This window comes from Streptomyces viridiviolaceus, assembly GCF_014650995.1.
GTDB classification, from domain to species: Bacteria; Actinomycetota; Actinomycetes; order Streptomycetales; family Streptomycetaceae; genus Streptomyces; species Streptomyces viridiviolaceus.
Genome location: NZ_BMWA01000021.1, coordinates 112,090 through 159,671, shown reverse-complemented (window position 1 = coordinate 159,671; position 47,582 = coordinate 112,090). Strand labels below are relative to the sequence as shown.

At 73.5% G+C, this 47,582-nt stretch carries 47 protein-coding genes (1 of these 47 running past the window's edge); 22 read left to right on the top strand and 25 right to left on the bottom strand.

All coding sequences use genetic code 11. The features are described 5' to 3' along the window. On the bottom strand, positions 1-638 hold a 638-nt coding region (locus tag IE260_RS28520), incomplete at its 3' end, for a maltotransferase domain-containing protein (RefSeq protein ID WP_189876943.1). Positions 639-691: 53 nt separating this feature from the next. Next, entirely contained in the window at positions 692-1,012 is a 321-nt protein-coding gene (locus IE260_RS28515) for a DUF5133 domain-containing protein (RefSeq protein WP_189876940.1), read from the bottom strand. A 256-nt stretch (positions 1,013-1,268) separates the two neighbouring features. Here IE260_RS28515 and IE260_RS28510 point away from each other — a divergent pair, with 256 nt between their 5' ends. Together IE260_RS28510 and glgX are read left to right on the top strand one after the other, a co-directional pair. Next, entirely contained in the window at positions 1,269-1,787 is a 519-nt protein-coding gene (locus IE260_RS28510; RefSeq protein WP_189876937.1) for a pep a2, read from the top strand. Then, a complete protein-coding gene (glgX, locus tag IE260_RS28505; RefSeq protein ID WP_189876934.1) occupies positions 1,784-3,931 on the top strand; it encodes a glycogen debranching protein GlgX in 2,148 nt (715 codons plus the stop codon). Before IE260_RS28510 ends, glgX begins: the two co-directional genes overlap by 4 nt. Positions 3,932-3,941: 10 nt before the next feature. Here glgX and IE260_RS28500 read toward each other — a convergent pair whose 3' ends face one another. Then, positions 3,942-4,748, bottom strand: coding sequence for a VOC family protein (locus IE260_RS28500; RefSeq protein WP_189876931.1), 807 nt, complete (start codon positions 4,746-4,748; stop codon positions 3,942-3,944). 227 nt (positions 4,749-4,975) lie between these two features. Between IE260_RS28500 and IE260_RS28495 the strand changes: the two genes are divergently transcribed. Next, the gene (locus IE260_RS28495) at positions 4,976-5,296 is read left to right on the top strand and encodes an ANTAR domain-containing protein (RefSeq protein ID WP_189876928.1); all 321 of its coding nucleotides are present in this window, start codon (positions 4,976-4,978) and stop codon (positions 5,294-5,296) included. A 65-nt stretch (positions 5,297-5,361) separates the two neighbouring features. Here the strand turns inward: IE260_RS28495 and IE260_RS28490 are convergent, their stop codons facing one another. Next, positions 5,362-6,153 (bottom strand): RNA polymerase sigma factor SigF, encoded by a 792-nt coding sequence (locus IE260_RS28490; RefSeq protein ID WP_189876925.1) that lies wholly within the window; start codon positions 6,151-6,153, stop codon positions 5,362-5,364. A 387-nt stretch (positions 6,154-6,540) separates the two neighbouring features. Here IE260_RS28490 and IE260_RS28485 point away from each other — a divergent pair, with 387 nt between their 5' ends. Next, positions 6,541-7,065, top strand: a complete 525-nt coding sequence (locus tag IE260_RS28485; protein WP_189876922.1) for a hypothetical protein — start codon at positions 6,541-6,543, stop codon at positions 7,063-7,065. A gap of 33 nt (positions 7,066-7,098) precedes the next feature. Here IE260_RS28485 and hemC read toward each other — a convergent pair whose 3' ends face one another. The 4 genes from hemC to IE260_RS28465 form a co-directional block, all read right to left on the bottom strand. Further along, a complete protein-coding gene (hemC, locus tag IE260_RS28480; protein WP_189876920.1) occupies positions 7,099-8,034 on the bottom strand; it encodes a hydroxymethylbilane synthase in 936 nt (311 codons plus the stop codon). 56 nt (positions 8,035-8,090) lie between these two features. Next, positions 8,091-8,867 (bottom strand): NPP1 family protein, encoded by a 777-nt coding sequence (locus IE260_RS28475; RefSeq protein ID WP_189876917.1) that lies wholly within the window; start codon positions 8,865-8,867, stop codon positions 8,091-8,093. A 134-nt stretch (positions 8,868-9,001) separates the two neighbouring features. After that, a complete protein-coding gene (locus tag IE260_RS28470) occupies positions 9,002-9,982 on the bottom strand; it encodes an ATP-dependent DNA ligase (protein ID WP_189876914.1) in 981 nt (326 codons plus the stop codon). 97 nt (positions 9,983-10,079) lie between these two features. Beyond that, complete coding sequence (locus IE260_RS28465) at positions 10,080-11,561, bottom strand: MFS transporter (RefSeq protein WP_189876911.1); 1,482 nt, start codon at positions 11,559-11,561, stop codon at positions 10,080-10,082. A gap of 230 nt (positions 11,562-11,791) precedes the next feature. Here IE260_RS28465 and IE260_RS28460 point away from each other — a divergent pair, with 230 nt between their 5' ends. Together IE260_RS28460 and IE260_RS28455 are read left to right on the top strand one after the other, a co-directional pair. Then, positions 11,792-12,448: a TetR/AcrR family transcriptional regulator gene (locus IE260_RS28460; RefSeq protein ID WP_189876965.1), complete on the top strand. Its 657-nt coding sequence runs from the start codon at positions 11,792-11,794 to the stop codon at positions 12,446-12,448. A 106-nt stretch (positions 12,449-12,554) separates the two neighbouring features. Then, on the top strand, positions 12,555-13,076 hold the full coding sequence (locus tag IE260_RS28455) for a MarR family winged helix-turn-helix transcriptional regulator (RefSeq protein WP_189876910.1): 522 nt from the start codon (positions 12,555-12,557) through the stop codon (positions 13,074-13,076). A 1-nt stretch (position 13,077) separates the two neighbouring features. On the opposite strand, the gene IE260_RS28450 is transcribed toward IE260_RS28455, so the two are convergent. Continuing rightward, positions 13,078-14,295, bottom strand: coding sequence for an MFS transporter (locus IE260_RS28450; RefSeq protein ID WP_189876907.1), 1,218 nt, complete (start codon positions 14,293-14,295; stop codon positions 13,078-13,080). 27 nt (positions 14,296-14,322) lie between these two features. Here IE260_RS28450 and IE260_RS28445 point away from each other — a divergent pair, with 27 nt between their 5' ends. The 4 genes from IE260_RS28445 to IE260_RS28430 all read left to right on the top strand — a co-directional run bounded on the left by IE260_RS28445 (position 14,323) and on the right by IE260_RS28430 (position 18,374). Further along, the gene (locus IE260_RS28445; protein WP_189876904.1) at positions 14,323-15,102 is read left to right on the top strand and encodes an AraC family transcriptional regulator; all 780 of its coding nucleotides are present in this window, start codon (positions 14,323-14,325) and stop codon (positions 15,100-15,102) included. 32 nt (positions 15,103-15,134) lie between these two features. Next, complete coding sequence (locus IE260_RS28440) at positions 15,135-15,515, top strand: DoxX-related protein (RefSeq protein WP_189876903.1); 381 nt, start codon at positions 15,135-15,137, stop codon at positions 15,513-15,515. Beyond that, positions 15,512-15,979: a peroxiredoxin gene (locus tag IE260_RS28435; protein WP_189876901.1), complete on the top strand. Its 468-nt coding sequence runs from the start codon at positions 15,512-15,514 to the stop codon at positions 15,977-15,979. The genes IE260_RS28440 and IE260_RS28435 overlap by 4 nt, the downstream gene beginning before the upstream one ends. A 61-nt stretch (positions 15,980-16,040) precedes the next feature. After that, on the top strand, positions 16,041-18,374 hold the full coding sequence (locus IE260_RS28430) for a SpoIIE family protein phosphatase (RefSeq protein ID WP_189876963.1): 2,334 nt from the start codon (positions 16,041-16,043) through the stop codon (positions 18,372-18,374). An 80-nt stretch (positions 18,375-18,454) separates the two neighbouring features. On the opposite strand, the gene IE260_RS28425 is transcribed toward IE260_RS28430, so the two are convergent. Beyond that, a complete protein-coding gene (locus IE260_RS28425; RefSeq protein WP_189876898.1) occupies positions 18,455-19,090 on the bottom strand; it encodes a DNA polymerase ligase N-terminal domain-containing protein in 636 nt (211 codons plus the stop codon). A gap of 51 nt (positions 19,091-19,141) precedes the next feature. Beyond that, entirely contained in the window at positions 19,142-19,972 is an 831-nt protein-coding gene (locus IE260_RS28420; protein ID WP_189876896.1) for an aldo/keto reductase, read from the bottom strand. A 108-nt stretch (positions 19,973-20,080) separates the two neighbouring features. Between IE260_RS28420 and IE260_RS28415 the strand changes: the two genes are divergently transcribed. Then, positions 20,081-21,145, top strand: coding sequence for a LacI family DNA-binding transcriptional regulator (locus IE260_RS28415; RefSeq protein ID WP_189876893.1), 1,065 nt, complete (start codon positions 20,081-20,083; stop codon positions 21,143-21,145). A gap of 309 nt (positions 21,146-21,454) precedes the next feature. Here IE260_RS28415 and IE260_RS28410 read toward each other — a convergent pair whose 3' ends face one another. From IE260_RS28410 to IE260_RS28395, 4 genes are read right to left on the bottom strand one after another with little or no spacing between them, the layout of a single operon-like run. Next, entirely contained in the window at positions 21,455-22,861 is a 1,407-nt protein-coding gene (locus IE260_RS28410; RefSeq protein ID WP_189876891.1) for a glycoside hydrolase family 32 protein, read from the bottom strand. After that, positions 22,858-23,712: a carbohydrate ABC transporter permease gene (locus IE260_RS28405; RefSeq protein WP_189876888.1), complete on the bottom strand. Its 855-nt coding sequence runs from the start codon at positions 23,710-23,712 to the stop codon at positions 22,858-22,860. The genes IE260_RS28410 and IE260_RS28405 overlap by 4 nt, the downstream gene beginning before the upstream one ends. 17 nt (positions 23,713-23,729) lie before the next feature. Continuing rightward, complete coding sequence (locus IE260_RS28400) at positions 23,730-24,695, bottom strand: carbohydrate ABC transporter permease (protein ID WP_189876886.1); 966 nt, start codon at positions 24,693-24,695, stop codon at positions 23,730-23,732. Further along, positions 24,692-26,101, bottom strand: a complete 1,410-nt coding sequence (locus IE260_RS28395; RefSeq protein ID WP_189876883.1) for an extracellular solute-binding protein — start codon at positions 26,099-26,101, stop codon at positions 24,692-24,694. Before IE260_RS28395 ends, IE260_RS28400 begins: the two co-directional genes overlap by 4 nt. A 181-nt stretch (positions 26,102-26,282) precedes the next feature. On the opposite strand from IE260_RS28395, the gene IE260_RS28390 reads away from it, so the two are divergent. Together IE260_RS28390 and IE260_RS28385 are read left to right on the top strand one after the other, a co-directional pair. Beyond that, complete coding sequence (locus IE260_RS28390) at positions 26,283-27,848, top strand: glycoside hydrolase family 32 protein (protein WP_189876881.1); 1,566 nt, start codon at positions 26,283-26,285, stop codon at positions 27,846-27,848. Between the two features lie 102 nt (positions 27,849-27,950). Continuing rightward, the gene (locus tag IE260_RS28385) at positions 27,951-28,928 is read left to right on the top strand and encodes a TauD/TfdA dioxygenase family protein (protein ID WP_189876878.1); all 978 of its coding nucleotides are present in this window, start codon (positions 27,951-27,953) and stop codon (positions 28,926-28,928) included. Between the two features lie 301 nt (positions 28,929-29,229). Here the strand turns inward: IE260_RS28385 and IE260_RS28380 are convergent, their stop codons facing one another. Next, positions 29,230-29,985, bottom strand: coding sequence for a dienelactone hydrolase family protein (locus IE260_RS28380; RefSeq protein WP_189876875.1), 756 nt, complete (start codon positions 29,983-29,985; stop codon positions 29,230-29,232). A 142-nt stretch (positions 29,986-30,127) separates the two neighbouring features. Then, positions 30,128-30,748 carry an L-threonylcarbamoyladenylate synthase gene (locus IE260_RS28375; RefSeq protein WP_189876873.1) on the bottom strand — a complete coding sequence of 207 codons (621 nt, stop codon included), beginning with the start codon at positions 30,746-30,748 and terminating at the stop codon, positions 30,128-30,130. Between the two features lie 159 nt (positions 30,749-30,907). Here IE260_RS28375 and IE260_RS28370 point away from each other — a divergent pair, with 159 nt between their 5' ends. After that, complete coding sequence (locus tag IE260_RS28370) at positions 30,908-32,443, top strand: helix-turn-helix domain-containing protein (RefSeq protein ID WP_189876871.1); 1,536 nt, start codon at positions 30,908-30,910, stop codon at positions 32,441-32,443. 126 nt (positions 32,444-32,569) lie between these two features. Here IE260_RS28370 and IE260_RS28365 read toward each other — a convergent pair whose 3' ends face one another. The 4 genes from IE260_RS28365 to IE260_RS28350 all read right to left on the bottom strand — a co-directional run bounded on the left by IE260_RS28365 (position 32,570) and on the right by IE260_RS28350 (position 36,502). Then, the gene (locus tag IE260_RS28365; RefSeq protein WP_189876868.1) at positions 32,570-33,796 is read right to left on the bottom strand and encodes a cytochrome P450 family protein; all 1,227 of its coding nucleotides are present in this window, start codon (positions 33,794-33,796) and stop codon (positions 32,570-32,572) included. Between the two features lie 161 nt (positions 33,797-33,957). After that, positions 33,958-34,998, bottom strand: a complete 1,041-nt coding sequence (locus tag IE260_RS28360; protein WP_189876865.1) for an NAD(P)-dependent alcohol dehydrogenase — start codon at positions 34,996-34,998, stop codon at positions 33,958-33,960. Positions 34,999-35,040: 42 nt separating this feature from the next. Continuing rightward, the gene (locus tag IE260_RS28355) at positions 35,041-35,829 is read right to left on the bottom strand and encodes an SDR family NAD(P)-dependent oxidoreductase (RefSeq protein ID WP_189876862.1); all 789 of its coding nucleotides are present in this window, start codon (positions 35,827-35,829) and stop codon (positions 35,041-35,043) included. A 7-nt stretch (positions 35,830-35,836) separates the two neighbouring features. Next, positions 35,837-36,502 carry a TetR family transcriptional regulator gene (locus IE260_RS28350; protein WP_189876859.1) on the bottom strand — a complete coding sequence of 222 codons (666 nt, stop codon included), beginning with the start codon at positions 36,500-36,502 and terminating at the stop codon, positions 35,837-35,839. Positions 36,503-36,656: 154 nt separating this feature from the next. Here IE260_RS28350 and IE260_RS28345 point away from each other — a divergent pair, with 154 nt between their 5' ends. Beyond that, on the top strand, positions 36,657-36,893 hold the full coding sequence (locus IE260_RS28345; protein ID WP_189876856.1) for a hypothetical protein: 237 nt from the start codon (positions 36,657-36,659) through the stop codon (positions 36,891-36,893). Between the two features lie 213 nt (positions 36,894-37,106). Beyond that, positions 37,107-38,765 (top strand): catalase, encoded by a 1,659-nt coding sequence (locus IE260_RS28340; protein ID WP_189876853.1) that lies wholly within the window; start codon positions 37,107-37,109, stop codon positions 38,763-38,765. 13 nt (positions 38,766-38,778) lie between these two features. On the opposite strand, the gene IE260_RS28335 is transcribed toward IE260_RS28340, so the two are convergent. Beyond that, a complete protein-coding gene (locus IE260_RS28335; protein WP_229881387.1) occupies positions 38,779-39,669 on the bottom strand; it encodes a fructosamine kinase family protein in 891 nt (296 codons plus the stop codon). Positions 39,670-39,786: 117 nt separating this feature from the next. Between IE260_RS28335 and IE260_RS28330 the strand changes: the two genes are divergently transcribed. The 3 genes from IE260_RS28330 to IE260_RS42020 all read left to right on the top strand — a co-directional run bounded on the left by IE260_RS28330 (position 39,787) and on the right by IE260_RS42020 (position 40,950). Next, positions 39,787-40,110, top strand: a complete 324-nt coding sequence (locus IE260_RS28330; RefSeq protein ID WP_189876851.1) for a hypothetical protein — start codon at positions 39,787-39,789, stop codon at positions 40,108-40,110. 75 nt (positions 40,111-40,185) lie between these two features. After that, entirely contained in the window at positions 40,186-40,743 is a 558-nt protein-coding gene (locus tag IE260_RS28325; protein ID WP_229881385.1) for a maleylpyruvate isomerase N-terminal domain-containing protein, read from the top strand. 21 nt (positions 40,744-40,764) lie between these two features. Beyond that, complete coding sequence (locus IE260_RS42020) at positions 40,765-40,950, top strand: hypothetical protein (protein ID WP_373303420.1); 186 nt, start codon at positions 40,765-40,767, stop codon at positions 40,948-40,950. Positions 40,951-41,116: 166 nt separating this feature from the next. Here the strand turns inward: IE260_RS42020 and IE260_RS28320 are convergent, their stop codons facing one another. Continuing rightward, positions 41,117-42,442, bottom strand: a complete 1,326-nt coding sequence (locus IE260_RS28320; RefSeq protein ID WP_189876959.1) for an SLC13 family permease — start codon at positions 42,440-42,442, stop codon at positions 41,117-41,119. A 312-nt stretch (positions 42,443-42,754) separates the two neighbouring features. Between IE260_RS28320 and IE260_RS28315 the strand changes: the two genes are divergently transcribed. Then, entirely contained in the window at positions 42,755-43,282 is a 528-nt protein-coding gene (locus tag IE260_RS28315; protein WP_189876848.1) for a hypothetical protein, read from the top strand. A 178-nt stretch (positions 43,283-43,460) separates the two neighbouring features. Here IE260_RS28315 and IE260_RS28310 read toward each other — a convergent pair whose 3' ends face one another. Beyond that, positions 43,461-44,753, bottom strand: coding sequence for an MFS transporter (locus IE260_RS28310; protein ID WP_268254946.1), 1,293 nt, complete (start codon positions 44,751-44,753; stop codon positions 43,461-43,463). A 478-nt stretch (positions 44,754-45,231) separates the two neighbouring features. On the opposite strand from IE260_RS28310, the gene IE260_RS28305 reads away from it, so the two are divergent. Continuing rightward, a complete protein-coding gene (locus IE260_RS28305; RefSeq protein ID WP_189876841.1) occupies positions 45,232-46,263 on the top strand; it encodes an NAD-dependent epimerase/dehydratase family protein in 1,032 nt (343 codons plus the stop codon). Continuing rightward, complete coding sequence (locus tag IE260_RS28300; RefSeq protein ID WP_189876839.1) at positions 46,260-47,159, top strand: glycosyltransferase family 9 protein; 900 nt, start codon at positions 46,260-46,262, stop codon at positions 47,157-47,159. The genes IE260_RS28305 and IE260_RS28300 overlap by 4 nt, the downstream gene beginning before the upstream one ends. 90 nt (positions 47,160-47,249) lie before the next feature. Here IE260_RS28300 and IE260_RS28295 read toward each other — a convergent pair whose 3' ends face one another. Beyond that, positions 47,250-47,582, bottom strand: the 3' portion of a protein-coding gene (locus IE260_RS28295) for a hemerythrin domain-containing protein (protein ID WP_189876836.1). It continues 231 nt past the right edge of the window; 333 of the gene's 564 nt are visible here — the last part of the coding sequence; the start codon falls outside the window, past its right edge — the gene reads right to left on this strand; it ends in the stop codon at positions 47,250-47,252.

The window sequence follows — 47,582 nt, the reverse complement described above, 5'->3', positions numbered from 1 at the left end:
GTGCCCTCGGAGCGGGGGAAGAACTCGTACCAGGAGCCGTACAGGGCGCGTTCGCGCTCGACGAGCAGGGGCAGCGGGTCGGAGGTGGTGACCAGCTCCCGCAGCGGATGCCGGGCCAGCACCGCGGCCACCCGAGGCGTCAACGCCGCCGCCAGTCGGGTGGCGACGGGCAGCGAGTCGTCACGCAGCGTCGCCGCCGCGGCCAGCACCACGGCCCGTCCGGAGTTCTGCGGAACTCCCGCCGCTGCCCGTTCGTGCAGCTCGGCGCCCTCCTCCAGGACGAGGCCGGTGTCGATGCCCGCCGGGATCTTGATCTCCGCGTGATGCCGCCAGGTGGCGACGGGGTCGCTCCAGGCCTCGACGCGGTAGGTCCACCTGCCCGGTGCGCCCGGGGTGACCTCCGCGCCCCAGCGGTCGGTGCCCGGGGCCAGCTCCCGCATCGGCGTCCACGGCCCCGGCCGGCCCTCGGGGTCCTTCAGCACGACGTTGGCGGCGACCGCGTCATGGCCCTCGCGGAACACGGTGGCGGTGACCTGGAACGTCTCTCCCGTCACCGCCTTCGCCGGGCGCCTGCCGTACTCCACCACCGGGTGGACGTCCCGGACCGGGATACGTCCGATCTGCCCGGTCGTACTCATCCGTGCTCACCTCCGCCGTGCTCGAAGCCGGGATCCGGGCCCGGTCAGATGGGTCAAGCCGCGCCGGAGGGGGTCTTCCGCCCCGACGGCGAACGCCGGTCCGTGACCGGCGGGCCGCGTCTGACCGCTCGGACGGGACGGGGCCGCTCGCTCTGCTCCTGCATGTAGGTCACCGGAGTCGTCCGCAGATACCGTTCGGCGGCGTCGGCGGCCTCCCGTGCGCACCGCTTCCCCATCAGCACGCACAGGGTGTAGCCGGAGTCCTCGAAGGTGGCCCGCACGCCCACGTCCGCAGGGGACGCGAGCATCATCCGTTCCCACGCCCGGTAACGCCGCAACTGCCGGGCGACTTCGGTCTTCGCAGGTAGCAGCATGGTGCCGTGCCGCCTTCCGGGACGGTCCGTTACGGACGATCGATTTCTTCACACATGGTGCACGGACGGTGACCCGTCGTCTTGTTGGAGCTTCAACTATTTGGGGTGATTTCCGCTCGTGTTGCACGAATGGGCTATTGCTCCCACTCTGGAGTGACTCAGAAGCGATCAACGCTCACGCTTCGTGCTCGGGGAAACCCCGTCCCCCAACGGGACGAGGAGGAGCGAGAGCTTTCGCGGTGAGGAGCCAACGACGATGAAGACCGCAGTGCCCTGCTACTACCACCTCGACGTGGAAGTCAGCCCGGAACGGGTCCGACAGGTCAGGCGCATCCTGGCCGCTCACCTCCGGTTCTGGGACCTGGAGAACCTCGTCGAACCCGTCTGCGGCGGCGCCGAGATGCTGCTGCGGGCGATCGACGAGCACGCGAGCGACAAGAACACGTCGATCGAGATGTGGTGGAACCGCCAGCACCTCATCACGGCCGTAGGGGGCAACGACCACGCGCTCCGCCCCGACCAGGACCTGCGGAGCTGCCTGCAGCACCTCGCCGCCACCAGCGACGGCTGGGGCTGCTGCGCCACCGAGACCGGCGCCAGGGTCATCTGGTTCTCGCAGCGCGCCCGGGCCGGCGAGCGCATCCCGCTGGTGCCGACCGCGCCGGAGCCGATCACCCAGGAGGGGCTGGAGGTGCCGCGCGAGGTCATGCCGATCGCCCGGCTGGCAGGGCCGGCGAGCACGGCGGGCGGCGTCCTCGTGGAGGAGGCCCAGTGACCGCCGCGAGGCCGAGCTGGAAGGGGTCGCCCGTGTGGAGCGGGCACCCCTACCCCCTGGGGGCCGCGTACGACGGGCAGGGCACCAACTTCGCGCTGTTCAGCGAGGTCGCCGAACGCGTCGACCTCGTCCTCGTCGACGACGACGGCACCCACAGCACCATCCCGCTGCCCGAGGTCGACGGCTTCGTCTGGCACTGCTACCTCCCCGGCGTCGGCCCGGGGCAGCGCTACGGCTACCGGGTCCACGGTCCGTGGGCCCCGGCCGTGGGCCACCGCTGCAACCCGGCGAAGCTGCTCCTCGACCCCTACACCCGGGCGGTGGACGGGCAGGTGGACAACCACGCCTCCCTCTTCGAACGGGCACAGGGGCGGCCCGACCCGGCGGACAGCGCCGGGCACACCATGCTCGGCGTGGTCACCGATCCGTTCTTCGACTGGGGTGACGACCGCCCGCCCCGGCGGCCGTACGCGGACACCGTGATCTACGAGGCCCACGTGCGGGGCCTCACCCGTACCCACCCCGAGGTGCCCGCGGAACTGCGCGGCACCTACGCCGGTTTGGCGCACCCCGCGGTCGTGGAGCACTTGACCTCGCTCGGCGTCACCGCGGTGGAGCTCATGCCGGTGCACCAGTTCGTGCACGACGGCGTGCTCCAGGACCGCGGCCTGTCCAACTACTGGGGCTACAACACCATCGGCTTCTTCGCGCCCCACAACGGCTACGCGGCCCTCGGCACCCGGGGTCAGCAGGTCACCGAGTTCAAGTCGATGGTGAAGACCCTGCACGAGGCCGGGCTCGAAGTGATCCTCGACGTCGTCTACAACCACACGGCCGAGGGCAACGAGAAGGGCCCCACCCTCTCCTTCCGCGGCATCGACAACGCCTCGTACTACCGACTGGTGGACGGCGACTGGCAGCACTACTACGACACCACCGGCACCGGCAACAGCCTGCTGATGCGGCACCCGTACGTCCTCCAGCTGATCATGGACTCGCTGCGGTACTGGGTCACAGAGATGCACGTCGACGGATTCCGGTTCGACCTCGCGGCCACGCTGGCCCGGCAGTTCCACGAGGTGGACCGGCTGTCGGCGTTCTTCGACCTGATCCAGCAGGATCCGGTGATCAGCCGTGTCAAGCTGATCGCCGAGCCGTGGGACGTCGGCGAGGGCGGCTACCAGGTGGGCAACTTCCCGCCGCTGTGGTCGGAGTGGAACGGCAAGTACCGTGACGCGGTACGGGACTTCTGGCGCGGCGAGGAGCACACGCTCGGCGAGTTCGCCTCCCGGCTGACCGGCTCCTCCGACCTCTACCAGCACAGCCGCCGCCGCCCCCGCGCCAGCGTCAACTTCGTGACCGCGCACGACGGTTTCACCCTGCGCGACCTGGTCTCCTACAACGACAAGCACAACGAGGCCAACGGCGAGGGCAACGGGGACGGCGAGAGTCACAACCGGTCCTGGAACTGCGGCGCCGAGGGCGCGACCGAGGACCCGGCCGTCCTGGAGCTGCGCGGCCGCCAGCAGCGCAACTTCCTGGCCACGCTCATGCTGTCGCAGGGCATCCCCATGCTCAGCCACGGCGACGAGCTCGGCCGCACCCAGCGGGGCAACAACAACGCCTACTGCCAGGACAACGACATCTCCTGGATCGACTGGCGGCTGGCCGAGGAGCAGCGCGGCCTGCTGGAGTTCACGCGGGGCCTCATCGCGCTGCGCGCCGCCCACCCGGTCCTGCGCCGGCGCCGCTACTTCCGCGGCGAGACGGCGACCAACGCCGACCAGCCGGTACCCGACCTGGTCTGGCTGCTGCCGGACGCGCGGGAGATGGCCGACGACGACTGGCAGCGCTCCGACGCCCACGCCGTCGGCGTCTTCCTCAACGGCGACGCCATCGCCGAACCGGACCCGTGCGGCCGGCCCGTGGTGGACGACTCCTTCCTGCTGCTGCTCAACAGTCACTGGGAGGCGACGGACTTCCGGCTGCCGGGCGCCGCCTACGGCGAGCGCTGGACGACGCTGATCGACACCGCCGACCCGGAGTGCACGCCCGACGAGGCGGAGCACAAGGCCGGCACGGTGCTGACCGTCGAGCCGCGCAGCCTGGTGCTGCTCTCCCGGCCGTCCCGCACCGGCCGGTGAGCCCGTGAGTTCAGCGCCCGAGACCGCGCGCGGTCACCGTGAACTGCGCGCCGTCGGCGTCGCGGAGGACGGCCTCGTCGCGGCTCTCGGACAGGACACTGCCGCCGTGCAGTTCCGCGGCCCGCGCGCACGCGGTGACGTCGTCGACCGCGAAGTGCACCTGCCAGTGCGGCCGGATGGTCGGATCGGGTGCCGCCTCCAGGGCGCCCGACAGGATCCGCGCCACCACGTCGCCCTGGCTGAGCAGGACCACCTCGTCGCCGTCGTACTCCACCTCGCAGCATCCGGGACGGTCCGAGGCCCAGTCGAAGATCTGGCCGTAGAAGATCGCCGCGTCGAAGGCGTCGCGGGTGTGCAGCCGGATGAAGGCCGGCCGGGAGTTGCGCCAGGTCTCCCAGTCGGTGAACAGCTCGCCCTCCCAGACCCCGAAGGTCGCGCCGTCCCGGTCGGCCAGCAGGGCGGCGCGGCCGGGTGGCAGGGAGATCGGCCCGACGGCGGCCGTGCCGCCGCGCTCCTGCACCCGGGAGGCGGCCTCGTCCGCGCTGGCCACGGCGAAGTACGGCGTCCACGCCACCGCCATCTGCCACATCGCGGCGACCGCGGCGATCCCCGCCACCGGGGCCCCGCCGGCCAGGGCGATCCGGAAGTGATCGCCCAGCCGGGCGGGCCGCCACTGCCAGCCCAGCACGGCGGAGTAGAACTCCTCGGTGGCCTTCAGATCACGGCTGGTCAGGGTGACCCAGCAGGGTGCCCCGAACACGGAGTGGGTGGAGAGGCGGCTCTTCGCGCCGGAGGGAGAGGTCATGTCGTGGTTCATGGCAGTCGCGTCCTGATCTCGTCCACCGGCAGCCACCGGTTCCACACCAGTGTCCGTCCGGAATCGCGTGGGGCGCCTGCCGAGTACCCCGGCCGCGGCACCGAAACGGTGACCGGTCGGCCCCGGACGGCCCAGTGGCACGCGGCGGGCCGAGTGGCGACGATGGATGCGTCGGAGCAGTACCGAGAGGCACGAGCGGCCACGACGCGCCGGATCCGGAGGTGACCATGCCCACGGACGGGGGCTCGGACCAGATATTCGAGCTGCAGGAACAGGTCCGGCAGCTCAAGGAGGCGGTCGTCTCGCACGCCGTCGTCGATCAGGCGATCGGGATGGTCGTCGTACTCGGGCGGCTGACACCGGACGAGGGGTGGATCGTACTGAAGGAGGTTTCCCAGCATACGAACATCAAACTGCGCAACGTGGCGGAGATGATTCTCATCTGGGGGCGCACCGGAGTGATGCCGGCGGAGATCCGGGTCGCGCTGGAGGACGCCCTGGACCAGCACGGCCCGACCCAGATACCCGGAGCCCCGCCGGAACGGTGAGGCCGGAGCGGAGGAGGCGGCGGGGAAGCGGCGGGGGCCGTGGCGAGTGGACGTCGACGGGTGGCTCAGCCGGTCTCCGCGAGGATCTCCTCGCGGATCTGTGCGAAGCAGCCGCTGAGCAGCCGGGAGACGTGCATCTGCGAGATGCCGAGCTGCTGCGCTATGCGGCTCTGCGTCATCCCCCGGAAGAAGCGCAGGTAGAGGATCATGCGTTCGCGCTCCGGCAGCGCCTCCAGACAGGGCCGGACGGCCACCCGGTCGACGACGGTGTCGAACGCGGGGTCGGGGCCGCCGAGCGCGTCCCCGAGGGCGTACCCGTCGGTGCCGGGCATCTCGGCCTCCAGCGAGAGGGCGGAGAAGCACTCCAGCGCCTCCATGCCGGTGCGGACCTCGACCGCGGTGAGGTGCGCGTACGCGGCGATCTCCTCGACCGTGGGGGCGCGCCCCGGCGTCGTCTGCGCCAGCTCCTTCGCGGCGCGCCGCACCCGGTTGCGCAGGTCCTGGATCCGGCGCGGCACGTGCAGCGTCCACATGTGGTCGCGGAAGTGCCGCTTGATCTCGCCGGTCACGGTGGGCACGGCGTACGCCTCGAAGGCGTGGCCGCGTTCCGGGTCGTAGTGGTCGACGGCCTTGACCAGTCCGAGGGCCGCCACCTGGTACAGGTCCTCCAGGCTCTCGCCGCGGCCCCGGAAGCGGACGGCGATCCGCTCGGCCATGGGCAGCCAGACCTGGATCAGCTCGTCCCTCAGCGCCTTGCGTTCCGGACCCTCGGGCAGCTGCGCGAGGCGTTCGAACGCGGCGGCCGTGTCGGGGGCGTCGTCGTGCGGGTGCGGCTTGGTTCTGCTGGCGATACGCATGATGCGCACCTCCCTCAGCAGGGGTGCCGGGTGGGACGGAACACCATCCTCCTGTCCGAAGCGCTGAGAGGGGCATGCCCTGTCGCGCATATTCCGAAACAAACCCATATGTACGGATTCTTACACGACCGGCAGCGGCCTGCCGCTCGAACGGCGGTGCGGCTGCTGTCCGGTCGGCAGGGAATGGGCCCTCCGTGACAGGGGCGCGAAGGTGATGTGCGGCACGCCCGCCGTGATCGTCGCGCGGTCCGCCGGCGGATAGTCCCTGCGCAGCGCTTGATCGGCGATCAAACGGTGTGAAGTCCCTGGCCATGGCGCATTCTGCTCATTTGACAGTGCACTGAGCGCACAGATAGGAAGCAGCTTCGAGAGGTCGAGAGGTGCACCGTGTACGAGCCGAACGTGGTCGGGGACTGGCAGGAGTACGACGAACACGCCGGTCTGCGGGTCCGCGTACACCGTCTTGAGCCGGCCGAGCCGCCGCGCGGCCGCGACGACGCCGCCGAGGGGCTGACGTACTTCAGTGTCCGCGTGACCGTCGAGAACCGGGGCGCCCGGCACTTCGGCATCCACCTGGAGGACGGGCAGATCGACGTGCGGATCGGCCCCGACGGGGAGAGCGCGTTCCTCGACTGGCGCAACTCGCAGTTCATCGAGGGCTTCGACGTCCATCCGCTGCGCAGGGCCACCGCCGTGCTCTACGCGGCCGGCGCGGAGGCCAGCCTCGGCCAGGTGGACGTCCAGGTGCAGCTGCGGGTGGACGAGGAGTGGGCGGACCGCCGGCTGTGGAGCGGCGGCCTCGGCCTGCACGAGGGTGCCGCCGCGGCCCCCGGATGCGCGGGGCGGGACGGCGGTCTGGCGCACCAGGTGAGCGCCTTCCTGCGGGACCAGGCGGAGGAGGGCACCGCCTGATCCGGTCCCGGACCGGGCGGCCGTGCCGCCGCCTCAGTGCGCGATGCCGTCGATGATCTCGCGGGCGCCCTGACGCAGCAGCGCCACGGCGACCGACGTGCCCAGGGTGGCCGGATCGAGCCGGCCGGCCCACTCGTGCGCGTTCAGCCGGACCTTGCCGTCGGGGGTGAACACGCAGGCCCGCAGGGACAGTTCCCCGCCGCGGTCCACGCGCGCGTACCCGGCGATCGGGCTGTTGCAGTGCCCCTGCAGGACGTGCAGGAACATGCGCTCGGCCGTGGCCTCCCGATGGGTGTCGGGGTGACCGAGGCCGCTGACCGCGTCGATGAGCTCGGTGTCGCCCTCCCGGCACTGCAGGGCGAGGATGCCCGCGCCGATGGGCGGCATCAGCGTCTCGGTGGAGAGCACCTCGCTGATCACGTCACGGCGGCCGATGCGCTCCAGGCCCGAGACCGCCAGCAGCAGGGCGTCGGCCTCACCGGCGGCCAGCTTCGCCAGGCGCCGGTTGGCGTTGCCGCGGAACGGCACGCACCGCAGGTGCGGGTGGGTTGCGGCGAGTTGGGCGATGCGGCGCACCGAGGAGGTGCCGACGCGGGCCCCGGCCGGGAGCTCGTCGAGCGTGAGGCCGCCCGGATGGACGAGGGCGTCCCGGATGTCGTCGCGCTTCAGGAACGCGGCGAACACCGTGCCGGCCGGCAGTGGCCGGTCGGCGGGCACGTCCTTGACGCAGTGCACCGCCAGATCGGCCTCGCCGGCCAGCAGCGCGGCGTCGACCTCCTTGGTGAACGCGCCCTTGCCCTCCACCTGCGACAGATCGCCGAGCCACTTGTCGCCGGTCGTTCTCACCGGGACGACCTCGGTGCGCACGCCGGGATGGAGGGCCGCCAACTCGCTCCGCACGCGCTCCACTTGGGCGAGGGCCATGGGGGAGTCGCGGGAGACGATGCGGATCAGTTCGGGGACGGACATGCGGACACGATAGTGCCCGCGGGGGCGCCGGCGGTGCGACGCCCCCGCGGGCGGGGTCACGCGTTCGGGTCGAAGGGGATCCCGGAGGGCTTGGCCGCGGCCAGGTGGGAAGCGAAGCTGCCGTCCTTCAGGCCGAAGTTGGCGCTGCCGAAGTCGTACGCGCTCAGCCGTTCGCGCAGGCCGGCCGGGTAGCCGTTCCAGCCCACCAGGGCCGGGTACTGCCAGGTGCCCTCGTGGTTCTCCGGCGGCTCGTCGTTCGAGGTCGCCGGGCGGAAGCAGTGGGTGCTGATCCCGTCCTTGTGGTAGACGATCTTCGGATGCGTGCCGTCGAAGCGGACCGCCGACCTCGCGTGCACGCTGAACGAGCCGTGGTTGGAGGTCGACACGTACTCGACGGTGCCGTTCTGCACCCACACCACCACGTGCTCCCAGTCGTGCCGGTGGCCGCCGAGACTGCTGCCGGGCAGGGCCTGGTCCTTCTCGAAGTACAGGCCGTACATGTAGGCGCACCAGCCGTTGTTGCACTTGGCGCGTGCGTAGCCGTTGGTGTTGTCCAGGTCGGCCGCGTCCCGGCAGTTGCCGTTGAGGGCGCCGGTCGGGTTGAGGCCGCCGTTGACCGTTCCGTCGGGGCCGATGGCCGGCGTGGGGTAGCAGCCGTCGGTGTCGTAGTCGTAGGCCGGCTGGTACGTCCGCTCCAGCGCGTCGGCGTTGGCGGGCAGTGCCGGGGGCGGGGCGGCGAAGGCGGTGGCGGGGAAGGCGACGACGAGGGCGAGGGCACCGAGGGGTGCGGTGAGCCATCTCCTGCGGCGGGTCCTGGACGTGCTCGACGGCACTGCGTCCTCCTCATGGTCCGGCGCAGCCCAACGGCTGGGCGGGGCAGGGGAGTTCAGTGTCCCGTCGGTTCACTTGCGGGCCAAGGGCCACGGGCGTCCCTGCGGTGAAGGGCGGCCCAATACTTGACCACGCGTTACACGATGTCGTCCGGGAGGTCGGCCGAGGACTCCTCGGGCGCCAGATCCGGGCGCAGCCTCAGCCAGGACGGCTGGCGCAGCATCCCCTCCCGGGTGCGGGTGCTGTAGCGGACCTCGCCGACCAGCCGCGGCACCACCCAGCGCGCCCCCGGCACGTGCGGCACCGGGTCGAAGGGGCACACGTCCGTCGTGGCCGCCCGCAGCAGCGCTGCCAGTTCGGTGCGCTCGGTCTCGCTCCAGCCGGTGCCCACGCCACCGACGTAACGCAGCCGGCCGGCGGCGCGCTGGCCGACCAGCACGGCGCCCGGCAGGCCCGTGAGCCGGCCCTTGCCGGGCAGCCAGCCGCCGACCACGACGTCCTCGCTGCGCATGTTGCGGATCTTGATCCAGGCCCGGGAGCGCACTCCCGGTTCGTACACCGAGTCCAGCCGCTTGCACACCAGGCCCTCCAGGCCGTGCTCGCGGGTGGCCCGCAGGGCCTGTTCGCCGTGGCCGACCAGCGCGGCCGGCGTCGACCAGGACGGGCCGTCGAGGCCGAGGCCCTCCAGCCGGCCGCGCCGGCGGGTGTAGGGCAGCCGGACCAGGGAGGCGCCGTCCAGGTGCATGACGTCGAACAGCACCAGGTGCACGGGGACCTTCGCCGCGCGGTGAGCCGCCAGGGCCGGGGCGTGCGCCAGGCCCATGCGGGACTGCAGCAACTGGAAGTCGGCGCGGCCCTGTTCGTCCAGGGCCAGCACCTCTCCGTCCAGCACGGCGGGTGTGGTGCCGAGCACGGTGCCGAGCGGTACCAGCTCCGGATACGCGGCCGTGATCTCCTGGCCGGAGCGGGCGCGCAGCACCACCCGGCCGTCGCCGGGCAGGTAGACCACCACGCGCTGGCCGTCCTGCTTGGTCTCGTACGCCCACCGGGCGTCCTGCGCGGCGGGCGGCAGGCGGCCGGGCGTGGCGAGCATGGGAGGGATCAGAGGCAGCTCCACGGGTCAGTTGTCGACGCACCCGCGCGGCACCACGCCCGATCCGCGGCAGGTTCGCCTGAACGGCGCCGGTCCCGCCGGGGGCCGGCGCCGTCGCCCGTCACCCGACGGAAGCCGGGTCGGCCTCGGCCCCGGCGGCCGGAGAGGCGGACGCCACCGCGGCGGCGGGGCGGTGCCGGGGGATGAAGGAGGCGATGACGAAGGAGAGCAGGGCGGCCCCGGCGCCGACGGCCATGACCACCTTGAAGGCGTTCTCGGACGGCAGGGCGAAGCCGCCGAGGCCGATGGTCATCTGGGCCAGCACCACACCGGCGACGGCGCTGGCGACCGACGTACCGATGGACCGCATGAGGGTGTTGAGGCTGTTCGCGGCGGCCGTCTCGCTCGCGGGCACCGCGCCCATGATCAGAGCCGGCATGGCGCCGTAGGTGAAGCCGATGCCCGCGCTGATGACGCAGGAGGCCAGCACCAGGTGCCAGACCTCCGACATCAGTACGATGTTCAGTCCGTAGCCGGCCGCCACGATCAGGGCGCCGATCATCAGGGTCACCTTCGGCCCCCTCGCCCGGGAGACCTTCGCGGACACCGGGGCGAAGGCCATCATCACCAGGCCGGAGGGCGCCATCACCAGACCGGCGGTCAGCAGGGAGCGCCCCAGACCGTAACCGGTCGCCTCGGGCAACTGCAGGAGCTGCGGAAGCACGAGCGACATCGCGAACATCGAGAAGCCGATGGCGATGGACGCGAGGTTGGTGAACAGCACCTGGCGGCGGGCGGTGGTGCGCAGGTCCACCAGCGGCCGCGGGGTGCGCAGCTCCCACCAGCCCCACACCGCGAGGACCACCACGGCCGCGGCGAACAGGCCGAGCGTGGTGCCGCTCGTCCAGCCCCAGTCGGCGCCCTTGGAGATCGCCAGCAGCAGGCACACCAGGCCGGTCGCCATGCCGAGGCCGCCGAGCACGTCGAAGCGGCCGCCGCTGCGCACCGTCGACTCGGGCACGAGCAGCGGCACCAGCACCAGGGCGACGGCGCCGAGTGCGGCGGAGGTCCAGAACAGCATGTGCCAGTCGAGGTTGTCCGCGATCAGCGCGGCGGCGGGCAGGCCGAGCGCGCCGCCCACCCCGAGGGAGGCGCTCATCAGGGCGGTGGCGCCGGCCAGGCGCTCGGCCGGCAACTCGTCGCGCATGATGCTGATCCCGAGCGGGATCACGGCGGCGGACAGGCCCTGCATGGCCCGGCCGGCGACCATCGGGACCAGCGAGTCGCTCAGCGCGCACACCACGGAACCGGAGATCAGCAGCACCAGGCTGACCAGCAGCATGCGCCGCTTGCCGGCCATGTCGCCGAGCCGGCCGACGACCGGGGTGGCCACGGCCGCGGCCAGCAGCGTGGCGGTCACCGCCCACGCGGCGTCCGACGCCGGCGCGTCGAGGAGCTCCGGCAGCTCCGGGACGATCGGGATGACCAGGGTCTGCATCAGCGAGACGACGATGCCGGCCAGGGCCAGCACCGCCACCACGGCGTTCGGCCGCGGCGGTGCGGGCGTCTCGGCGCCGGTCGATCCGGCGGGTGAAGCGGGCATGGGGGTGCCTTTCGAGGAGGGCAGGTCCGTGCGGCGACCACTTTTAAGTCAGTCGCTTGACGTACTCTAAGGGGTGGGGCGAGGAGTACGCGTACCGGCCCGCGCGCCGCCCGCGGCGCGCCGTTGCGTAGGCTTTCCGTCCACTGGAACGCGACGCTGCGCGGCGCACCCGCGGCGGAGGCTGGGACTGGCCGCCGCGGGGCTCAGGGAAGTCCCGCGTGGTGGTGAGCATGGCGGGCAGGACGGCACGGGCGGAACAGGTCAGCGCGACCCGGGAGCTGATCCTGATCACGGCCGAACGGCTGTTCGCCGAGCACGGTGTGTACGCGGTCTCCAACCGTCAGGTCAGCGAGGCCGCCGGGCAGGGCAACAACGCGGCGGTCGGCTATCACTTCGGCACGAAGTCCGACCTCGTCCGGGCCATCGCCCAGCGGCACTCGGAGCGGGTCGAGGAACTGCGGGCCCGGCAGCTCGCCGCCCTCGGCGACTCGACGGACCTGCGCGACTGGGTGGACTGCCTGGTGCGGCCGCAGTTCGACCATCTGGCGGCGCTCGGCAGCCCCACCTGGTACGCGAGGTTCTGCGCCCAGGTCATGACCGACCCCGCACTGCGGCAGATCATGGTCGATGAGTCGCGCGCCTCCGTGTCGCTGCGCGAGATCGTCGCGGGACGCAACCGGTGCATGCCCGCGCTGCCCGACGAGGTCCGCGCCGAACGGGGTGACATGGCCCGCCACCTCATCGTGCACACGGCGGCCGAGCGGGAGCGTGCCCTCGCAGAGGGACGTCCCACTCCGCGCGCCAGTTGGAAGGAGGCCGCGGACGGGCTGGTCGACGCGATCGTGGGCATGTGGCTGGCGCCCGTCACCCCCCGGGGCGGGGAGTGATGCTGCTGCGTGGTGAGCGCCGGGATTCCCGGCTGTGAGCGGGGCATGGGAACGCCGGGCCGGGGGCCTTTACTTGCGTTACGCAATGAGATGTTAGAGTCCCCGCATGCCCACACCCCCGCTCTCCGGCGGCTCCGCCTCCCCGGAAGTGACCGAGATCGAGCGAGCGCTCACCCGCATCACCTATCTGCGTGCGCGTCACCGGCAGCACGACCGCCTGACGGCCCTGGCCGGGGTGCCGCTGGACCGGGCCGCGGTGGCGCTGCTGCGGCAGGTGGCCGAGTGCGAGCCGCTGCGCCCGGGCGGGCTCGCCGCACGGCTGGGCGTGGAAGCCTCGCACGTCACACGCACGGTGCAGCAACTGGAGCGGTCGGGGTACGTCAGCCGCGTCCCCGACCCGGACGACCGCCGCGCCCAGCGCATCGAGCTCACCGAGGAGGGGCGGCGCGCCGTGGAGCGCATCCGCGACGCCGGAGCCCGCGGCATGCAACTGGCCCTGGCGGACTGGTCGCCCGAGGAGCTGCGCCGGCTCGCCACCCTCTTCCACCGCATGGTCGACGACTTCGTCGCCCACGCGGCCGACGAGGAGACCGGCGGACGGTCCGCCGCCCCGGCGGGCACGGCCTGACTCAGCCGACGTCGGCGTCGTGCTCCGCCGGCACCCCGGCGGGCGCGGCGGGCGGGACGGGTTCGCACAGCCCGCGCAGCAGCAGCCGGCCCACCACGGGCAGGGCCACCAGCGGCAGCAACGCGACCTGCAACGACGTGGCGTCGGCGAGCGCGCCGAGCGCCGGGGCGGCGAGCCCGCCGACGCTCACGGTCAGCCCCAGCGTCACCCCGCTCGCCGTGCCGACCCGCCGGGGCAGGAAGTCCTGGGCCAGCGTGATGTGCAGGGAGAACGGCACGTACAGCCCGGCCGAGGTCAGCGCGACGAACAGGTACACCACCGGACCGGGCACGAGGACGACCCCCGCGACCGCGAGCACCGTCAGCACGTAGGAGCGCCGCACCACCTTGAGCCGTCCGTACCGGTCGGCGAGCCTCCCCCCGGCCACCGTGCCCACCGCGCCGCCCGCGTACAGCACGAACAGCGCGGCCGTGCCCGCCGTGTCCCCGCCCCCGGTCCGCTCGCGCACGTACAGCGAGACGAACGTGCTCAGCCCGACGAACACCACCGACCGGCAGACGACGGCGCCGGTGAGCCGGAGGAACGACACCCAGTCGTCGGTTCCGGCCGGCACCGTTGCACGGCCGTCCGGCACCCGGGCCGCGCGGGCCGAGCGCACCGCGGCCGCGCACAGGGCCGCCCCCGCGACGGACGGGGCGAGCAGCAGGGGCGAGGCCCCGAGCCCGCCGGTGGCGACGACGGCCCAGACCAGAGTCGGCGCCAGCGCGAAGCCGACGTTGCCGCCGAGGGAGAACCAGCCCATCGCCGTGTGGCTGCCCCGCGCGGCGTCACGTGCCGCGCGGGCGGCCTCCGGGTGGTAGGCGGCGACGCCGACCCCGGTCACGGCGACCGCCGCCAGGGTGAGCGGATAGGACCCGGTGACGCCGCTGAGGGCGACCCCGGCGCCGCCGGCCAGCGCGCTCAGCGGCAGCAGCCACGGCAGCGCCCACCGGTCGGTGAGCGCGCCGAACAGCGGCTGTACCAGTGAGGACAGCAGCGAGGCGGCCAGGACGACGCCCGAGGCGGCGGCGTAGGAGTAGGCGCGCTCGGCGACGAAGTACGGCACCAGGGCGGCGACGGCTCCCTGGTGGACGTCGACGCAGGCGTGCCCGAGGGACAACAGGACGATGGGCCGATGGCGATGCGCGGTCACCCGTCGATCGTCGGCCCCGCCGCACATGGCCCGCTTCCGATAATCTGCCCGACTGTGTCGAACATCCGCCACACACCGACGGCCCCCACCCGCGCCCGGCACCTGGCCGCCGGACAGCGCATCGACGCCCACCGGCACGACGACCACCAGATCGTCTACGCCGGTTCCGGCGTCGTGGCCGTCACCACCGACGCCGGCACCTGGTTCGCCCCCGGCACCCGCGCCATCTGGGTCCCCGCGGGCACCGTGCACGCACACCGCGCCCACGGCCGCCTCGACCTGCACCTGGTGGGCCTGCCCGCGGACGACAACCCGCTCGGCCTCGACGTCCCCGTCGTCCTCGCCGTCGGCCCGCTGCTGCGCGAGCTGATCCTGGCCTACACCCGCGAACCCGACGACCCGGGCCCCGAACGCCGCCGCCTGCTCGCGGTCCTGCGCGACCAGCTGCGCGCCTCCCCCCAGCAACCGCTGCGCCTGCCCACCCCCACCGACCCCCGGCTGGCCGCGGTGTGCGCGCTTCTCCACGCCGATCCCGCCGACACCCGCACCCTGGCCGCCCTCGGTGCCGCCACCGGGGCCGGTGAACGCACCCTCAGCAGGCTGTTCCGCGACGAGTTCGGCATGACCTTCCCCCAGTGGCGCACCCAGTCGCGCCTCTACCACGCCCTGCGCATGCTGGCCGACGGCCTGCCCGTCACCACCGTCGCCCACCGCTGCGGCTGGTCCTCCGCCAGCGCCTTCATCGACGTCTTCCGCCGCTCGTTCGGCTACACGCCGGGCAGCCACCGGCGCCGTGGCCCGGCCGGTCCGCCCACCGTCCTTACCGTCGAGTAATATCGCGCGGCAGGCCCCCCGGAGGAGGAACCGTGTCCCGGTCCGAACGCTCACCCCTGCTGCTCGCCGGCCTGCTGGCCGCCGCGGGCGTCGCCCACTTCGCCCGGCCCCGCACGTTCGAGGCGATCGTGCCGCGCAGCCTGCCGGGCACCCCCCGCGCCTGGACGTACGCGAGCGGCGCCGCCGAACTGGCGCTGGCCGCGGGCCTCGCCCTGCCCCGCACCCGGCGGACCGCCGCGCTCGCCACGACGGCCTTCTTCGCCGGGGTGTTCCCCGCCAACGTGAAGATGGCCGTGGACTGGCGGCACCGCCCCGCGCCCCTGAAGGCCGCCGCCTACGGCCGGCTGCCTCTGCAGGTGCCGCTCGTGCTGTGGGCCCGCGGCGTCGCCAGGAACAGCGGGGGCCGGGCGTGACCGGGCGGCCCGCCGTCGGCGACACGGTCGACGACTTCGCGCTGTCGGACGAGACCGGCACCCCGCGCCGCCTGTCGGAGCTGCTCGCCGACGGCCCGGTCGTGCTGTTCTTCTACCCTGCGGCCCTGACCCCCGGCTGCACCGCGGAAGCCTGCCACTTCCGCGACCTCGCCACCGAGTTCGCCGCCGTGGGCGCCCGGCCCGTGGGCATCAGCGGCGACCCCGTCGAACGGCAGCAGGAGTTCGCCGGACGCCACCGCCTCGGCATCCCGCTCCTGTCCGACGCCGACGGCACCGTCCGCGAGCGGTTCGGCGTGCGGCGGGGGTTCTCCCTGGCGCCCACCAGGCGGGTCACCTTCGTCATCGGGCAGGACCGCACGGTCCTCGAGGTCGTCCGCAGCGAGCTGCGGATGGCCGCGCACGCCGACCGGGCCCTCGCCGTGCTGCGGGACCGCCGCACCTGAAGGGACCGTTCACGCTCCGCCCCGGTTGATACCGCGTCGTAATGGGATGATCCTGGACGACATGGAGCACGCCTCCGCTGCGGCGATCGTCGATGCCCACGGCACGGTGACGGGGTGGAGCGAGGGCGCCCGGCGACTGACGGGACACCCGGCCGAGGAGGTCGTGGGACGGGCCGCGCGGGAGCTGCTCGCCGAGGACGTGCCACCAGGCGCCGTGTCCGCGCTGGCGGGCACCGTCGTGGTCCGGCACCGCGACGGCACCACCGTGACCCTGCGCCTGCGGGCCTGCCCGCTGCTGGGCGCGGACGGCACGTCGACCGCGTACGCGGTGACCGCGGAGCCGGCCGTCGAACCGGATCTCGTCCTGACCGGCGAGGTCTTCCAGCAGTCGTCCCTGTCCATGTCCGTCCTCGACCCAGGGCTGCGTTACGTGCGGGTCAACGACACCGCTTGGCGGACGGCGGGCGTACCCGCGAAGGACCTGCTCGGACGGTACCTGCCGGACACCCTGGAGAACATCGACGACGACGTCCCGGCCTTCCTCCGCCACCTGCGGCAGGTCGCCGAGACGGGGCGCCCCGTCCAGTACGAGAGCTTCACCCACGCACCGTCCGGAACCCGGGAGCACGCCTGGACCGTCGAGATGTGGCCGGTCCGCGACGCGCACGGCGGCATCGCCGCCGTCGCCATGGCCGCACTGGAGAGCACCGAGCAGCACCGGGCCCGGGAGCGCCTGGCCCTGCTGAACGCCGCCGCGGCCATCGGCACCACCCTGGACGTCGTGCGCACCGCCGAGGAACTCGTCGAGATCCTCGTGCCCCGGTTCGCCGACTTCGCCACCGTGGACCTGCTCGACTGGGTCCTGGGCACGGACGAACCCCTCTCGGTGCCGACCGAGGACATCGAGCTGCGCCGGGTCGCCCACGCCTTCGCCACCGAGGGCTTCCCCACCGCCCCCCTGCCCCTCGGCGGGAGCGACGTGTACCCGCCGTGCGCCGCACCGGCCCGTGCGCTCAGGGAGGGACGCGTGGTGATCAGCGGCCCGGGCGACCCGGAGTTCGAACGGTGGATGCGGATGCGCGACGTACAGGCCCCGCACAACCGGTCCTACCGAGAAGCCATCTGCTCGATGCTGGCGGTGCCGCTGCGCGCCCGCGGTACCACCCTGGGCGTCGCGGTGGCCGACCGGATCAGGCCCCAGGAGCCGTACGCCACCGACGACGCCGTCCTGGCCGAGGAACTCGTCGGCCGGGCCGCCGTGTGCATCGACAACGCGCGCCGCTTCGCGCGGGAACGCGGCACCGCACTGGAGCTGCAGCACAGCCTCCTGCCCAGGGGTCTGCCCGGGCAGGCGGCGGTCGAGGTGGCCCACCGCTACCTGCCCTCCGGATCGGCGGCCGGCATCGGCGGCGACTGGTTCGACGTGATCCCGCTCTCCGGCAGCCGCGTCGCCCTCGTCGTCGGCGACGTCGTGGGCCACGGCATCCCCTCCTCGGCGACCATGGGACGCCTGTGCACGGCCGTCCGCACCCTCGCCGACGTGGACCTGCCGCCCGACGAACTCCTCACCCACCTCGACGATCTGGTCACCCACCTGGCGGGTGACGCCGGCGGCGCCGAGATCGCGGAACTCGGCGCCACATGCCTCTACGCCGTCTACGACCCCATCTCCCGACGGCTCGACCTGGCCGCCGCAGGCCACCCCGCGCCCGCCCTCCTCCTGCCCGACGGCACCACACGGCTCATTCCGGTGAGCGCCGGGCCACCGCTCGGAGTCGGCGGTCTGCCCTTCGAGGCGACACAGCTGCATCTGCCCGAGGGTTCCGTCGTCGCCCTGTACACCGACGGCCTCGTCGAGGACCGCGACGTGGACGAGGCCACCACGGAACTGTGCCGCGCGCTGACGGCCCCCGCGGCCTCCCTGGACGCCCGGTGCGACAACGTGCTCAAGGCCGTCATGCCGGAGGAACCCAGCGACGACGTCGTGCTGCTGCTGGCCCGCACCCGGGCGCTGGGCGCGGACCAGGTCGCCACCTGGGACGTCCTCCCGGACCCCGCGCACGTGGCCGCCACCCGGCAGTCCGCCATCGAGCAGCTGCTGGCCTGGGGACTCCAGGAGGAGGCGTTCGTCACCGAACTCGTCGTCAGCGAACTCGTCACCAACGCGATCCGGTACGGAGAGCCGCCCATCCAGCTGCGCCTCATCCGCGACCGCACCCTCATCTGCGAGGTCTCCGACGGAAGTTCCACCTCACCGCACCTGCGCCGCGCCCACGCCTACGACGAGGGCGGCCGGGGACTGCTGCTGGTGGCCCAGCTCACCCAGCGCTGGGGCAGCCGGCAGACCGGCTGCGGCAAGACGATCTGGGCCGAACAAGCGCTCCCCGCACAGTGATCCGCCAGGGACCGGCCCGGGATTCGGCCTGGGATCGCCGGTGAGGCCCGGTGAGGCCCGGTGAGGCCCGGGGAGGCCCGTCATCGCCCGCCGCCGTCCCCGCCCTCCTCGGCGTCCGCGGCGACCTGGGCCAGCGTGCGTCCGGTGCGCGCCGACCGCGCCCGGCGGGGGTCGGGGGTGCCGTGCCCCCGGGCACCCCCGCCGGCCGTCTTCACCAACAGCCACGCCTCCTCGCCGTCCCCGTCCTTCCCGCCGCGGAACCGGGTCAGGGCGTACTCGCCGTGCAGCTTCGAGCCACTGAGCCGGAACCTGGCATGACCGCGTTCCAGCGACGCGGCGAAGTCGACCGGCCGGCCCCTGCGGTCGTGGCTCAAGGGCTCGTAGGTGCCGCGGTCCCAGACGATCACCGTGCCGCCGCCGTACTCGCCCCGGGGAATCACGCCCTCGAACTCCTCGTACTCCAGCGGATGGTCCTCGGTCGGCATCGCGAGCCGCTTGTCGCTCGGATCGGCCGAGGGGCCCTTCGGCACCGACCAGGACTTCAGCACGTCGGCCACCTGCAACCGGAAGTCGAAGTGAAGGGTGCTCGCGTCGTGGATCTGCACGACGAACCGGGGCTCCTGCGACCCGGAGGGCGTCCCGCGGCCCTCCGGCTCGCCGGTCCGGCCGAAGTCGCGCTTGCCGCGGTAGTCCCGCAGCCGGTTCTCCTCACCCACGTGCGTGCTCCTTCCCGCGCGGCGTGCGCCGACCGCTCGCGGGTACCCCGGTCAGTACTCCTCGTGCACCTCCGGGTCCCCGCCGATCCGCCGGCGGGAGCGGTCGGCGACGGCCCTCATCTGGACGTCGTCCAGGGTGAAGCCGAAGACGTCGAGGTTCGCGCGCTGCCGCTCCGGGTCCGACGACTTCGGGATCGGGACCGCGCCGAGCTGCGTGTGCCAGCGCAGCACCACCTGGGCGGGCGTCACACCGTGATCCTCGGCGACCGAGGCGACGGCGGGGTCGCCCAGCAGGTCACTGCCGCGCCCCAGCGGGCTCCAGCTCTCGGTGCGGATGCCCTTGCGCTCGTGGAAGGCGCGCAGCTCGTCCTGCGGGAAGAGCGGGTGCAGCTCGATCTGGTTGACGGACGGCAGCACGCCGGTCTCCTTCTCCAGCCGCTCGATGTGCTCGGCCGTGAAGTTCGAGACGCCGATCGACCGCACCAGGCCGTCCTCGCGCAGCTTGACCATGGCCTTCCAGGAGTCGACGTACTTGTCCACGCGGGGCAGCGGCCAGTGGATGAGGTACAGGTCGACGTAGTCCAGGCCGAGCCGGCCGCGGGACTCCTCGAAGGAGGCGAGGGTCTCCTCGTAGCCGTGGTGCCGGCCGGGCAGCTTGGTCGTCACCACGATCTCCTCGCGGGGGACGCCGCCGCCGGCCACACCGCGGCCGACGCCGGTCTCGTTGCGGTAGTTCGTCGCCGTGTCGATCAGGCGGTAGCCCGCCTGAAGGGCCGTGCGGACCGCCTGCTCGGCCGCGTTGTCGTCCAGCGGCCAGGTGCCCAGGCCGAGGGCGGGGAGTAGCGTGCCGTCGTTGAGCGTGTGCGTCGGGATGCTGATCACCGGGGGACCTTTCCCTTGACTGAGTGCACTGTGTGCCGTCCCTCCAGCCTCACGGATAGGGTGAGCGGTGATCAACCTGACGGGGCGGGGACGAGGACGGCGGACGGCATGGACAGCGCCGAGGAGAAGCGCACGACGGGACCGGTACGTCCCACGTCACGGGATGTCGCCCGGCTCGCCGGGGTGTCGCACACCGCGGTCTCCTTCGTGTTCAACGGCCGGGCCGAGGGCAACCTCTCGCCCGCCACCCAGGAGCGCATCCGGCAGGCCGCCGAACAACTCGGCTACCGCCCCGACCCGGTCGCCCGCGGCCTGCGCCGCCGCCGGACGGCCGTGATCGGCCTGGTCACCGACGAGATCGCCTCCTCGCCGTTCGCGGGCCGGCTGCTGCGGGGCGCCATGGAGACCGCCTGGGACAGCGGGCACCTGGTGCTCACCGTCGACTCCGGCGGCGATCCGGCCAAGGAGGACGCGGCCGTCGCCGAACTCCTCGACCGGCGCGTGGACGGCATCGTCTACGCGGCGATGTCCCTGCGCCGCGTCCGCGTCCCCGAGGGCCTGCACCGCACCCACGCCGTGCTGGCCAACTGCCTGCCCGAGGACGGCTCCCTGCCCGCCGTCGTCCCCGCCGAACGCGCCGGGGGACGCACCGCCGCCCGGCTGCTCCTGGACGCCGGTCACCGCCGGGTCGCCGTCGTGGGCGGGCTCGACGACATCGCCTCGGCCGAGCGGCTGCGCGGCTTCCGGGACGCCCTGCGCGCCGAGGGCGTCACCGTCCCCAAGGAGTGGGTCGTACGGACCGGCGGCGAGATCTCCGGCGGCCACGAGGGCGCGATGCGGCTGCTCGGCCCGGGGCCGGCCGAGGGGCGCCCCACCGGCATCTTCTGCTACAACGACCGGGTCGCGGCGGGCGTCCTGCACGCCGCGACCCGGCTCGGGATCGCCGTCCCCGACGAGCTGTCGGTGGTCGGCTACGACGACCAGGAGCACATGGCCGCGTTCCTCACCCCGCCCCTGACCACGGTGGCGCTGCCGCACCGGGCGATGGGCGAGGCCGCCGCACGGCTGCTCCTCGACGCGATCGACACGGGCCGCACCCCGCCCGCCACCGTCCGCCGGATCGCCTGCCCGGTGATCACCCGCGCGTCGGTGGGGCCGGCGCCCGTCGGTTGATGAGGTGCCGGTTCCGGCGGTGAGTGGTTCTTCTCGCGTGGTGGGGCGTGGGTCGACTGTCTGGTGGTTGCGTGGGTGTTCGTGGGGCCGGGGCCCGTCGGTTGGTGGGGTGCCGGTTCCGGTGGTGTCTGGTTCTTCTCGCGTGGTGGGGCGTGGGTCGACCGTCTGGTGGTCGCGTGGGTGTCCGTGGGCCCCGCGCCCGTGCGTCGACGCGGTGCCGGTCCTCAGGGCTACTGGCTCCGCTCACGCGGTCGGGCCCGGCGACCGGTGCCGGACGGGCCCCGTGCACCGGGTCGCCCGCCCGGGGGGTCACTCGCTCGGCGACGGGACCAGCGCCCACCCGCTGACGTCGGTGCCGGCCCCCTCCACGACCAGCTCCGCCACGTCGTCGGGCCCGCGGTAGACCCGCTCGGTGACCGTGGCCCGGTCGCCGACGAACAGCTCGTACAGCGAACCGTCGACGAGAACCCGGACCTCCGGCTCCGTGCCCGGCGGCACCCGCGCCACGACCGGCGCAGGACCCTCGTCCCCAGCACGCGGCCATCCGGCGCGGTCGAGGGTCACGGTCCCCTCCTCCGGGTCCACGCACACCGTCAGCTCCGCGCCGGAGGCGGACCGCATCAGGCTCAGGGTGGTGCGGGTGCGTGCCGTGACCGTCAGGTCGTACGCCTCCGGGAGCGGAGCCCGGCCCGGCGCGGTCACGAACGGCTCGGGAGCCCGCAGCAGCCCCAGTTCCGGAGCGGGGGCGACCCGCACGGACCCGTCGGGGTGGACGTCGACGACCCGGGGCGCGGTGAGCACGCCGGCCCACCCGGCGCGCTCGGTCTCGCCCGCGGTACGGGCCTCCCACGACCAGCCCCACAGCAGGGCCCGGCCGTCCTCCTGGAGCACGGCGGGCGCATAGAAGTCCCGGCCGTGGTCGAGCGGCCCGGCATGCCGGGCCACGAAGCGCAACCCGCCCTCCTCCGTCGCCGCCAGACTTCCTGTCAGATACCCGGTGGCCCAGGGATCCCCGTCCCACAACGACACCACCAGCACCCACTCCCCGCCCCGCGTCGCGTACAGCTGAGGGCACTCCCAGCCCACCGCCCGGTCGCCGAAGGCGCCGGCGGCGACGAGGTCGGTTCCGTCGAGGAACACACCGGCGAACCGCCAGCGGGCCAGGTCGTCGCAGTCGTACAGCAGGACCGAGGGCGTGCCGTCGGCATGCCCGGCCCCGACCAGTGCCCAGCGCCGGCCGCCGCGCCGGAAGACGAACGGGTCGCGGAACATGACCACGTCCAGGCCGGGGGGCGGCCCGCCGACCACGGGCGCGGGCAGCGACCGCCACTCGGTCAGCGCGAGGTCGTCCGGGTCGGCCGCCCGCGCCAGGCAGACGGCGCCGAGACCGGCGTGGTCACGGTCGATGCCCGTGTACACGGCGGTCGGCACGCCGCCGTCGTCCACCACACACCCCGACCAGCACCCCGCCTCGTCGGGACCGCCGGGCGTCGGGGTGAGCGCGATCGGGTGGTGCTCCCAGTGGGCGAGGTCGGCGCTGGAGGCATGGCCCCAGTGGACGTCGGCGTGCACCGGGGCGTGCGGGTTGTGCTGGTAGAAGAGGTGGTACCGGCCCCGCCAACGGAAGGGGCCGTTGGGGTCGTTGATCCAGTTGGCGGGCGGGCGGACCCGGAAGCGCGGGGCGTGCGGATCCTGCGGGGGAGCGGCGAGGCTCAACGGTTGACTCCTGCGGAGGTGATGCCCTCGCGAAGAGGGCGCTGGCCGACGACGAACACGGCGACGGCGGGGATCATGGACAGCACGACACCGGCCAGGACCACGGAGACCGACCCGGTGCCGAGGTTGCCCTGGAGGGAGACCAGGCCCAGCGGCAGCGTGTAGTTCTGGCTGGAGGTCTCGAGGATCAACGGGCGGAAGAACTCGTTCCAGTGGTAGTTGAAGGCGAGGACGCCGACGATCGCGAGGCCGGGCGCGGCGAGCGGCGCGTACACGGACCGGAAGGTCCGCCACGGCCCGGCGCCGTCCAGCATCGCCGCCTCGCCCAGGTCCTTCGGCATGCCCAGGAAGTACTGGCGCATCAGGAACGTGCCGAAGGCGGTGGGGAAAGCCGGAACGATCAGCCCGAGCAGGGTGTCGGTCAGGCTCATCGACTTCAGCACCAGGAACACCGGCACGACGGTGACCTGCAACGGCACCATCATCGTCGCCAGCACCAGCGCGAACAGCGGCTTCTTGAACCGGAACTCCAGACGCGCGAAGGCGTATCCGGCGAGGCCCGCGGTGATCATCTGACCCACCGCGATCAGGGCGGTCACCAGCGTGGAGTTGAGGGCGAGCAGCCAGACGTCGAGCTGGTCGAACACCCCGCGGTAGGCCTCGGCCGAGGGGTCGGTCGGGATGATCCGCGGCGGCAGGTCGAACGCCTCGGCGGGGGCGCGCAGCGAGGTGGACACCGTCCACACCACCGGGCCGAGGGTCAGCAGGGCGCACACGGCGAGCCCGGCGATCCGCGCCCAGGGCGCGAGTCCGTGCCGCACGCGGCTGAAGTTCATGGTCGCTTGGCTCATGGGCTCACTCACCCGGCTCACTGGTAGTGGACGAAACGCCGGCTGAGCCGGAACTGGAGGGCGGTGACCGCCATGATCAGCACGAACAGCAGCACGCCCACGGCGGACGCCTCGCCGAAGCGGAGCTGTTCGAAGGCGGTCTCGTAGATGACCATCACGACGGTGCGGGTGGAGTCGCCGGGGCCGCCGTTGGTGAGGACGTAGGGCTGTTCGAAGACCTGCAGCGCGTTGATGATGCCGACCACCGACGCGACGAGCAGGGTGGGCGACAGCAGCGGCAGCGTGACCGACAGGTGCTTGCGCAGACCGGTGGCGCCGTCCAGGGAGGCGGCCTCGTGGATCTCCTTGGGGATGTTGTTCAGGCCGCCGACGAACAGCAGGAACGAGAAGCCGAACTGCTGCCAGACGTAGACGAGGACGACCGTCGCCATCGCCGCGTTCTCCGACGTCAGCCAGGGCACCGGGGCGATCCCGACCAGGCCGAGCAGCCAGTTGACCACCCCGAAGTCCTGGTTGAAGAGGTACTTCATCACCACCGAGATGGACGCGGCGGACAGCACCAGCGGGAAGAAGAAGGCCGAGCGGAACACCGACCGCAGCCACACCGGCATCCGGCCGTTCACGGCCAGCGCCAGCGTCAGCGCGATCAGCAGTTGCAGGGCGACCGCGAACACCATGAACACCAGCGTGTTGCGGAAGGAGACCAGCACGGTCTCGTCGCCGAACACCTCGCCGTAGTTGGCGCCCCCGGCGAAGGAAGGCGAGTCGATCACGTCCCAGTGGTAGAGGCTGAGCACCACCGAGCCGACGATCGGCACGACCGTGAAGACGACGATGCCGACGATCGTCGGCGCGAGGAAGAGCGTGGCGAGCAGGCGGGTGCCGCGGGACCGGGCCGAGGGAGGCGGCACGGCGGCGGGCGGGGCGGCGGGCCGGGGCCGTCGGGCCGGGACCCGGGTGTCAGGGGACTGGGTGTCCGTCATATCTCACGCTCCATGGCCTGCTCCAGGTCGCCCTGCATCCGGCGCAGCGCGGGGCGCACCGCGCGCGGCGAGGACAGGGCGGCGCCGGTGTGCTTGAGCAGCACCTGCTCGACCTCGGCCACCTGCGGGGGCGCCGGGATCGGTCCCGTGTCGGGGAACCGGTCGAGGGTGTCGTAGAAGACCCGCCACCCTGCCGGGCCGGTGTCCCGGTAGCGGGCCTCCGTCAGCATCGAACGGCGGGCCGGGGTGGTCTGGTTGCTCCGGAACAGGCGGGTCAGCGTGTCCCTGCGGGCGGCGTACTTGATGAACTCCCACGCCGCGTCCTGCATCTTCGAGGTGCGCAGCATCGCGTAGCCGGCCGCCCCGAACTGGTGGCGCTGGGTGAGCCGGCGCGGGAAGTACTGCACGTCGTAGCCGTCCGGGTCCATGCCCGCCAGGTGCAGGCCGCCCGCCCAGAAGCCGCCCGCGGGAGTGACCCCGACCCGGCCGGTGGAGAACACGCCGACGAGGTTGCTGCCGTTGCCGCCCTCGGGACGGGTGCACAGGTCCTCGCGGACGAGGGAGGCCAGATACTCGTACGCCTCCGCCACCCGGTCGTCGGTGGCCTGCGGGGTGGTCCAGCGGAAGCCGCCGCCGCGCCCGCGCCGCTGATCGGCCGGGTAGAAGGTGTCCCACAGCCAGGAACCGCCGGGTGCCTTCGACTCGGCGAGCAGGTTGGTGTCGTTCGCGAACAGCCAGGGCATCACACCGCCCCACAGCCGGTTGGTCCAGAAGTACGGGGTGAAGTGCGCGTCACTGGACCGCTTCATCCGGCGCAGCAGCGCGGTGAAGTCGTCCCGGGTCCAGTCCGGCGGCGGGACGTCGGCGCCCGCCCGGCGCAGGACCTGCCGGTTGAGGTACATGTCGGCGGCGTTGAACTCCACCGGCAGCTGGTGGAGGCTCCCCTCGTACATCATCGACTCCACCAGCGAGGGGTGGACGTCGGCGAAGTACTCGCGCAGTTCGTCCGCGTCCCGCCGCACCCAGCGGTCCAGCGGCACCCCGAGGCGCCGCGCGAAGAGCTGCACGCCCTCCGTGGCGACGTAGACCAGGTCGGGTGCGGTGCCCGCGGCGATCTGGGTGAGGATCTTCGCGAAGAAGTCCGACCAGTCGACGGCCTGTACGGCGTTCACCCTGAGCGGGATGTCGGGGTGGAGTTCACGGAAGCCCTCGCGCAGGGCGCGCACGGCGGCCGGGTCGAAGGCGGAGCCGAGGGTGGCGACGACGAGGGAGCCGTCGTCGCGGCCGGGGACGTCGGCTCCGGTGAGCCGGTCCCAGCTCGCGGCGGTGCCGGCCAGGGCGGCGGCCCCCGCGCCGTAGGCGCCGTAGCGCAACAGCGTCCGGCGGGTGAGGTGCGAGTCGGTCATCGGACGGGCCTAACTCGTGTTAGTTCTGGGCTGATGCCCCAGATGATGTGAACCCGGCGACGGTGTGTCAAGGGGTCGGAACGGCTTGACCTTTAACGAGTTAGGTCTACAGTCCTGGTTCCACATGAGCCGCCGTTCCGAGCCGCTCTCGAACCCCTGTCGACGAGAGGAACGATGTGTGATGCGTGGAATGTCCAGAAGAGCCCTGTTTGCCGGGTCGGCCGTCGGTGCCGCGGCCGCGGTGCTGCCCGCCGGGCCGGCCGCCGCGGCGCCCGGACGGCCCCGCCCGAACCCGGACACCGCGTGCGCCCGCTACCGCGCCGCCTACCACTTCACCGTCCCCGACCAGTGGAAGAACGACCCCCAGCGCCCGGTCTGGATCGACGGCGAGTACCGCTACTTCTACCTCTACAACCCCGACTACTTCGCGGGCGGCACCATGGCTGGCACCGCCTGGCGCCTGGCCTCCAGCACCGACCTGGTGTCCTTCACGGACCGCGGCATCGCCGTGCCCAAGGACACGACCCCCAACGGCGACGTGTGGTCGGGGTCGGCGGTGGTGGACACCGAGGGATCGGCGGGCTTCGGCAAGGGCGCGGTCGTCGTGCTCGCCACCATGTCCCCCGACGACGGCCCCACCTCCCAGGCGCAGTACCTGTACTACTCCACCGACGGCGGCCGGACCTTCACCCACCACGGCACCGACCCGGTCCTGCCCAACCCCGGCGTGCGCGACTTCCGCGATCCCAAGGTGATCCGCGACGAGGAACGCGGAAGGTGGGCGATGGCGCTCGCCGAGGGCACCAAGGTGGGCTTCTACCACTCCACCGACCTCAAGCGCTGGACGTACGCCGGCGGCTTCACCCGGGAGGGTCTCGGCGTGCTGGAGTGCCCCGACCTGTTCCGCATCACCGCGGCGGACGGCACGTCGAAGTGGGTGCTCGGGGTGAGCGCCAACGGCAAGGCCGCCGGGCTGCCGAACACCTACGCCTACTGGACGGGCACCTTCGACGGCGGCGCCTTCACCCCCGACGCCACCGAACCCCAGTGGCTCGACCACGGCTTCGACTGGTACGGCGCCGTCACCTTCGACCGGCACCGGGCCGACGGCACCGTCGACCCGGGCGTCCGTCACGCGATGGGCTGGCTGAACAACTGGGACTACGCCAACGTCACGCCCACCATCGACTCGGACGGCTTCAACGGCACCGACTCCATCGTCCGCGAGATCCGCCTGAAGCGGACCACGTCCGGCACGTACTACCTCGCCTCGCAGCCCGTGACCACCCTCGACGACCACGTCTCGCGCACCGTCCGCCTCGGCGACCTCACGGTCGACGGAACACGGGTGCTGGACTACAAGGGCACCGCCTACGAGCTGTCCTGCGAGATCACCTGGGACCAGCTGACCGGCGCGGGCGTCCAGCTGCGCCGCTCCGGCGACGGCAGCCGGCACATCGACGCCGGTGTCTACGCCGACTACGCCTTCGTCAACCGCCGGGGCGCGGCGAACCCCGACACCAGCGGGAAGTGGCAGGAGAGCCACAGCCCGTTCGACCCGTCCGCCCGCACGGTGCGGCTGCGCATCCTGGTCGACCGCACGTCCGTCGAGATGTTCGTCGACGACGGCCGGTACACGCACTCGACGGAGGTCTTCCCGTACCTCATCGACACCGGCCTCGCGCTGTTCACGGTGGGCGGCCGGGCGGTGTTCCGCAACACCGTCGTCCGGGAGTTCACCCTCTGACGCCCGCCCGCCGTGCCGAGGCCCTGTCGCCACGCCCGGCGAACGCTGTCACGATCTCCGATGGAGCCGACACGAGCGACACGAGCGACCGACGGAGCGCACATGACGACGGACAGGGCCCGGGCGGAGCGTACGCAGCAGCAGACCGCGGGGATCGAGGTGCGGCCGGCGGCCGGACACATCGGCGCCGAGATCCGCGGCGTCGACCTGGCCGGTGACCTCGACGACGCACAGGTCGCCGCGATCAGGGCGGCGGTGCTGCGCTGGAAGGTGGTCTTCTTCCGCGATCAGCGGCTGGACCATGCCGGACACGTCGCCTTCGCGCGCCGGTTCGGCGAGCCGGTCGTCCTGCGGCGGCGCGGAAAGGCGTCGCCGCGGGACGTCCCGGAGATCGAGACGACCGCCGACCGGCTGGAGCTGGGCGGGCGGTTCGGGATGGAGCACGACGAGTGGCTGCGCCGCCGCCGGCACACACTGCTGCGCGGCTGGCACTGCGACCACGGCGCCCGCGTCGACCCGCCGGCCGCCACGATCCTGCGCGCCGAGAACGTCCCGCCCTACGGCGGTGACACCACCTGGTCCAACCTGGCCGCCGCCTACGCCGGGCTGTCCGCCCCGGTACGCGCGTTCGTCGACGGACTGCGCGCCGAGCACCGCCTGGGCGTCGGCTACCAGCCCCGGCCGGGTGACGACGCCTACGTCCGGCACCTGCTGGACCATCAGATCGCCACGGTCCACCCGCTGGTCCGCGTCCACCCGGAGACGGGGGAGCGGGTGCTGTTCGTCAACGGCTACTACGTCGAGCAGATCGCCGGCCTCTCCCGCCCCGAGAGCCGGGCCGTCCTGGACATGCTGCTGGAGCAGGCGACCCGGCCCGAGTACACGGTCCGCTTCCGCTGGGAGCCGGGCAGCGTGGCCTTCTGGGACAACAGGGCCACCATCCACCTGGCCCCGAGCGACACCGCACACCTCGACCACCCCCGGATCATGCACCGGGTGATGCTCGCCGGCGAGGTGCCGGCCGGGGTCGACGGCACACCGTCGCAGCCGATCACCGGCAGCGAACCGGGACGCTGGTGACCCGTCGGACGAGCGGGACCGCCACCGGGTCCTCGACCGGCCCGCAGCCGTACGCCGCGAAGGCGGGCGACGTCCGAGACCACGCCCGTCCGTGTGGCGGGCGGGTGGATGGTGCGCGCCGGGCACGGCCGACCTGCGCGCGCAGGAGAGCCGCGCCGGGGAGGCGGGCCGGCGCGTCGGTCCGGCCGTCGCGGGGACGCGGCACCGCTGCGACGCGAGGTTCACCGCGGCCGCTCGGAACGCCCCCTCGCGGTCCGCGTGCCGGCGTCCGATGCAGCAGGCCCGCTTCACAGGGTCCGTCTCAGAAGGTCCGCTTCAGCAGGTCCAGAAGCGCCGCCCAGTGCCGTTCGCTCGCGTCCCGGTCGTACGCGGCGGTGTCGGCCTGCGTGAAGCCGTGGTGCGCGCCGGGGTAGACCTCGCAGCGGTGGCGGACGCCCGCCGCCGTCAGGGCCGCCTCGAGGCGCTGCTGCTGCTCCGGGGGCATCGACGCGTCCTGGTCGGCGTGAGCGAAGTACAGTTCGGCGCTCACACGGTCGGCCAGCAGGTGCGGGCTGTCGGGATCGTCGGTCGCCAGTCGCCCGCCGTGGAAACCGGCCGCCGCCGCCACTCGGTCGGGGTACGTGCCGGCGGTGAACAGTGCCAGCCGGGCCCCCATGCAGTAGCCGGTGAGCGCGACCGGGCCGTCTGCGGCCGCCGGGCAGTCCGCCAGCCACCGCAGGTAGGCTTCCGCGTCCCGCATCGCCAGGTCCGTCGTCAGCGACCGCATGATCGGGCCGAGGCGCTCGAAGATCTCCGGGCGCGCCCCCGGGTCGATGAACTCCGGCAACTCCACGACCGGCGCCCGCCCGTGCCGGTAGAAGACGTTGGGCACCAGAACGGTGTATCCGGCGCCGGCGAGCCGGTCGGCCATGGCCCGAAGCTGCGGACGCGGGCCGAAGGCGTCCATGTAGAGCAGGACCGCGGGATGCGGCTGCCCGTCACCGGGGTGCGCCAGGTAGGCGTCGGCTGTGCCGTCGGCGGTGGGGATGTCGACGGCGATTCCCTGCAGGGCGGTCATCGTGGGGCTGCCTCCCGGTCGGCTGTCGGTGGACGACCCGCCGGCCGAACCGGCGGATCATGCTCATCGTGGCACGCCGGTACCGGGGCGAGGCGCCCGGCCCTACCGGCGGGGCCCGCTCCGACCTGCGCGGGGACGTCCCTCATTCGAACCGTGTCGTGTCGCCCGCGCCGCGCCGGACGATCTCCGGCTCCCCGCCGGAGAAGTCGACGACCGTCGTCGGTTCCGTGCCGCAGTCCCCGGAGTCGACCACCGCGTCCAGCACGTGGTCGAGACGGTCCTTGATCTCCCAGCCCTGGGTCATGGGCTCGTCCTCGCCGGGCAGCAGCAGCGTGCTCGACAGCAGCGGCTCACCGAGTTGGGCGAGCAGGGCCTGGGCGACGACGTGGTCGGGGATGCGCACGCCGACGGTCTTCTTCTTCGGGTGCTGGAGCATGCGCGGCACCTCCCGCGTCGCGGGCAGGATGAAGGTGTAACTGCCGGGCGTGGACGCCTTGAGCGCCCGGAACACGTCGTTGTCGATCCGTACGAACTGCCCGAGCTGCGCGAAGTCCTGGCAGACCAGCGTGAAGTGGTGCCGGTCGTCCAGGTGGCGGATCGACCGGATGCGGTCGACACCGTCGCGGCTGCCCAGCCGGCAGCCCAGTGCGTAACAGGAGTCCGTCGGGTACGCGATGAGCGCGCCCGAGCGGACGCTCTCGGCGACCTGGGCGATGCTGCGCGGCTGGGGGTTGTCGGGGTGCACGTCGAAGTACTTCGCCATTCGCCGAGCTTATGCCGCCGGCGCGCAACCGGCCGCGCGGGCCGGGGCGGACGGCGTATCCGCCCGGCCGCCGCCCACGGCGGACCAGCGTCCCGGCGGCCCATGAGGTAACGTCCCCGGCCTGGGCCGGGACTGGGCGAGGACGAGGAGAAGGCCGACGTGGCGGGCCGAGAGGACGCGATACGGCAGCACCGGGCGGGGGCCGGCGGTGACGCGCGGTGGGCCGAGGAACTGCTCGATCACCTGCGGCCGGCCGGCCGCGACGTACACAGGGTCCTGTCCTGGCTCGCCGACGCCGTGCACGCCGCCGTGTCGCTGCAGGACGGCAGCACCGGCCGGCTCCTGGCGGGCACCCGCACCCCGCTGGACGAGAACCTGGTCGCGGACATCACCGCCGGCCGGATCGCCTCAGCCGCGTGCGAGGGCCGCGGGCGGCATCTGCGCCTGGTCCGGGTGGAACGGGTCCATCCGGCGCCGGCCGCCGTCCTCGCCGTGTCCCGCGAGGAACCCTTCGACCGGCGGGCCGCCGACATCGTCACCCACACCGCCCAGGTCGTGGAACTGCTGCTGGCCGGACACGAGTCGACCGCGGCCGGTCACCGGCTGCGGCGGGCGACCGCCGATCTGCGGCTGGCCATCCTGCAACTGCTGATGGTGGAGGACACCGTCTCCGCCCGCCGTGTGGCCGCGGGACTCTGGCCGGGACTGCTCGACACCGACACCGCGTGCGTCTACGTGGTGGAGAGCAGCCCCGAGGAACGCGACCGGGTGGCCGAGGAGTGCCTGGCGGCGACCGGCGAACGCGCGCTCGTCGTGCGCTGTCCGGCCATGGACGGACACGTGATCGTCCTCAGTCCGCGCGGGGCCGCGGGCGAGGCGCTGCGGTCGCTGGTGGGCCGGCTGCCCGGCACCTTCCTCGGCGGCAGCGCCCGGCAGGGCCTCGCCCGCACCGCCCTCGCGTACGGGCAGGCGGTGAGCGCCCTGGCCGTCGCCCGCTTCCGTCCCCAGAAGGCGGCCGTGTACGCCGAACGGACGCGTCCCGAGCGTCTGATGGACCCGGCGGCGCTCCACCGCTGGACGGTCGGGGTGCTGCGCCCGCTTGACACCCTGCCCCACCACACCCGCGCCGAACTGATCGCCACCACGCGGCTGGGGCTGGAGTTCACCGCCGTCAACACGGCGAAGATCCTCGGCGTGAGCCGCAACACCGTGCGCGCCCGCATGGACCGCGTCGAGGGCCTGCTGCGCACCGACTTCGCCGGCCTGACCGCCCGCGCCGCGGTCCACCTCGCCCTGAACGCCGAGGCCGGCCTGCCGCAGCAGCCCGCCGACACCGGCACGGGACGGCCGGGCCACACGCGCCTCGCCGACCTGCTGGCCGGGCCCGCGCTGCGCACCTGGGCCGGTGATCTGCTCGGCCGGCTGGAGACGGACACCCGCGACCTGAGGCGCACCCTGCGCACCTGGATCGCGGTCGGCGGCAACGCCGAACGGGCCGCGCAGAGGCTGGGCATCCACGCACAGACCGTGCGCTACCACGTCCGCAGCGCGGAACCCGTCCTCGAACGCCAGTTGCTCGCCGCGGGCGGCGACCTGTACGAGGTCGTGCTGGCCCATCTGGCCGTGGGCGACCTCGATCTGCCCCGTCTGCACGGGACGAACCCGGGCCATCCGGACTCACCTGTGCAGGGGTGAGTCCTGACGCCCCGCCGGAGGGCATCGACACGATTCACAAGGGCCGAGCCGCCCGCGTAGGTTCGACGGGCCGCGGGGGCACGACCGGAACGGGGGACCGGTCGCGCCCCCTGCGGTCGTCGCGGCTCAGCCGCGCAGCCGCACCGGGATCTCCTGCCAGCCGAAGGCGATGAAGGACGGCACCTGCCGCAGCTCGTCGGCGTCCACGGCCAGCCGCAGCCCGGGAAACCTCTCGAACAGGGCGGGCAGCGCCGTCAGCGCCTCGGCCCGGGCCAGCGGCGCGCCGATGCACCGGTGCACCCCGATGCCGAAGGCCAGGTGGTCGTCGGTCCCGCGCGCGGCGTCGAAGGCGCCGGCGTCCGGCCCGTAGTGGGCGGGGTCGAGTCCGGCGGCGGCGTACGTGGTCACGATGGCGTCGCCGGCCGGGACGGTGACACCGCCGATCGTCAGGTCCGTGACGGCGAACCGGAGCGGCAGGGACGTGATCGACGGGTGCACCCGCAGCGTCTCGTCGACGACGGCGTCCCAGCCGATCCGCCCGGAGCGTACCGCCGCCAGCTGACCGGGGTGCGTCAGCAGGGCGACGACCGCGTTGCCGACGAGGTTCACGGTGGTCTCGAAACCGGCCCCGATGACCAGCAGCAGCGTGTGGAGCAGTTCCTCGTCGGAGAGCCGGTCGCCGTCCTCGTCGCGGACCCGGATCAGCTCGGTGGTCAGGTCGTCGCCGGGATGCGCGCTCTTGTGGGCGATCAGCGCCGGCAGCACCGTGCCGATCTGCCGCTGCACGGACGCGGCGTGCTCCGGACCGGGGTCGGAGGTGTCCATGATGGCTGCGACGAGCCGCCCGGTGTCCTCCCGAAGCTCCTCCGGCACGCCGAACAGTTCGCAGATCATGCGCATCGGCAGCGGATGGGCGAGCCGCGCCCGCAGATCCACCACGTCGGCGTCGGCCGCGTCGAGCGCGTCGAGCAGTTCCGCGGTGATCGCCTCCACCCGGGGCCGCATCGCCTCGGTGCGCCGGTGGGTGAAGCCCGGCGCGACCAGCTTGCGCAGCCGCGTGTGGTCGGGGCCGTAGGCGGACAGCATGTTGACCACGCCGACCCAGCCCAGGACCCAAACCCACGAAGGGTGTTCGCCGATCTCGGGCCACAGCCGCCAGTGCCGCCGCGGGTCCTTGCTGACCCGAGGATCGAGGATCAGCTCCTTGAGGACGTCGTAGCCGGTGGGCGCCCACGCCGGTATGCCACCGGGCAGCTCCACGGGGACCATCGGACCCCGGGCGCGCAGCCGGGCGCTCTCGCCGGGGATGTCGGTGCCGAACGGGTCGAGGGGGATGCGGTCGGTCACGGGCACGACGTATCTCCTCCGGGCAGCGGTCGGTCCAGGGGACTGTACTTGCTTCCGGGGCCGTTCGCCGCATGATCCTTCTCGAACCGGCCATTTCGCAAAGGCCCTACGGGGACGGTGAGTTGATGCACTCGCCGACCCCGGACGGCCCGGTGGAGCGGTGGCTGTCAGGCGCCCGGCAGGATCACCGCACGCCCGTTGACCTTCCCCTCGTGGAGCCGCTCGTAGGCGAGCGGGGCGTCGTCCAGGGAGTACGTCTCGGTGTGCACCGACACGGCACCCGAGCGGGCCAGCGCCAGCACCTCCGTCAGCTCGCTGCGGCTGCCCCAGTACGGCGCGCTGACCGACACCTCGAAGGGCAGCAGACCGAACCCGACGGGCAGGGCCCCGCCGCCGATGCCGACGAGCGAGACGTCGCCCTCCACGGCCGCCACGGCGCCCGCGATCCGCACGGTCGGCGCAGCGCCGACGAAGTCGAACACCGCCTCCGCGCCGAGACCGCCGGTGAGTTCGCGCACCGCGTCCGCCGCCTTCGCGTCCGACAGCACCGTCTCGTGCGCGCCGACCTCACGGGCGAGGCGCAGCTTGTCCTCGCTGACGTCGAGCGCGACGACCCGGGCGGACGACAGGGCGCGCAGCAGCTGGATGGCGACGTGGCCGAGACCGCCGGTGCCGATGACCACCGCGGTCGACCCGGGCACGAGCTTGGGCAGCGACCGCTTGATCGCGTGGTAGGGCGTCAGTCCGGCGTCCGTCAGCGGCACCGCGGCGACCGGGTCGAGGCCGTCCAGCGGGACCAGGTGCCGCGGGTCGTCGACGAGCAGGTACTCGGCCATCGACCCGGGCCGGCCCAGACCCGGCGGACGGATGCCCAGCTCGTCGGCGCGCAGGCAGTAGTTCTCCTTGCCCTCCGCGCACTTGGCGCAGGTGCCGCAGCCCCAGGGCCCGTACACGGCGACCGCGTCGCCCTCGCTCACCCCGGTCACACCGGCGCCGAGCGCGGCCACCGTGCCGACGCCCTCGTGGCCGAGAGTGAGCGGAAGCTCGTACGGGAAGCCCTCGGCGGGCCAGCTCATCACCGCGATGTCGGAGTGGCACACCCCGGCGGCGGTGACCTTCAACAGCACCTGCCCGGGACCGGGTTCGGGGTCCGGGACCGTGACCACCTCGGGCGGGGCCCCGATGGTCCGGTACTGCAGTGCCTTCATGCTCCTACTCCTTCGTTCTCTCCCCCGATGCGTGGCTCGGACTCAGACGGCGGTGTAGGCGCCGTCGACCAGGTGGTAGCTGCCGTGGACGAAGGAGGCCCGGTCCGACAGCAGGAAGGCGATGAGCTCGGCGACCTCCCCGGAACGTCCGAGGCGCCCGGCCGGGTGCAGGGCGACCAGGCCGTTGTAGGCCGCCTCGTCCATGGTCTTCAGCAGCGGGGTGTCGATGAAGCCGGGGCCGACGGCGTTGACGCGGATGCCCTTGGCGGCGTACTCGGCGGCGGCGGACTTGGTCAGCCCGACCACGCCGTGCTTGGCGGCGACGTACGCGGGGGAGCCGGCGAAGGCGACCGAGCCCAGGATGGAGGCGACGTTGACGATGGCGCCGCCCCGGCCGGCGGCCTCGATGGCGGGCAGTTCGTAGCGCATCGAGTAGAAGACGCCGTCGAGGTTGGTGCGCACGACGCGCTGGTAGGCGTCGACGTCGTACTCGCCGGTCGGGGCGCTCGGGCCGCCGATGCCGGCGTTGTTCACGGCGAGGTCCAGGCCGCCGAAGGTGTCGACGGCGAACGTCACGGCGGCCTCGACGGACTCCGGCCGGGTCACGTCCACCTCGACGGCGGCTGCCCGGATGCCCTCGGCCGTCAGCTCGGCGGCGGCCTTCTCGGCACCCTCGGCGTTGTGGTCGGCGACGACGACGCTCGCGCCGCCGGCGCCCAGACGGCGGGCGGTGGCCAGGCCGATGCCGGAGGCGGCGCCGGTGACCAGGGCGCTCCGGCCGGAGAACTCGGTGGCGTAGTCGGGCAGGGGGGTGGTGCCGGTCGTGCTCATGCTGTTCTCACTCTTCGGTGGTGCTGTCGGGGGTCGCGGCTGCGGCCTCCGAGGTCAGGGCGTCGTAGGCCCGCTCCACGAGGGCCGCGAGGTCCGCGGCTCCCGGGTCCGTCCCGCCCGCCCGCGCCCAGACGCGCAGCGCGGCGACGAGGACTCCCGCGGCGGCGTCGACGACGGCGGCCGGGCGCACGTCCCGTGTGTCGTCGGTGCCCAGCCGCTCGGCGACGATGCGGATCGACTCCTCCTGCGCGTCGACCCGGATGCGCTGGTAGGCGGCGAACAGGTCGGGCTCGCTGTCGGCCAGCGCCAGCAGCCGGCGCATCCGGGGACGCACGTGCCAGGCCGGGTCCTCCCGGTCGGCCAGCCAGTCCCGCACGGCCCTGCGGTAGGCGAGCAGGGGCGGCTCGTCGGCGGGGCGGGAGCGCAGCAGCGCGTTGATGCGGTCGCCGTCGCGGCGGACGAAGTCGAGGGCGGCGTCCTCCTTGCCGGCGAAGTACCTGCTGAACGTGCGGCGCGTGACGTCCGCGCGCTCGGCGATGGCCTCCACCGTGGTCGCCGCCGGCCCGCGCTCCAGGATCAGGTCGCAGGCGGCGGTGGCCAGTGCGTCGCGGGTCCGCCGTGCCTTGCGCTGCCGCCGGTCCTCGGGGACGGCGGGGGGCTTCGCTGCCTTCATGACGCAGAGCGTACACCTGGAATGTCCCAGTGGGACATGTGGCCCATTGGGACATGAGGAGCGAGCGGTCCCTGGGGGACGCGGTGTGCCCTCCCGGACGGCGGGTACTCGGCCGGCGCCGAGCAACGGCAAACACGATGAGGAGGAGGTCCGCATGGCCAGCGGAACGGAGACCGGCGGTGTGACCGGTACGCAGGACAAGGACTACAACCTGATCTGGTACGTCGAGTCGTGCCTGAACAACGCGCTGCGCCTGGAGACGTACATCCAGGACGCGGAGCGCGACAAGGACACCGAGGTGGCAGAGCTCTTCCGCAAGGCTCAGGCGGACAGCCGCAAGGGCGCCGAACTGGGCAAGGCGCTCCTGCGCGCACGGCTGAACGGCGGCTGACGACGGTTCGCGCGAGGCCCGGACGCCCGGACGGCACGGGTGTCCGGGCCTTGCCGCGCCGGGCGCACGGAGCCGTTTCGAATCGGGGGCAAACCGGTATGTGTCGGACACGTGTCGCACGGGTACCGGGCTGGGCGACGCGCGCGGCCGACGGCCGCCTCGCAGTTCAGGGCCTTGCCCGAGGGCAGCAACGAGTCGAAGGAGCCCACCACCATGACGGACGTATCGAGCCAGGGCCCTGCTCCGGGTGACGAGCGGAAGGTGCTCACCAACCGGCAGGGGCACCCCGTCTACGACAACCAGAACCAGCGCACCGTCGGCGCCCGCGGACCGGCCACGCTGGAGAACTACCAGTTCCTGGAGAAGATCAGCCACTTCGACCGGGAACGCATCCCCGAGCGGGTCGTGCACGCCCGCGGCGTGACGGCGTACGGCTGCTTCGTGGCGTACGGCAAGTGGGGCGACGAGCCGATCGAGCGTTACACCCGGGCCAAGCTGTTCCAGGACGAGGGCAAGCGCACCGATCTGGCCGTCAGGTTCTCCACCGTCATCGGCGGACGCGACTCCTCCGAGGCCGCCCGCGACCCCCGCGGCTTCGCGGTGAAGTTCTACACCGAGGACGGCAACTGGGACCTCGTCGGCAACAACCTGGGCGTCTTCTTCATCCGCGACGCGATCAAGTTCCCGGACGTGATCCACGCGCTCAAGCCCGACCCGGTGACCTTCGAGCAGCAGCCCCGCCGCATCTTCGACTTCATGTCGCAGACGCCTGAGGCGATGCACATGCTGGTCAACCTGTTCAGCCCGCGCGGCATCCCGGCGGACTACCGCCACATGCAGGGCTTCGGGGTCAACACCTACAAGTGGGTGAACGCCGAGGGGAAGACCGTCCTGGTCAAGTACCACTGGATGCCCAAGCTGGGCGTGCGCAGCATGACCGAGGAGGACGCGGCCAACGTCCAGGCCGACTCCCTCGGCCACGCGACCAAGGACCTCTACGAGGCGATCGCGCGCGGCGAACACCCGGAGTGGGAACTGCTGGTCCAGATGATGGACGACCACGACCACCCGGAGCTGGACTTCGACCCTCTGGACGACACCAAGACCTGGCCCGAGCAGGAGTTCCCGCCGAAGCCGGTGGGCCGGATGGTGCTGACCCGGATGCCGGAGAACTTCTTCGCCGAGAACGAGCAGATCTCCTTCGGCACCGGCGTCCTCGTCGACGGCCTGGACTTCTCCGACGACAAGATGCTGGTCGGCCGGACGTTCTCCTACAGTGACACCCAGCGCTACCGGGTCGGCCCGAACTACCTCCAACTGCCCGTCAACCAGGCCAAGCACGCGGAGGTCAACACCAACCAGCGCGACGGCCAGATGGCCTATCACGTCGACGGCGGCGACAACCCGGCGGTGAACTACGAACCGTCGATCACCGACGGCAGCCTGCGCGAGGCCCACTACCCCACGCACGACGAGCAGGGACCGGAGATCCGGGGCCGGCTCACCCGCAGGCGCATCCCGCGGACCAACGACTACATGCAGGCCGGCCAGCGCTATCTGCTGCTGGAGGAGTGGGAGCGCGACGACCTGGTGAAGAACTTCGTCAACCTCCTGTCGCAGTGCGACCGGCCGGTGCAGGAACGCATGGTGTGGCACTTCCTGATGGTCGAGAACGACCTCGGCCTGCGGGTCGGCGAGGGCCTCGGGATCAGTCCCGAGGACGTGGCGGGCCTGGAGCCGCTGGCGAGCCAGGACCTCACCGAGGAGGACCGCAAGCGGCTGGCCAACCTCGGCAAGAACCCGCCGCGCGACGTCGAGGGACTGACCATGACCCACTGCGTCCCCGACGAGCGGCACGTGGTGACCCGGTGACCCCGGCGACCGGTCACCCGGTCAGGGCCCTGCGGGCCGCCTCCAGGGCCTGCTCGGCGTAGCCGCGGCCGAACAGCACGGCGTGCACCAGCAGCGGGAAGAGCTGGTGCACGCCGACGCGGCCGGCCCACCCCTCGGCGAGCGGCGCGACCTGCCGGTAGCCGTCCAGGACCGCCTCCAGGTGGGGACAGCCGAAGAGGCGCAGCATCGCCAGGTCGGTCTCCCGGTGACCGCCGTGCGCGGCCGGGTCGATGAGCCGCACCTGCCCGTCGGCACCCCACAGCACGTTGCCGTTCCACAGGTCGCCGTGCAGCCGCGCGGGCGGTTCGGCGGGACCCGCGAGCTCGGGCAGCCGCTCGCAGACCCGCTCGACGTCCGTCGCCTCGGCGGCCCGGACGGTACCGGCGTCGACGGCGCGGCGCAGATAGGGCAGCACCCGGTGCTCGGCGTACCAGCGCGGCCAGTCGCTCCCGGTGGCGTTGCGCATCGGGGCGCGCCCGATGTACGCGTCCCTCGGACCGCCGGGCGGCGGGGCACCGAACGCGGGCGCCCCGGCGCCGTGCAGTGCGGCCAGGTCCCGGCCGAACCGGACGGCCGCCCGAGCGCTCGGTGGTCCCTGTGCCACCAGGTCGACGACCAGCCAGCGCTCGTCGTCGCCGTGCACCGCCGGGAGCCGGACCGCGCCGGCGTCGGCCAGCCAGCGCAGCCCCGCGGCCTCGGCGCGTACCGCCCCGGCGCCGTCGCCGCGCTTGACCATCACCGTGAGTCCGCCGTCGAGGGTCACCTCGGTGAGCGCCCCGGACAGGCGGCGCTCACCGGTCGCCGCCCGCCCGGTGAGCCGGGCCGCGGCGGCCGCCGGGCCCTCACCGTCCGCGCCGGCCGATGTCGAGGAAGTCGCATGCACGGCGACCACCCTAGGGCCGGGCCGCCCGCGGCTCCCCGGCTCCGGCATCCCGCCGACCCGGTGAATATCGCCGCGCACGCCGAGGAATCACCCCGGTCGCGGGGGAGCAGTGGGACTATGACCAGTTCAGCATTCCACCGCACCATCACCCTGCCGGCCCCCGTGTGCGCACAGGCCGCCCAACACCTCGAGCACGCCGTCCAACGGTCCATCGACGGCGCCGCCACTCCCTGGCGCGCCTTCCGCGGCGCCGACGGCGACGACGTCGCGTTCTCCGTCCCCGTGGTCGAACAGGCCGCCGGCTGCCTGCTCGTACTGGCCGCCGAGAGCGCCCAGAACCTGCGCCCCTCCGCCCTGCGCGCCCTGATCAGCGTGGCCCTGCACCTGCGCGACGCCGTCGAAGCCGTACGCAGGCCGCCCGTCACCGCCGGACACTGGTGAGGGCGCGGGGCGGGGAACCCGCGGCGTGACGGAAACGGGGTGAGCGGTCCCCGAGCCTGTGCTTGGTTCTCCCGCATGGACTTCACCCGCCTGCACGACTGCCTGGCGGCCGACCACGACCCGCTGCGGGCCGTCGTGGACACCGGCCTCGACGCGCCGGTGCCGACCTGCCCCGGCTGGACCGTCGCCGATCTGACCCGCCACGTCGGCGAAATGTACGCGCACAAGACGGCGGCCGTTCGGGAGAGCGTCGAGCCGGAGCCCTGGCCGCCGGAGGAGTTCGCCGAGGAGGAGCCGCGAGCGCTGCTCGACCGGAACGTACACGGCATTGCGCGCCGAGTTCGCCGTCCGTGCCCCCGGGATCCGGCCGCCGCCTGGTACGGGCCCGACCAGACCGTCGGCTTGTGGATCGGGCGCACGGCGCAGGAGACGGTCGTCCACCGCATCGACGCGGAACTCGCCGCCGGGCAGCCCGTAGCCCCCGTCCCTGACGACCTCGCCGTGGACGGGATCGACGAACTGCCGAAGGCCTTCGTCGCCTGCTCCGTCGCCGAGTGGGGTGACTGCTTCACCGGCGTCCCGGCCGGTGCGCCGGGCGCCACCTTCCTGGTGCGGACCGACGCGGCCGCCTGACGGGCACGGACCGGCCCCGGGCTGTTCGAGGTGACGGACGGAGCCGGCGAGGGCACGGCCGACGTGACGGTGAGCGGCCCCGCCCGGGCCGTGCTGCGGTGGCTGTGGAACCGCGAGGGCGCCGACGGGGCCGCCGGTGTGACGGTCGAGGGCGCCTCGGAGGCGGTCGGGGAGCTGCGGCGCTGCGTGGTCGTCGCGACCCAGTGACCGGCGTGCCGACGGCTGCGTCCGGCTGCCCCCGGCGGCACGCCGGCCCGTCGCGGGCCCGGTGGAACGCGGAGGCCGCCCGGCGCGCGCATGCCGACCGCCGAGGTCCGGCGCACGCCCGGCGGCGGGCCTGGCCTACCCGGGGGGCGACGCCGAGCGCACGACGTCACGCGCCGACGGCGTGCAGCGTCGCCCACAGGGCCGTGGTGGACGCGAGGAGCGTGGCCGGTACGGTCAGCAGACCGAGCCGGGTGAACCGGCCGAGGTCCGCCTCGATGCCCCGCTCGTGCAGGATGCGCCGCCACAGCAGGGTGGCGAGCGAGCCGACGTACGTCAGGTTGGGGCCGAGGTTCACACCGATCAGCACCGCCAGGACGGGGCCGGGACCGGCGGCCGCGGTCAGGGGCAGTAGCGCCAGCACGGCCGGCAGGTTGTTGATGACGTTGGCGAGCACCGCGGCCACCGCCGCCACCCCGAGCAGCGCCGGCAGCGAGTCCCCGTCCGGCAGCAGGCGACCGAGCTCCGAGGCCGGGCCGCCCGCGACGACGCCCTGCACCACCACCCCGAGGGCCAGGACGAACAGGCAGAAGAGGGGGGAGGCGGCGCCCACCAGCTCCCGGGGCGCGACACGACCGCGCACCAGCGCCCGCCCGCCGAGCACCAGGACCCCGCCGAGCGCCGCCCACGCCGGCTCCAGCCCCGCGAAGGAGGCCACGGCGAACCCGGCCAGGGTCAGGGACAGCACGACGACCGTGAAACGAGGCACGGCCGGAGCCTCGCCGAAGGCGGCCGCTCCCTCGCCCGGATCACCGGCCTCCGGTCCGCCGCCGCCCGCACCCGGAACGGCGGGCACGAGAGCGGGCGCGGGCGCGGTCAGGTCGGCGCGGAAGAAGCGGCGGAACACGGCGTACTCGACGGCGATCGCCGCCAGCCACGGCAGCACCATCAGGGTGGCGAACCGGGTGAAGGTCAGGCCGCTGGCGGTGAACGCCAGCAGATTGGTCAGGTTGGAGACCGGCAGCAGCAGGGAGGCGGAGTTCGCCAGGTGCGCCGTGGCGTACACGTGCGGGCGGGCCCGGGCGCCGGTGCGGGCCGCGGTGGCGAGGACCACCGGGGTGAGCAGCACGACGGTGGCGTCCAGGCTGAGCACGGCCGTGACCGTACAGGCCAGGGCGAACACCCCGGCCAGCAGGCGTCGCGGAGTGCCGCCGCAGCGCCGGGCGACGGCCGCGCCGGCGGCCTCGAACAGCCCCTCCCGTGCGCACAGGTGCGCCAGGACGAGCACCAGAGCGAGGAAGCCGACCACCGGCAGGAGCGTGCGGATCTGCTGCCACGCCTCGTGCGGCGTGACCGCGCCCAGCACCACGGCCAGCGCGGCGGCGGGTACGGCGGCCACGGCCTCCGGCAGGCCCCGGGGCCGGAGCACGGCGAAGGCCAGCACGCACAGCAGCAGGACGACCGGGACGGCCTGCGAGAAGACGGCGGTACTCAGGGAAGTTCCTCCAACGGACGGGCCGGGCCGGCACCCGGTGATCGGCAAGGTTCCAGGATCGCACCCCTGGGGCGGCGGCCCGGACCGCGCTCCGTGCCCCACCGAGGCCGTAACGCCGGCCTGACCGGTGCGTGTGTCCCGGCCGGCGGCCGGCTCCCCGGCTCCGGATGTGTCCGAGGCCACGCCGTCGGCGAGACCCGGGCCCTGTCCGGGGCCTGAGGCCGCGGGCTACCGTTTTCCGCAGATCCCCAGTCCTTCGACCCCTTCCGCCCATCCCCAGCCCCCACGACGAGCAGTTCGGACGGCCCGGCAGTGCAAGCAGATCTCTCCCCCGTCATCGCGGCGACCGCCCAGTGGCTGACGTGCGCCTACCCGGCGTCCGGCGGCGCGCTGGCCTCCGCCCTGTGCGAGGTACAGGCGCGGCAGGCCGTGACGGTCGCGGCCCTGCTGCGCTACCCCACGCCCATGGACGCCGCGCTGATGGGCATGGCGGGCCCCGGCGGTTCCGCCCGGCTCGACTGGATCACGGGCTCGGACGGCACCCCGGCCGCCGACACGGACGGACACGCCTGGCGCACCTGGGTGGACGAGGTCGTGGCGAGCTGGGCGGCCTGCCTGCTGACCGACCCGGAACTCGCCGCCCCGGCCGTGGCCGCCCTCACCGCGGACGGCCCCACGGAGGCGACGACGCCCGAGTTCCGCCGCCTGCTCGCACCCGACGAACGCGACCGGCGGGCGGCGGCTCTGCTGCGCCACCCCGACCTCCTCGCGCCGGTCGCCGAACTGCACCGTGCCCAGCTCCTCGACCGGCTGGGACGCGGACCGGCACTGGTCGCCTGAGACCGCCGGGTTCGGCGCCGCCCGCGGGCCCGTGCGGGCCGGGACGCCGGGCTCAGGCCGCGGTGCTCAGCGCCGCCTGCTCCGCCACGTCGCCCCGCGCGCTCCGTACCGGCACTGGTCGCTTGAGACCGCCGGGTTCCGCGCCGCCCGCGGGCCCGTGCGGGCCGGGACGCCGGGCTCAGGCCGCGGTGCTCAGCGCCGCCTGCTCCGCCACGTCGCCCCGCGCGCTCCGTACCGGCACGGCAGCCACAGTCCGGCGTTCGCGCACTAGATGGCCCGAGCCGATCGCGGCGGCGATGATCAGACCGCCCGCGACGAGTGCGCCGCGCGCCCCGGCCAGCTCCATCAGCAGGCCCAGCGCCGGCGGTCCGCCGAGGCTCCACACCGTGCCGATGCTGCCCCACACGCCGAGCACCCGGCCCCTCATGTGGGCGGGCGGATCTGTCTGGAGGACCGCCGTGCCCGCCGTGTCGGAGACCGACTCCACCACGGCCATCGGCAGCACCACCAGCAGGAGCACGGCCATCGACGGCGAGAGCCCGGCCACCACCTGCAGCAGCGCGCCCGCCGCCGCCAGCGAGCCCACCAGCCGCACCGAGGGCCGGCGCAGCCGGGCACCCACGACCGCGCCGACGATGCCGCCGGCCGCCAGCACCGTGGACACCGTGCCGAACGATCCGGCGCCGCCCGCGAGCGGCCCGGTGACGAGCACGGCGAGGGTGAGCTGGTAGTTGCGCCCGAAGACCGCGCTGATGCCGGTGACACCGGCCAGCGCGAGCAGCCGGGGCCGGCTGACGAAGAACGCCAGGCCCTCCCGGACGGACATGTCGCCGCCCTTGGCACGCCGGCCGCGCCCGGCGCCCACCGCGCGGACCGCGCCGCGCGCCGGACGGAGGAAGGGGATCACCGAGGCCACGAACAGGAACGAGACCCCGTTCGCCGCGTAGGCGGCGGCGGTGCCGAGGAAGCCGACCGTCACCCCGGCCAGCGCGGCGCCCGTGAGACGCCCCGCCTGGTGCACCAGGGCGCCCACCCCGATGGCGGACGGGACGTCCTCCGCCGGCACGAGATCGTTGCCCAGCAGGGAGCACGCCGGACCGTCGACGGTGGCGATGACGCCGGTCACCGCGGCCAGCACCATCAGGGACGTCATGTCGAGCCGGTCCAGTGCCACCAGGACGGCCGTGGTGAAGGCCACCGCGCCGAGGAGGGCCTGGCTGACGGCGGCCGTCAGCTTCCGCGGCCAGCGGTCGACGGCGGCGCCGCCGAACATGCTGATGAGCAGTGCGGGTGCGGCCTGCACGGACATGGACAGGCCCGTAGCGGCGGCGGACCCGGTGATCTGGAGGACCAGCAGGTTCTGCACCGTGAGCTGCATCCACGTACCGGCGTTCGACACGAAGTTCGCGACGGACCACCACCGCATGCTGCGGTACCTCAGGGACCGCCAGGGGGAGTGCGACGCGGCTATCGCCGGTGCGGGATCGGACGGCGGCGCAGGGGCCGGCGGGGCGGAGGGAGAAGAAGACACAGTGCGCTGCTCGAAGACGACTCGGGGACCCGCAAGGGGAGGGAGAACGGGAGCGAGGACGCCGGCTGCACTGCGCGGCCACTCCACTGAGCCGGAGTACGGCGCGGACCATCGTGGCAGACGGGACCGCCGAGTCGGTGCCGGTGCGCGGTGCCGGGACGTGCGCACGGCGGCCGAATCCCCGTGCTGGCCTGGCACTTTGCGTCACGAGTGTGGTTGATCACAGGACTGCCCCCACCGACGCGCGGCAGTCCGGCACCCGTGACGGCGGCCACAGCGGTCCGCGGGTCGGGGAGGGGGCCATGTGTGCCGACCGTGGGACGGATGGGACGCGGCAGGCGTCAGAGCATGAAAGCGACTCGGTGGGGCACCCGGGAACGCGGTCGTCAGCGCTCGCAGGGGAAGGAAGTGCGTCCTCATGATGCCGATGGCGGCGTTCGGCCCGCGGACCGGGGACCGGCCGCCGTGGGACCGCGCCCTGGTGACCGGCGGGGCCGGATTCCTCGGATCCCACCTGTGCACCCGGCTGCTCGATTCGGGTGTCGAAGTCGACTGCCTGGACAACCTCTCCACCGGTCGGGCCGAGAAGGTGGCCCATCTGGCCGGACGCCCGGGCTTCCGCTTCCTGGAGCAGGACATCTCCGACCCCGGCGGCGCGGACGCCCTCACCGGCCCGTACGACCTGGTCCTGCACCTGGCGGGGCCCGCGTCCCCGGCCGCCTGGCCGGACCGGCCCGTGGAGATCCTCGACGCCGGCAGCCAGGGCACCCGTACCGCACTGGCCGTCGCCCGCCGCGACGGCGCCCGGTTCCTGCTGGCCTCCTCACCGCCGGTGCTGTCGGACGGCCAACCGCCGCACGACGTGGACCACGGGCGCGACGCCGACCCGTTCGGGCCGCTCAGCGCCTGCGCGGAGGCCGTCCGGTTCGCCGAGGCCCTGGTCGCCGCGCACGCGGCCGCCCACGGCTCGAACGCCGGGATCGTGCGGCTGTTCGCCGGCTACGGGCCGGGGATGCGCACGGACGACGGGGGCACCCCGGCCGCCTTCATCGAGCAGGCCCTGGCCGGGCAGCCGGTCACGATCGCCGGCGACGGCAGCCGCACGCACCCCTTGTGCTACGTCGACGACATGGTCGACGGCATGCTCCTGGTCGCGGCCGGCCGGTCGGTACGGCCCGTCGACATAGGCGGCGACGAGGAACCCACGGCCGCGGAGATCGCCCGGCGGGTGATCGACCTGACCGGGTCGGACTCGCCGCTGGTCTTCGTCGACCGGCCGGGGGAGCGCCCCGGGCAGCCCGCGCCGGTCACCGGCTTCGCCCGAGAGATCTTCGGCTGGCTGCCCGGCGTGACCTGGCGGGACGGACTCGAACGCACCATCGCCTCCCTGCGGGCCCGGCCCGAGCCGGTGCCGGCGACGACGGCGCACGGCGGGCAGTGGTGGGCGTGAAGGCACTCGTCGCCCGCCCCGGCGGACTCGGCGGCGTGCTCCTGGCCGGTCCGGCCGTCCGGGCCGTCGCCACCCGGGCCGCCCGGGTGACGATGCTGTGCGACGCGCGCGGAGCGCCCGCCGCCCGTCTGCTGCCCCACGTCGACGACGTCGTGGTGTGGGACACGCCCCCGGCGCAGGACACCGACACCGACGGCGTGCTCCGACGGCTGCGGGAGGAGTCGTACGACGTCGCGCTCGTCCTGCCCGCGCGGCGGCAGAGCCCGGTGCCCGCGGCCCGGCTGCTGCGCACCGCACGCGTGCGTCGCATCGGCGCCGACACCGACCGCGCCGACGGCCTCCTCGACGTCCACCACCGGCCCGCCGGCCGGCACGAGGCGGAGTCGGCGCTCGACGTCGCCGCCGCCATGGGCTTCGGCCTGCGCGCCGGCGACGACGGCCGGCTCCGCGTCCGGCCGGTCCCCGACACCGCGGGCCTCACCGGAAACGGGCCGTACGTCGTCGTCCACCCCGGCGCGGGCCACCCGGAGCGCACCTGGGCGGCCGAGCCCTGCGCCGAGACGGTCGCCCTGCTCTGCGACGCCGGTCACCGGGTCGTCGTCACCGGTGGACAGGACGAGACCGCGCTGAGCCGCCACGCCGCCGGTGACACGGCCGTCGACCTCGGCGGACGGACGACGCCACGGTCGCTCGCGGGTGTCCTGCGCTCCGCCGACGTACTCGTCACCGGTTCCACCGGCCCGGCCCACCTCGCCGCCGCGGTCGGCACACCCGTCGTCGCCCTGGGGCCCGCCGCTCCCTACCGGGTGCCGACGGTCCTCCTCGGCGACCGCGGGCAGCCCGCACCGCACGAGGTGCTCGGTGCCGTGCGCAGCCTCATGGAGCGGGACGCGTGAGAGCGGACGAAGAGCGGGACGTGTGAGAGCGGACGAAGGGGGCCCGCCGCCACGGGCCCCCTTCGTCCGCTTGCCGCTGTTGCCGCCCGCTCAGTCGTGCTTGCCCCGGCCGGACAGCGCGTCCCGCACCCGGTCGACCATCCCCGCACCCGGCGCGAGGAGCTTGTTCATCGGCGGCTTGTCCGGGGCGGTCGGATGCGGCCTGGTCGGCGCCATGCTCTTCGCCCGCCGGACCTTGTCGCCCAGTTCGTCCAGCGCCTCGGCCGAGCAGGCCTCGCGAAGCCTGGGGAACAGGTTGCTCTCCTCGTCGGCGACGTGCTCGCGGATCTCGCTCATCAGCTTGCCGACCAGCCGGTCGAACTCAGGGTCGTCCGCCTCGCAGCCCTCCAGGTCCTTCATGATCTGCTCGGCCTGGGCGTGGTC

Coding starts and splice junctions, on each gene's coding strand:
- IE260_RS28395 (WP_189876883.1), bottom strand. CDS start 26,101: ATGACCGACTCGCACCTCACCCGCCGGACGCTGTTGCGCTACGGCGCC.
- IE260_RS28375 (WP_189876873.1), bottom strand. CDS start 30,748: ATGGCGAAGTACTTCGACGTGCACCCCGACAACCCCCAGCCGCGCAGC.
- IE260_RS28340 (WP_189876853.1), top strand. CDS start 37,107: ATGACGGACGTATCGAGCCAGGGCCCTGCTCCGGGTGACGAGCGGAAG.
- IE260_RS28510 (WP_189876937.1), top strand. CDS start 1,269: ATGAAGACCGCAGTGCCCTGCTACTACCACCTCGACGTGGAAGTCAGC.
- IE260_RS28330 (WP_189876851.1), top strand. CDS start 39,787: ATGACCAGTTCAGCATTCCACCGCACCATCACCCTGCCGGCCCCCGTG.
- IE260_RS28405 (WP_189876888.1), bottom strand. CDS start 23,712: ATGAGCCAAGCGACCATGAACTTCAGCCGCGTGCGGCACGGACTCGCG.
- IE260_RS28345 (WP_189876856.1), top strand. CDS start 36,657: ATGGCCAGCGGAACGGAGACCGGCGGTGTGACCGGTACGCAGGACAAG.
- IE260_RS28385 (WP_189876878.1), top strand. CDS start 27,951: ATGACGACGGACAGGGCCCGGGCGGAGCGTACGCAGCAGCAGACCGCG.
- IE260_RS28500 (WP_189876931.1), bottom strand. CDS start 4,748: ATGAACCACGACATGACCTCTCCCTCCGGCGCGAAGAGCCGCCTCTCC.
- IE260_RS28495 (WP_189876928.1), top strand. CDS start 4,976: ATGCCCACGGACGGGGGCTCGGACCAGATATTCGAGCTGCAGGAACAG.
- hemC (WP_189876920.1), bottom strand. CDS start 8,034: ATGTCCGTCCCCGAACTGATCCGCATCGTCTCCCGCGACTCCCCCATG.
- IE260_RS28400 (WP_189876886.1), bottom strand. CDS start 24,695: ATGACGGACACCCAGTCCCCTGACACCCGGGTCCCGGCCCGACGGCCC.
- IE260_RS28355 (WP_189876862.1), bottom strand. CDS start 35,829: ATGAGCACGACCGGCACCACCCCCCTGCCCGACTACGCCACCGAGTTC.
- IE260_RS28465 (WP_189876911.1), bottom strand. CDS start 11,561: ATGCCCGCTTCACCCGCCGGATCGACCGGCGCCGAGACGCCCGCACCG.
- IE260_RS28390 (WP_189876881.1), top strand. CDS start 26,283: ATGCGTGGAATGTCCAGAAGAGCCCTGTTTGCCGGGTCGGCCGTCGGT.
- IE260_RS28325 (WP_229881385.1), top strand. CDS start 40,186: ATGGACTTCACCCGCCTGCACGACTGCCTGGCGGCCGACCACGACCCG.
- IE260_RS28460 (WP_189876965.1), top strand. CDS start 11,792: ATGGCGGGCAGGACGGCACGGGCGGAACAGGTCAGCGCGACCCGGGAG.
- IE260_RS28380 (WP_189876875.1), bottom strand. CDS start 29,985: ATGACCGCCCTGCAGGGAATCGCCGTCGACATCCCCACCGCCGACGGC.
- IE260_RS28455 (WP_189876910.1), top strand. CDS start 12,555: ATGCCCACACCCCCGCTCTCCGGCGGCTCCGCCTCCCCGGAAGTGACC.
- IE260_RS28305 (WP_189876841.1), top strand. CDS start 45,232: ATGATGCCGATGGCGGCGTTCGGCCCGCGGACCGGGGACCGGCCGCCG.
- IE260_RS28450 (WP_189876907.1), bottom strand. CDS start 14,295: ATGTGCGGCGGGGCCGACGATCGACGGGTGACCGCGCATCGCCATCGG.
- IE260_RS28430 (WP_189876963.1), top strand. CDS start 16,041: ATGGAGCACGCCTCCGCTGCGGCGATCGTCGATGCCCACGGCACGGTG.
- IE260_RS28490 (WP_189876925.1), bottom strand. CDS start 6,153: ATGCGTATCGCCAGCAGAACCAAGCCGCACCCGCACGACGACGCCCCC.
- IE260_RS28360 (WP_189876865.1), bottom strand. CDS start 34,998: ATGAAGGCACTGCAGTACCGGACCATCGGGGCCCCGCCCGAGGTGGTC.
- IE260_RS28515 (WP_189876940.1), bottom strand. CDS start 1,012: ATGCTGCTACCTGCGAAGACCGAAGTCGCCCGGCAGTTGCGGCGTTAC.
- IE260_RS28415 (WP_189876893.1), top strand. CDS start 20,081: ATGGACAGCGCCGAGGAGAAGCGCACGACGGGACCGGTACGTCCCACG.
- IE260_RS28350 (WP_189876859.1), bottom strand. CDS start 36,502: ATGAAGGCAGCGAAGCCCCCCGCCGTCCCCGAGGACCGGCGGCAGCGC.